A 46470-nucleotide genomic window follows, 5' to 3' on the forward strand; every position below is an offset into this window, starting at 1 on the left:
ACAATATAATATCCTACCTAAATCAAAGAGAGGAGCCTGTAATATTTGTACTATGGGGGGCAAATGCAAGGTCTAAAAAGAAGCTTATAGATGGATCGAGGCACCATATACTAGAGGCCCCCCATCCAAGTCCACTTTCAGCACATAGGGGCTTTTTCGGGTGTGGACATTTTGCCAGGGTAAACCAGATTCTAGAATCTATGGGACAAGAGCCTATAGATTGGCAGATAGAAAATATTTAGTAGGTGAAGGTATATGAAATTTTCAGCGTCATTTAGTGGTGGTAAAGACTCCACATTAGCAATAAAGAGGATGTTAGACCAGGGCAACGACTTAGTTGCCCTAATTGTTTCTACAAAAAAGGGACAAGACTTGTCTTGGACCCATAATCTAGAATATAGGTATTTCGAGGATGTAGGCCAGATACTTGCTTGCAAGGTAATATTTACAAGGGCAGGCCTAGAGGACTATGAGGTCCAATTTGAAGAGGCCTTAAAGACAAGTAAAGACCTAGGTGCCCAGGCCTGTATTTTTGGTGATATTGATATAGAAGGCCACCTAAATTGGAATAGGGCCAGGTGTAGAAAGGCAAATATAGGCTGCATCCACCCCCTAGAATACGAGAAAAGGGAGAATATTCTAGATGAATTCATAAATTCAGGCCTAGAGGCAAGGATAGTGAAAGTAAATGAGGATTATCTTGACAGGTCCTATGAGGGAAGGTTATTGGATAAGGGCTTGATTGATTATTTCAAGGAGAATGACCTAATAGATGCCTGTGGTGAAAATGGTGAATACCATACTAGGGTAGAGGTTTGGTCAATAGAAAAATATCTAAAAAAAATATAAAATCTACTTGATTTTTATAAGGACCTATGGTAAACTAAAGTTACTTGATACTGATTATCGTATCAAAATTAAAGATTTAATCAATCTTTAGCTTCCATATCAACACATATAAATTGTTTAATAAAAATAGGCTGGGCACAGCCTATTTTTATTTACATGAAAAGTTTTAGAAATATAGAAAGTAAGAAAATAAAAATGACGGCTAGATGGATAGCTGCTCTTAAAATATTATTATATATTCCTATATTCAACCAATTAGATCTAAGGTATATCCAAAAAAGTCACCCATACCTTTAACGGAAGTTTACATCAAGTGATATAGACGCAAAAAAGACTATACATACAAGATGCATAGTCTTTTAGTTAGCTTACACTAAGTTTTTACAAATTCTTCTTAACAAGTTCGTTTATCTTTCTGCCGTCTGCACGTCCAGCAGTCTTAGGCTTGATAGCAGCCATAATCTTGCCCATATCCTTCATTGATGTAGCACCAACTTCAGCTATAGTTTCGATTACGATCTTCTCAAGTTCTTCTTCGCTTAATTGTTGAGGTAGGTATCCTTCTAAAACTTGTATTTCAGATTTTGTTTCTTCAACCAAATCATCCCTGTTAGCCTTGACGAATTCCGCAAGTGAATCCTTTCTTTGCTTAAGCTGCTTTGATATGATATCGATGATAGCATCATCAGCTAGCTCAACACGGTTATCAACTTCATGCTGTTTAATAGCAGCCCTGATAAGTGTAACAACAGACTTTTTGACTTTATCCTTGTTTTTCATAGAAGACTTTAGGTCTTCCTGCAGTTTTTCTTTAAGGGACATTCCCTTTCACCTCTTTTTAATTAACTATCTTTTAGCGTTTTTTCTTCTAGCAGCTTCTGCTTTTTTCTTACGCTTAACACTAGGCTTGTCATAGTGTTCTCTTTTTCTAACTTCTGACATTATGCCAGACATAGCACACTGTCTCTTGAATCTTCTAAGTGCACTATCTAATGATTCGTTTTCTCTTACTCTAACTTCTGACATCTGTTTCACCTCCCTACAACTAGCGATTTGTTAACCTAATCCGATTAGTTTAACACCATAATATTATAAGATAAATTAGGCTATTTAGCAAGTCTTTTTGAAAAATATATAGAAATATATATAAAATTCTAAAAAAATCTAATCTTACGCAAAAATTATTTATGAATTTAAAAAAGTGTGGTATAATATGTAAGTGGATAATACCCATTATTTTTTTATACATTGTGGGATAAAAAACGCAATATAGGGACTAAAAAAGTCCATAACCTGTTTCAAATCATAAATAAGTGGTATTTTGAAAATAGGTATTATAGGTAAATTTTTAATATGAGTGATATTATAGATATATATTTAATTATGGTAAGTTAAATGGTAAAAGGTAAAAATCAGGAGGTAATGTATGAAGGCTATTGGTATTTTGACTAGTGGAGGAGATGCTCCAGGTATGAACGCAGCCATTAGAGCTGTTGTTAGAACTGCCATATATTATGGCTACAAGGTATACGGAATCGAAAGAGGTTATGCAGGTCTTTTGGAAAAGGACTTTAGAGAAATGGACCTTTCTTCAGTAGGTGATATCATCCAGAAGGGTGGTACAGTATTAAAGTCATCAAGATGTGATGAGTTTAGGACAGAAGAAGGTAGGGCCAAGGCTGTAAAAATATTGGAAGAATTTGGTGTTGAAAGCTTAGTGGTAATAGGTGGAGATGGGTCTTTTACAGGAGCTAACAAGCTAAGCCAGTTAGGAGTACACACTATAGGTATACCAGGAACTATAGACAATGACCTTGCCTATACTGATTATACTATAGGCTTTGATACTGCAACAAATACAGTCATAGATGCTATAGGTAAGCTAAGAGATACGTCATCATCACATGACAGGGTGAATATTATAGAGGTAATGGGTAGACATTGTGGAGACCTTGCCCTATTTGCTGGTATAGCAGGTGGTGCAGAGTCTATAATAGTACCTGAAATGAATACAAGTACAGAGGATATAGTTAAAAAGCTTAAGACAACTCAGAAGAGGGGTAAGAAGCACAGTATCATAGTTCTAGCAGAGGGTGCTGAAAATATAGAGGGTGGAGCCCTAGGCCTTAGGTCTGCCCTTACAATAGAAGACAAGGCAGATGTTAGGATAACAGTTCTAGGCCATGTTCAGAGGGGTGGTTCTCCATCAGCCTTTGATAGGATCCTGGCTAGTAAACTGGGCAATAAGGCAGTAGAATTACTAATAGAAGGTAAGTCTGGCAGGGTTGTCGGTATAAAGGACAATAAGATAATAGACATGGATATAGATGAAGCTCTTTCAATGAAGAAGACTTTTGATGAAGATATGTATGAAATGGCAAAGATACTGTCTATATAGGGCTTGTATCTTGTTGACATAAAGACTGAGCTGGTGACTTAGTTTATAATTTATAATTTGGCAGGCTAAGGCCAAGCCGTACAAAGTTATAGGAGTGATTAAATTATGGTAAGATGTAAAAAGACAAAAATTGTTTGTACAATGGGACCTTCAACTGATTCAGACCAGGTTCTAAAGGAATTAATTGAAAATGGACTAAATGTTTGTAGGTTCAATTTCTCACATGGTTCACACGAAGAACACAAGGAGAGAATGGATAGGACAAAGAGGGTAAGAGAAGAATTAGACCAGCCAGTGGCAATCCTTCTAGACACTAAGGGTCCAGAAATTAGAACTGGTGAATTTGAAGAGCCAGTAGTCCTTGAAGAGGGTGCAAAGTTTGTAGTAAGTATGGACGACTGTATTGGTAACAGCCAGAGATGTAGTGTATCATACAAGGGTATGATAGACGATGTTAAGGTTGGAGATACAATCCTAATCGATGACGGTCTAGTAGGCCTAAAAATTGAAGAAATTAAGGGTAATGACATACATACAGTAGTGGCAAACTCAGGAAAGGTATCATCAAGAAAGGGTGTAAACCTTCCAGGTGTTTCAATCAACCTACCAGCAATCACAGAAAAGGATATAGAGGATATCAAGTTTGGTATAGAACAGGGTATAGACTTTATAGCAGCATCATTTGTTAGAAAGGCTTCTGACGTACTTGAAATTAGAAAGGTACTAGAAGAAAATAATGCACCTGACATCCACATCATATCTAAGATAGAGAGCCAGGAGGGTGTAGATAATATAGACTCAATCATCCAGGTTTCAGATGGTATAATGGTGGCCAGAGGAGACATGGGTGTTGAAATTCCAAGTGAAGAGGTACCTATTGTCCAGAAGATGATCATCAAGAAGTGTAATGAGGTAGCCAAGCCAGTAATCACAGCTACTCAGATGCTTGACTCAATGATTAGAAACCCTAGACCTACAAGAGCAGAGGTAACAGACGTGGCCAATGCCATCTATGATGGTACTGACGCTATAATGCTTTCTGGAGAAACAGCTGCCGGTAAGTACCCAGTAGAGGCTGTAAAGACAATGAACAGAATAGCCTTGAGAACAGAAGAAACTCTTGACTACAAGATTAAATACAATATAGACATAGACGAAATAACTGTAACAGACGCTATCAGCCATGCTACTTGTACAACAGCAATGGACCTTGGTGCTAGGGCTATCATAACTTGTACCTCATCTGGTTATACAACTAGGATGGTATCTAAGTTCAGACCTAAGTCTCCGATCATAGCGGCAACTCAGAATGAAAGAGTTAGAAGAAAGCTATCCCTATTATGGGGTACATACCCTCTAATTTCTAAGTTTGCTGAAAGTACTGATGAGGTAATGGATGAATCAGTAGAAGTAGCTAAGAAGGCAGGAATAGTAAATCCTGGCGATGTAGTTGTAATCACAGCAGGCGTACCAGTAGGTAAGACAGGAAAAACTAACCTAGTAAAGGTTGCTGTAATTGGCGAATTCCTAGGTAGGGGTGTTGGTATTGGTAAGGTTTGTGTAGAAGGATCAGCCAAGGTAATTATGCCAGGAGAAGACAAGGAATTCAATGAAGGAGATGTCCTAGTTACACTTGGTACTGACAGAGATATGTTGAAGTACATGGAAAAGGCATCAGCAGTAGTAACTGAGACTGGTGGTATGACTTCACATGCTGCCATAGCAGGAATCAACCTAGGCATACCAGTAATAGTATCCGTAGAAGGTATCACAAAGAAGATAAAGGACGGACAAATGATAAAGGTAGAGCCAGCCAGTGGTGCTGTTAGTAGAGAACAGTAGTATTAACTAAATAAATAATATAATTTAGGTCGTATACCAGATTCATATGAAATGGGCATACGGCCTATTTTTTATCCTTAAAAGGTGACTATGTGGTATAATGGGGTGTAGTATATAATTATTTTAAAGGAACGATTAGACCTAGCTTAAGCAAATATTTGCTAAGCTGATTTATAGATAAATTTTAAAAAAGCTAGAAAAAGCCTGATAAGGTTGAATAAAAGATAAATAAGTGTTGAGAAGGATAAAAGATGTTAGAAAAAGGCAAAAAATACGAATGTAAGATAGTAGATATAGGACAAAATGGTGTTGGCATAGGCAAGCATGAGGGCTTCACCGTCTTTGTAGACGGGGCACTATTGGGTGAGGTTGTTGATGTCAAGATCAAGAAGTCCAAGAAAAAATATGCAGAAGGAGTAGTCTCTAAGATAAAGGAAAGGTCACCATACAGGGTAGACAGGGCCTGTAACCCCAAATACTCAAGCTGTGGTGGATGTCAGATCCAGGAGCTAGACTACCAAAAGCAGCTAGACCTGAAGACTAATATGGTCAAGGAAGATTTAAAGAGGATAGGTGGCTTAGAAGATGTACAGGTATTTGATACAATAGGTATGGAGGTTCCATATAGGTACAGGAACAAGGCCCAATTCCCAGTCCAGAAGGAAGATGGAAAAGTGAAGATAGGCTTTTATAGGAAGAAGAGCCACGATATCATTGATATAGACAAGTGCCTTATCCAGGATGAAAAAAATGACCTTATTATAGACATTATAAGGAAGTACATAGAAGAAGAAAATATCAGCATATACGATGAAAAAAGCCACAAGGGACTACTAAGGCATATAGTAACCAAGGTAGGCTTTACAAGTGGCCAGGTAATGGTAGTCCTAGTAGCTACAGAGGATAGGTTTAAGGGCTTAGACAGGCTTATAGAAAGCCTAAAGGACCAGGTAGAAGGTTTTACCAGCCTGGTGGTAAATATAAACAAGGACAAGACCAATGTAATCCTGGGATTAAAGAATATAAACAAGTATGGAAATGGTAAAATAGTAGACAATATAGGCGACCTAAAGTTTGAAATATCACCACTGTCATTCTTCCAGGTAAACCCAATTCAGACAGAGGTCCTTTACAATAAGGCCTTGGAATATGCAGACCTAAAAGAGGGGGACAGGGTCTTTGATATCTATTGTGGAATAGGGACTATATCCCTATTCCTAGCCCAAAAGGCAGAATTTGTCTATGGGGTAGAAATAGTTGAAGATGCAATCAAGGATGCCAGACTAAACGCAAGGCTAAACGGTATGGACAACCTAGAGTTCTTTGTAGGTAAGGCAGAAGAGGTAGTTCCTGAAATCTACAAGGAGGGCAAGAGAGCCAATGTAGTCGTAGTGGACCCACCTAGGAAGGGCTGCGATGAAAGGGTCCTGGATACCATAGTCGAGATGGCGCCTGATAGGGTAGTCTATGTAAGCTGTAACCCAAGTACCCTGGCCAGGGACCTGAGGTATTTGGTGGATAGGGGTTATAGGTGTGAGAAGGTCCAGCCTGTAGACTTGTTCCCTCATAGTGTTCATGTTGAAAGTGTGACACTTCTAACCAAGCGATAAAGCTATTTTCAATGATTATAAGGGCTTAGTTTATACACTTTGTCCACCATTTGTCCACGGTTATTTTATCCGTGGACAAGTTTTTATAATTTGACCACGTCTTCTAGTATATCTATACTTTGTGCCTGCATCTTTAGAGTATTATGGGAATAAGCAAATGTTTGTTCAATGTTTGTATGCCCTAACCTTTCGGCAACATCCACTGGATTAGCTCCGTTTTCCATTAGTATAGTAGCGTGTGTATGCCTTAGGCTGTGAAAGTTGAATTTAATCTTCAAATTATTTCTAATGACCTTAGAATAATATTTTTCTGTATCCGAGTCACAATACACCCCATTTTCCCTAACACATACAAGGTTTAGTGGGGGGAGATCCAGCGGTATAACAGACTCAATTATCTTGTAAATATCATTTCCGGCATCATCTTTTTCAACTCTTTTATATAAAGTTGTGTAATATTTACCATAAAATAACCTATTTTCTTGCTGTCTTATTTTTTCCTTTTTAAGCTCACTAATAGTCCAGTCATCAAGCTTTACTATCCTATCAGATTTATATGTTTTGGGCGTACCTATAAACCACCCAAAGCCTTTTGTTTGGCGTGTCATATCAGCATACCTTTTATATACCGACTTATTGATATGCAATGTCTTATTTTTAAAATCAATATCATCCCATGATACGCCATAGGCTTCTGACTTCCTTAATCCTGCCATATATCCTAGTATGGTTGGTATGTAAAAAGGGTGGCCTGGTGGAAATTTATCCAGTATCCTTTTAAAGTCTTTTACGCTTATAACGTATCTTATAGAATCTCTTGGCTCAAATCGAGGTATTTTAACGGGCGACGCAGGGTTAAATTGAATTAGTTTTAGTGGCTCTATGGCATAATCAAGGGCACTGGATAGTGTCGTAAATATTCCAACGGTATGTGACTTTGAGTAGCCCCTTATTTTAAAGTTATTAACAAACATTTGTACGGCTGTAGGGTTTAGTGCTGATAATTTATACTCACCCAATGCCGGCTTTATGTGGTGTTCTATATGTCCCCTATAGCTAAGTAAAGTATTGTACTTATAGTTTAGCTTGCAGTATTCTTCAAACCATAGATCCATATAATCTGATATTGACATATCTGATGCTGTAAATGTAAGCCCAGTATTATTATACTCATTAAGGGCCTTAGTGCCAGCTTCTAGTGCTTCCTTTTTAGTCCTAAAGCCACCTTTAGACTTTTGCTTTCTTTTGCCACCAACTGAAGCTATTTCAAATCGATATTCCCAGTTGCTGCCACGCTTTCTAGTATTTACTTCTGCCATTGTAATTTCTCCTTTCCTGATGTATAATTATATTATAAAAGGACACACTTATAGTGTGCTTTTGTGTGTATAAGAAGTAGTGAGTCCGCCAAGATTTAGCTACTTCTTTTTTGTTTATCTTTTTGATTTTCTGTATCCTGCCTCTATTGCTTCTGTTTCAGATTTGAAAATCAATATATTATCCTTATGAATTTTACCATAATATTTACCACCTGGTAGGTGATATATTTTTGAATTTATATTAGCCTGTATTATAGTTTCATCAGTACTTGCATTCTTATTAACAAGGTAATTTCTATACCAGTGTATTTTATTAACAAAATCATTTGGTAAATCTAGCAAATCGAAATAGGTAGCATATATAGACTTTAGTGATTCATTATATAAATTAGCCTGTTCTGTGAAGGTAACTATATCATTTATAAATGAAAGTCTTAACCTATCCGAATCAAGTAGTATCAATATACAAAGAATAACAGTGTAAACATCTTTCCCATTGCTTTTAGGGACAAGCATTTCTGAAGGTACAATCGTGCTAATACCTGTTACTGAGACATTTACATGGTCCTTGTATGTTAGAAATTTGTAGTTATGTACAATTTCATTTCTGTACAGTCTGGAAATAGTTAGCATGTTTTTTATTATACCTGCTTTATCTTTTACGCTGCTACTGATGAGTCGTTCTGAAACATAATCTTTTTCAGTATTATTCAAAGCTTCATAAAGCTGTATGGCAGCATGAAATTCAACGTTTTTAAGTAATATCCATGGTGGTATATGGTTATGTTTGGCTAAATAATGTTTTGTAGGATATCCCATTTTTCGGATATTTTTATATATTTTGTCTAATATATCTGCAACTTTTATTTTTTGCCTCTTAGTTTTAATACTTTTTCTGTATTTCATTTTATCTAGATAATCTTTTGTATCGACCCCAAACTCTCTAGCCAAAATATATGCTAGTTCATTTTTGAAAAGGGTCTCAACCATGAACAACCTTCTGACAATAATATTCTGAAACTCATCATTTATGATGTAAAAGTTGTACAAATCTTCTATAGTTGTGTTGGGCTTAAATATTTCCTTTCCGTCAGGACATTTATCTATAAAAACTTCTTTGCTACCATTTACCAAATCATAATATGATAATTTCCTTATTACCTCGTCTGCGAAGTCCTCATTATTTATTATTAAATTTTTTTCATACCTTAGTTTTTTAAACATTGCCCTCTTATCAAGGAACGGCTTGTCATATGTAAACATAGTAATCCTTTCTAAAATGAAAGACACCAGATTAATAAAATTAATCTGGTGCATCCTTACGGTACTTCTCCTACTGAGAACATCCGTGGTCATTTAATTAATTCTATTATACCAAACAAATATGTATTAGGCAATAATTTTTACTAAATCTCCTACACAAATAGGCGATTTAGCTGGTCTATCTACTGGTGATATTTCCGACTCGTTCACGTTGATTTGATCATAGCTTACTAATTCGCTAACAAAATCAACAGCAAAAGGTGTTAGAACATTTCTTTTTTGTCTTTGTACTTTTCGGCATATTGAGAACTGGTCGAAGGTCTCGTAAATCTCTAACTCATCTTTTATTGTATCGAGTGTACCTAATACGAACTCAGTTTTTGGATCTATTATTTCTTCACCTGGGATGTAAATTCTTACTTTTTGGGCAATTTTTGCACCGTCATCTATCCCATAATTTATGATCAGCTCGTTATTAGACAATATCTTTATTACTTTGTAACCATTTTTTACGAACATAATTTACCTCCATTTACTCAAAAAATATATAAATAAAAAATTATAGCCTAATATTTTCTAACTATCCCGGATAACTTACCAATAATATATGGATTGTCTTCCTCTTTAACCATTAAAGGTTCATATTTACTATTACAAGGCTGTAGAGTGAGGTAATCATCATTCTTGTATACTTTCTTTAATGTGGCATCACCATCCACTAATACCGCATATATATCACCATTTATGATAGGCCTATCTTTAATTATAAGTGCTAAATCTCCGTCATTTATACCAACATCTATCATTGAATCACCTCTTATGCTAAGTGCAAAATCGGCCTTATATTCTTGATTTAATATAAGATAAGAATCTATATTCTCAGTAGCTAATATGGGCTTTCCTGCTGCAATAGACCCTACAATGGGAATCCTATTAACCTTAGTTATAGGTTTAAGGTTTTCAGGAAGAGGTCTATTTTCTTTTATAGCATCCTCACTACCCAATAAATACCCTATGCTTACGTCTAAAGCTTCTGATAAAGGTTCAAGTATATCATATGGAACTTTACCTATATCTCCATTTTCGTATCTATATATTGTTGCTTTATTTTTATTAAGTATATCAGCTAACTCTTCAACTGACATTCCTAACTCTTGTCTCCTATTTTTTATTCTCTTAGAAATTCCCATTTATATCACCTGCCTTTGAGGTTATTATAGTACAAAGTTTGCATAAATGCAATACAAAAAATCAAATTAAAAATATTTATTCGCATTTTAGCAAAATAACTATTGACATATGATTATACTTAATGTATTCTATAATTAGCAAATCGCATAAATGCGAAAAAGGAGGTGAATTAAATGATAGCAGTAAATAAACTGAAGGGGAAAATCGCTGAACAGGGAATGAACATGACGACTTTTGCAAAGAGCATAGATTTAGATTATTCAAGCTTGTATAGGCGTTTGGAGGGGCAGGTATCTTTTACGGTGTCGGATGTTGAAAAGATAACAAAAGTATTGCATCTGGAAAATGAAGATATTGTGAATATTTTTTTTGCAAAAGAAATCGCATAAGTGCGAAAAAAAGAACACAATCAACAATAAGGGGGGTGGTGAGAGATGTACAGATTGCTAAAAGAGATTTTAAAAGAGTTAAAAGGAATAAGAAAAGAACTCCATATTATTGCGAGTAATACGGAGTCTTGCAATTTAACCTGTAAAATCTATGGGAGTCGTATATCCAACGAAAATGACATAGATATTATGGCAAATAGATTAAATTCTAAACTTCTTGATAGTATAAAGCCGTAACTGAATAACAAAGTGTATGACTTTTTAAGGTAACAGCTTTCATTACAGCAGAAACTTGGATATCTACAATTAAATTCGTATTTTCAGCAACATTATATAAGGATTTAATTGTTTCATCCATTATTGCATCTGTTCCTGAGCTATCAGGTTCAACGAATATAGTTACAGATTTAATGAATTTTTTCATATTTTCACCTCCTCTCTAAAAACATTATACCAGAGATTAGGTGAAAAAGAACATAACCAACAGTAAGGAGGTGATGAGAGATGAAATTAAAAAAACTATGCTTAGCAACGGGAGAAATTTTTGAAAATGTTGATATTGTCGACAGATATGAATTCCCCCACCTCGGAGAAATGTTGCGAATAAAAGAGGAAGGGAAAATCATATTGATTAATACAGATTTTGTATTAACTGCCGAACCTCTTTATTTAGAGTAGCTATTTACTCTTATTAGAGGATTTAGTTTGTGACAATGCACTGCCAGCTACTGATTTAGATGATGAGCTGTATCTACCATCTTTTAGTATTTTGCTGGCTGTTGAAGCAACTTTCTTGCTAGTTTGCTTTGTATTAGCCATAAAAAAATTCTCCTTTCTATAAATTTCAGCAATGCTGATAAGTTAATTATAGCATAGGTAGATTAATAAGACACAATCAACAATAAGGGGGGTGATGAGAGGTGTACAGATTGCTAAAAGAGATTTTAAGAGAGTTAAAAGGAATAAGAGAAGAGCTTCATGTTATTGCGACTAACACAAAGCCCTTAAAGCTTACTGAGAGCGAAATAATATCAATCTCTCAAATTACAGATACTTTAAAATTTTAGTTTATTGTGTATTCCTTCCAGGGGATTCTAGAAGGGTCAATATTAGCTAAAAAATTTACGATATCTTTTCGGCCATGGTACTTAAAAGTGCCTCTACTGTCTTGAGAGGCGAATACTATTGGTATTGGGCCAAAAACAGGGATTAAACTCTTTCTATATTCTTCAATTTTACTTGAAGTACTATTGAAAAGAGAATTTTTAACAAGAACTATTGCAAAAGTTACTCCCTGTTCTTTAATAACGGATCCAGTTAAACGCATGATTTATTGGGCTCCTTTCTATAAATTTCAGCATTGCTGATACCTAAATTATAGCACAAGGAGATAAAAAATATATGTTAAGGGGGTTTTAAAGTGAAAGAATTACTAACAGTAACAGAAGTGGCCATGCATTTAAAAGTTAATAAAAATACAGTGTATAGCTATAAAAAGGCTGGGCTTTTAAAGTTTATGAAGCTTGGTAAGTTGAAGTGTAGGGAACAAGATTTAGAAGATTTCAAGGAATGGTGCGTGGGGAAAGATGTTACAGATCCATTCAATGTAAAAATACTAGAAGAGAATTGAGGTAATAAGAAATGAAAGCAATAGATGATTTTCTAGGGGCTATAGGATACGCCCTACTGATAGGGCTAGAGTACACCAAGATGGCCTGGACAAGATGGCAAAATATATAAGATTTAAGTAAAGGAAGGTAAAAAATGAAAATAGCAAATGGAATTAAAGATATTAACAAAGAATTAAATAAGAAATTAGTTGATGAAGGTGATATATTGTGCATTCTAGCTGGTGTTGCTGGATCGCTTGAGAGTATCATGCAAACTGGCATCCCAATTATGCTACTGATGGCACAGGGTGGTGACGACACTGGGCTTGTTCGAAAAGCAGTAGATTTTACGAAGAAGAGCCTAAAAGAGTGTATTGAGTTGCTAGATGCAATTAAATATGAAGATTAGGGGGGGTGATTGAGTTGAGAGCTGAAGATTTAGGAATAGATGACCTGAAAGACTACTTAGATTACCAAGAGTATCTAAGATCAGATGATTATCTGGGGTGGCAATACGAAGAAAGCGACGACTAATAATCGGAAATCAGTCAATCGCTTTAAAAGAAATTAGTTAAGTTAATCAACTTAATTATATCAGAAATGTTGAGGAGAATCAAATGGATAAGTTGATATTTAGAACAAGAAAAAAGATAAAAGACGGTAGTACGAGGACAATTAGAATCAGTGAAGAGTCTATGGAAATCATAGAGAGTATAGCAGAAGCTACTGACCTAAATAAACACACTGTGATTAATAGGATGATAGATTTTGCAAACCAACATGTGGTGATAGAAGATGTTTGTGATGGTTATGAGAGGTAGAGGCAAATGGAACAAATAAAAATTAATAAATTAGAAATAGAAAATGTCAAGAGAGTTAAGGCAGTGAGATTAAAGCCTTCTGATACTGGCCTAACAATTATAGGTGGTAATAACAATCAGGGGAAAACTTCGGTGTTAGATGCAATTACTTGGGCCCTAGGTGGAAATCGATACAAACCATCAAATGCTACAAGGGAAGGGTCAGTGATTCCACCTAATCTTAAAATAACTATGAGTAATGGTCTTGTGGTTGAAAGGAAAGGTAAAAACTCAGACTTAAAAGTCATAGATCCTAGAGGTGAAAAAGCAGGGCAGCAGTTACTAGATAGTTTTGTGGAAGAACTGGCCTTAAATCTTCCCAAGTTTATGAATCAAACTAGCAAAGAAAAAGCAACTACATTGCTTCAGATTATTGGTGTAGGCGATAAGCTAGCAGAGTTAGAAGGAAAAGAAAGAGAAGCATATAACCAGAGGCACGCAATAGGTCAGATAGCGGACCAAAAAGAGAAGTATGCTAAGGAACAAATATATTATCCAGATGTTCCAGATGAAATAATTTCAGCTAGTGATCTAATCAAAAAGCAGCAAGAGATACTTGCTAAGAATGGTCAGAATCAAACACACAGAAGAAACCTTAGGGAGCTAGAGACTAACCAGCTATTAGATCAGGAAAAGTATGACCAAATTACTGCTAAAATCGAAGAGTTGCTAAATGAAAAAAGTGAGCTTGGAAGTCGTATCAATACCAGGGCTGAGCAAATTGAGCTTGCTAAGAAAACAGTAGAAGAGTTGCAAGATGAATCTACTGCAGAGCTTGAAGCAAGCATAGAAAACATAGAGCAGACTAATGAAAAGATTAGAGCGAATTTATCTAAGGAAAAAGCTGAAGAAGATGCCCAGGAATATAGAGATCAATACAGTAGATTAACTACAGAAATTACTAATATAAGAGAGCAAAAAAGAGAGTTGCTTGATAATGCAAACTTACCACTAGAAGGACTGTCTGTGGAAGATGGAGAGCTTATTTATAAGGGATTTAAATGGGATTCTATGAGTGGTGCAGACCAGCTAAAAGTATCTACAGCGATTGTAAGAAAGCTAAATCCTAAGTGTGGCTTTGTATTGATGGATAAGCTTGAACAGATGGATCTAGACACATTAAAAGACTTTGGAAGTTGGCTCGAAAAAGAAGGTCTTCAGGTAATAGCTACTAGAGTTTCTAAGGGGGATGAATGCAGCATAATCATAGAAGATGGATATGTGGTTGGTCAAGAAAATGAAGAAATAGAAGAAGAAAAGCCAAAATGGAAGGCAGGTGAATTCTAATGATACCAGGTATATCAAGTGGAAAAGTTGAAAAGGCGCAAAGAGTTGTCATATATGGCACAGAAGGAATTGGAAAATCAACATTTGCTTCCCAATTTCCTTCAACAATATTCATAGATGTTGAAGAAGGAACAAACGATCTAGACGTTACCAGGACTCCAACACCTACCAGCTATTCAATGCTAAAAGATATGATAGCAAGAATAAAAACTGCAAGACCTATGACATTTAGAACGCTTGTCATAGATACAGCAGACTGGACTGAAAGACTGATAAGTAAAGATATATGCGATAAATTTCAGATAGATGGAATAGAAGGTCTAGGCTGGGGCAAGGGCTACGCTTACTTAGAAGAAGAGTTTGGACGCTTTTTAAATAGCTTACAAGAGTTTATTGACTTAGGAATAAATGTTGTTATATGTGCGCATGCTAAGATTAATAAATTTGAACAACCAGACGAGCTGGGTGCTTATGATAGGTGGGAACTCAAACTACAAAAGAAGACAGCCCCACTCTTAAAAGAATGGGCCGACATGATACTTTTTGCCAACTATGAAACTCATGTTGTAAATGTTGATAACCAAGGGGCTGTTAAGGGCAAGAATAAGGCCCAGGGCGGCAGGAGAGTTATGTATACAACTCACACGCCATCATGGGATGCTAAGAATAGAAAAGGCCTAGCAGACAAACTGGACTTTGATTACAAGGAAATAGCGCATATATTTGAAAAAGACTATAGGGTAGCATCAATAATGGCTCCTAAGGAATCTAAAAAAGAAGATCTTGTAGCAAGTGAGCCTAAGGCTGATGAAACTGCATTAAAGCCAACAGAAGAAACAAAGACAGAAAATAAAACAGAACAAATAAGTTTTGTAGAATCTAACCAAGCTACGCCATTTAGTGAAGAAACAAAAGAAGAAATAAGGCAAGATCCTGTGAGGTTGGTTAGTAATAAAGAATTAAATGACCTTATGGTGGCTAATAATGTGACTATTGAGCAGATACAAAATGTTGTATCAAGTAGAGGATATTATCCAGCTGGTACACCTATAGAAAATTACGACGAAGGCTTTATACAAGGTGTTTTGGTTGGAGCGTGGGAACAAGTATATACAATGATTAAAGGGGGAATGTAAAAATGGCAAATATTAAACTAGATGATTTACAGGGTGGAGTTTTAGCAGAACAGGTTAATTATGAACTACAGAGGGTTTTTGATAATATTAAGGACCCTAATGTAGACGAAGGAAAGACTAGGCAGATAACAATAACGCTTAAATTTAAGCCTACAAAAACAGAGGGAATGGTGGAATTTACGCCATCAATTAAAACTACACTTGCGCCACCAACATCAGAGCCAACTATGATGATTGTTGAAAAGGACTTCCATAGTGGCAAGGTTGTTGCAAAAGAATATAACAACCAGGTGAAAGGACAGGTTAGCATGAATGAAATTTTAGATGCTACTGAAAAGGAAAATAGAAAAGTTGTAGACTTATTAGCTAAATAATTAAAAGAGATGATAAAGAAATGATGGAAAATTTAAAAGAAGCACTAGAGTATATGGTTGAATTAGGTGAAGACAGAGTAGATGTCATAGAAGTTGATGGAGTTTATTACACAAATAAGTCCTTAAGTAGAATAGATGAAAATGTAGATCTTGACTGCTTACATATTTCAACATTGAGTGGATTGGTAGACTACATAAAATCTAATGTGGATAAAGAGCATTTAGAAAACTTATTAGTTGTTGTAAAGTCGCCTACTGAAATATCAGTAGAAAGAGGTTTAGATATTGATGGTAAGAGAAGAAAAGTTGCATTTGCAAGGGCTTTAACTCCTAGAATAGATTTTGACCACTACTATGATACAGAGTCTTTTAATATTCTTCTACAGAGTGCCTTTATTGAAAATGTGCATAAAGAAGTACTGCTAAAGGTAGTTGGAAATATTAAGGAAGAAACTATTCAGAGCATTGGTGATGATGGAATCAGTCAAGCTGCAACAATCAAAACAGGTGTAGCAACTGTAGAAGATGTTAAAATACCTAATCCAGTAGTTCTTGTTCCAAGAAGAACTTTTATTGAAGTAGAACAGCCAGAGAGTCAGTTTGTATTTAGAATGCAGTCAGGTCCAACTTGTGCTTTATTTGAGGCAGACGGTGGAGCTTGGAGAAATGAGGCAATGCTAAATATCAAGAAGTATTTAGAAATAAACTTAAAAGATATCGACGGAGTAACAATTATATCATAGTAGTTCAGTGAGGGGACTAGTTCCCCTCAAAAAAATACAGACAAGATAAGGAGAAGATAATGGCAGATTTAATGAATGAAAGAGAATTAGGATGGGATGACGAGATAAGTAAAGAAGGTCCCGAGTTTGTACTCCTACCAGTGGGAGATTATGATTTTGAAGTAATTTATTTTGAAAGAGCTAGACATAATGGCAGCGAAAAAATGCCGCCATGCAACAAGGCAATTCTTAAAATAAAAATAGAGATACCAGAGGGTGTGAATATTATTCAGCATAGCCTACTACTGCACCAGAGGACAGAAGGATTTCTATCTGAATTCTTTACATCAATAGGGCAAAAGAAAAAGGGCCAGCCACTTAAGATGAACTGGAATCTAGTTATTGGAGCTAAGGGAAGGTGTAAGGTTGGAATTAGAGACTGGGTCTCTAACAGTGGAGATAAAATGCAATCAAACGAGATTAAGAAATTCTATGAGCCTAAAGAAGATGCTGCACCAACGTTTACACCAGGAGCGTTTTAGTTATGAAACTAAGACCGTATCAAGAAGAATCTAAAAGTGCAGTATTAAATGAATGGAATCAGGGAGTGCTTAAGACACTCCTTGTTTTACCAACAGGGTGTGGAAAGACAATAGTTTTTAGCAAGATCATTGAAGATAGAGTAAAAAATGGCGATAGGGTTTTAGTATTAGCTCATAGAGGAGAACTTTTAGAACAGGCAGCCGATAAGCTAGATAAAGCAACTGGCCTTAGATGTGCAGTTGAAAAAGCAGAAAATACTTGTCTAGGTAGCTTTTATAGAATAACAGCTGGGTCAGTTCAATCTTTGATGAGGGAAAAAAGGCTTAACAAGTTTGATAAAGACTATTTTAATACAATAGTTATAGATGAAGCCCATCACTGCATATCAGACGGCTATCAAAGGGTCTTGAGTTACTTTGATAAGGCAAAAGTATTAGGAGTTACAGCAACGCCTGATAGAGGCGATATGAAGAACCTAGGCTCATACTTTGAAAGTCTGGCTTATGAGTATACATTACCCAAAGCTATTAAGGAAGGCTACCTGTCGCCTATAAAGGCTTTGACTATTCCACTTAAACTTGATTTGACTGGAGTAAGTCAACAAGCCGGTGACTTTAAGGCAAGTGAAATTGGAACTGCACTTGATCCATATCTAGAGCAGATAGCAGATGAAATGCTAAAGTATTGTAAGGATAGAAAAACAGTTGTGTTTTTACCACTAATTAAAACATCTCAAAAGTTTACAAGAATACTTCAAGAAAAAGGATTTAAGGCAGCAGAAGTCAATGGAGATTCAGACAACAGGGCCCAGGTCTTGGAAGATTTTGAGAATGATAGATACAATGTTCTTTGTAACTCAATGTTACTGACTGAGGGCTGGGATTGTCCATCTGTAGACTGTGTAATCGTTTTAAGGCCAACTAAGGTTAGATCATTATATAGTCAGATGGTAGGTCGTGGAACAAGGTTACACCCAGGAAAAGAAAATTTATTAGTACTTGACTTTTTGTGGCATACAGAAAAACACGAGCTGTGCCATCCTGCTTCTTTGATAGCACAAAATGAAGAAGTTGCTAAGGCTATGACTAAAATTATTGAAGAGTCTGGCTGCCCTGAAGATATTATGGAAGTTGAAAAGATGGGTGAAGAAGAAGTAATACTGCAAAGAGAAGAAGCCCTAGCTAAGCAGCTTGAAGAAATGAGAAAACGTAAGAGGAAATTAGTAGATCCTCTACAATTTGAAATGTCTATACATGCAGAAGATTTATCAAGTTATGTACCAGCATTTGGTTGGGAAATGAGTCCGCCTTCTGATAAGCAGGTAAAAACTCTTGAAAAGCTTGGAATAATGCCTGATGAAATAGATAATGCAGGTAAGGCTAAGTTACTTCTTGACAGGTTATCAGCAAGAAGAGATGCGGGCCTTACAACACCTAAACAGATTAGGTTTTTAGAACAAAGAGGATTTAAAAATGTAGGTACATGGGAATTTGACAGTGCTAGAAAATTAATTGATAGAATTGCAGGTAATGGGTGGAAAATACCTAGAGATATTTCCCCTAAAGATTATAAGCCTGTTAGAAGTGAGGTAGGAAATGAGGCAGTACCATTCTAATTTATTAGAGTTAATTGAATATATAAGACCTGATGAGCTAACTTATCAAGAGTGGGTAAATGTAGGTATGGCCTTGAAAGAAGAAGGATATGCAGCCTCAGACTGGGATAAGTGGAGTAAGGCAGATAGTAGATATAGACTTGGTGAGTGTTTTACTAAATGGACTAGCTTTAACGGAACCAGGACGCCAGTTACTGGTGGCACCATATATCAAATGGCAGTTGATAGGGGTTATATTCCTATGAAATCAGGTGGACACGAACTAGACTGGGATGATGAAATCAAAGATGATTTGGTAGTGGTCGATCAAACTTGGGTTGAAGGAAAAGAGATCGAAGAGCCCAAAAACTGGGACCCTGTAAATGACTTAATCAGATATTTAGAAACATTATTTGATGTATCTGAAAATGTTGGCTATGTTACAGAGACTTGGAACAAAGATGATAAGTATCTACCAACTAAGGGCAGCTGGGATAGGACCGCAGGAGAGCTTATAGAAGCTCTTAGTAAATGCAATGGCGATATAGGTGCAGTTCTTGGCGACTACAAAGAAGAGGCAGGCGCATGGATTAGATTTAATCCATTAGACGGCAAGGGCTGTAAGAATGACAATGTGACTGAATATAAATATGCACTTGTTGAGTCAGACTCAATGGAATTGGAAAAGCAAAATGCCATCATGAGAGAGTTAGAGTTACCAATAGCATGTATGGTGTTTTCAGGGAAAAAATCTATTCATTCTATAGTGAAGGTTGATGCATCAAGCTATGATGAATATAGAAAAAGAGTGGATTATCTTTACTCAGTTTGTAAGAAAAATGGCCTTGAGGTGGATGAACAGAACAAAAATCCTTCAAGGCTTAGCAGAATGCCAGGTGTTACAAGAAATGGTAGGAAGCAATTCTTAATAGATGTAAATATTGGCAAGTCTAATTGGAATGAATGGTTTGAATGGATAGAGGGTGTAAATGATGATTTGCCAGATCCTGAAAGCCTGGAAAACTTCTTTAATGACCTTCCGCCACTAGCTCCACCTCTAATACATGGAATACTTAGACAGGGTCATAAAATGCTAATGGCAGGCCCTTCTAAGGCCGGTAAGTCATATGCACTTATCGAGCTATGTGTGGCCATTGCAGAAGGTGACAAATGGATGGGTTGGAAGTGTGAGCAGGGAAAGATTATGTATGTAAATTTAGAACTTGACAGGGCCTCATGCTTGCATAGATTTAAAGATGTTTACTCAGCTATGGAGATAGAGCCTAACAACCTAAAAAACATAGATATATGGAATCTAAGGGGTAAGTCAGTACCTATGGATAAGTTAGCGCCTAAACTAATCAGAAGGGCCCACAAGAAGAATTATACGGCTATAATAATAGATCCTATATATAAGGTTATTACAGGTGATGAAAACTCAGCAGATCAGATGGCTCATTTTTGCAATCAATTTGATAGAGTTTGTACGGATTTAGGCAGTGCAGTCATTTATTGTCACCATCATTCAAAGGGCTATCAAGGTTCTAAGAGATCTATGGATAGGGCCAGTGGTTCAGGGGTATTTGCAAGAGACCCAGATGCTCTGATTGACTTAACAGAGTTATCACTCCCCGACGAACTTGTAAAGCATGAAAAGGAAAGAGCAGCTGCTAGCTATATCAGTCTTGCTATAGAAAATTTAAATCCAGACTATTTTGAAGAAAATGTTGGATTAGACGATACCTTGAGTAGGGTGCAGATGTTGGCACATGCTAACAAGGCTCTTACTAAGACGCAATTTATAGACCTTGAAAGAAGGATAGATGGTGTAATGAGAGCTGCAGGACAGAAGACAGCCTGGAGAATAGAAGGTACTCTTAGAGAATTTGCTGGCTTTGACCCAGTAAATGTATGGTTTGATTACCCAATACACAGAATAGATGATTCAGGTGTTTTAAAAGATACTATGCCAGAGTCTGAAAAGGCTCCTTGGCAAAAAGGCATAGAGTCTAGAAAGCCTAAGGAAAAGAAGCAAGAAGAAAGAATTAATGCCTTGGAAATTGCTTTTTCAAGTTTAGAAATGGACAAAGAAGAGATTACAATAAATGATTTGGCAGATGAAATGGGTGTATCACCTAGGACAGTTTGGAGACGAATAAAAGAACATGGCGGGTTTAATTCAATAAGAACTGGAGCAGCAAAACCAGATTTAATTGAAAGAAAACCAGATAGTGATTGTGATGACAAAAACTAAATTTGTCCTAATAGGCACAGTAGGACAAAAACAGAAAAAACAGTTTTTGTCGCAGTATGTCGCAATTACCGTGACAAAAACTTAAATTCAGTTATTGGCACGGTGGGACGGCAAAAACATATATATAATATATATATTTTTCTGTCACGTGACACAAAAGTGTCTTAGACTGTGAAAGATTAGTAGGGCGTAAGCTACCGCCCTACATAACTCTTCACGGTCGCCTAAAGACTAAAGCGAAATTGTCCTGCAAAGAAATTTAAAAGATAATGAAAATTAACTAATAATAGATTTTAAGGAAGTGTAAGCATGACGAAGAAAGAAGAATTTTTAAGATTTATAGGTGGTGCTTTTTTAAAGGGAAAACCAGTAGAGGTTGTTTTTAGAGAAAAGGGAAAAAGGTACGTTAGAATATATAAAAGTTTTAATGAGCATGTTTTTATAGATACTCACGTAAGAATGAATTATGATGATAACTTGATGTCTAAGAACAGTTGGATAGTTAGCTGGAGAATACCTTGGAGATTTGAAGTGAAAGGTCAGGTGTAAAAATGATTGAGTTTTTTATGGCAATGAAGCCACCAACTGCTACCCATCAAGAAAAGCAGATTAACTTTAAAAATAAGGCCTTCTATGAGCCTGTAGAGCTTAAGAAGGCAAGAAGTAAGCTAACAGGTTATCTGTGGGAACACAAACCTTTAGAGAGGCTGTCAGGTCCTCTGAGAGTATATGTGAAGTGGTGCTATCCTCTGATAGATGGAAAGACAGACGGACAATACAAAGATACTAAGCCAGATTTAGACAATGCTCAAAAGTTGCTGCAAGACTGCATGACAGACGTGGGCTTTTGGAAAGATGATTCACAAGTGGCAAGTTTGATATGTGAAAAATTCTGGGCAGAGATCCCGGGTATTTTTATCAGGATAGATGAATTGTAGGTGGTAAGTGATGAACAAAAAGAGTGAGTTTATATATGCACTTAACATAGCGTACAAAGAAAATAAAAGGCTTAGGGTTAGGTTTAAATCAAGAGATGGTTCAGGTGATCACGATTTGAATTATGAAGGAAATGAGCTTGTGCCACTTAAAGCTGTTGTTGTAAGCTTTTATGATTCTAACCTAATAAGTGATATCTATCAAGTTGTTAGATGGGAAGTTGTTTAGATAGGGGGTAAATAATATGAGTTATTTAGATTATAGGAAAATACCTAATAAAGCTTTTAAGGTGTCATTGCTTGTTGTGTTTTTGACAGGAATATTCTTGGCTGGAACATATTGTGGGAAAGTTGTTCAAGAAATTGCTGATAAAGAAAAAGTAGGCACTGTAATTGAAAAAGAACACCTACCTGAAAAAGTTATAGATGGTGAAAGGTATGAAGAAGAGTATTTTATCGTTGTAAAAGATAGATATGGGGATATGTTAAGATTTAGAGTTTCAGAAGGTGAATATAGACAAGTAGATGTCAATGAGAGGTATAGGATGAAGTAATGAGAGATTATCAGAGACGAAAAAACAATAAGTATTACTTGCCTAAAAGTGTGTATCACAGGACCTTATGGGTGATTAGAGACTATGAGCGAATGAAAGAAGAAGCGGAAAGTCTGGTAGAGATAAGCGGAGTAAATACTGATGGCATGCCTAGAGGAAACGAAGCGTCGGACCAAGTATCTAGAATGGTAATAAAGCGTTGCGACCTACTAAAAGATGTAAAGGTTATTGATATGGCTTTAGAATTAATACCGGAAGAATATAGGGCAGGAGTATGGAATAATATCCAGTATAATAAATCATATCCTACTTACGCAGGGGCAAGGACATTTGCTAGGTATAAAGCTATATTTATACATAGTGTCGCAAAAGGACTAAATTATATATAAAAAAGTTTTAAAAAAAATAAAAGTTGGCAAACCAGGGAAAAAAAACTGTGATATTATGGTAGTGTGGAAGTATAAAGGAGAGCCAGTAAGTAGTTTACATAATCTCTAGGGCAAGAACCTTTTATTTCCACCACTAAATTAGGAAGTTACGAGAACCTCCTTAACTTATATATTTTGAAAAAGGCATCTTAGGGTGTCTTTTTTCGTATATAGTAAAATGTGACATATTGAGTAATATGTCACATTATGGTATAATATACGGAAACAATGAAACTTAAAAGAAATGTTTTTCAGTAAATAGTATGATTTAGTTGGGGGCGGTAATTATGACATATGATGCATTAACAATTAGCAGATATATCATAGATTTTAGTGATAGGGAAAACTTTAATATATCCAATTTAAAACTACAGAAATTATTGTATTTTGTTCAGTGTCATTTTTTGATGCAAAAAAATGATATTTGTTTTAAGGATGACATAGAAGCCTGGAATCTGGGACCTGTAATCCCATCCGTATATAGAGAGTATAAAAAATTTGGAGCAGGTAATATCCCAAGTTCTTATGTACATGAAAAAATTAAAGACGATTACATAGAGTTTTCAGACAAGGAATTAATATCTGATGTTGTGGTTAGATTGTCAGAGTATTCAGCTATGGATTTAGTTGATATTACACACAATCAGTCCCCTTGGAAAAATACATATGAAAGAAATTGTAATAGAATAATACAAATAAAATCTATTAAGGAGTATTTTTGTCAGTAATGAGTGAAGATAAATTATTAAAAACTGAAAAAAATAATGTCGGAGAAGTAGCTAAAAACAAAAGTAACAGTGATAGTAATATAAATAAAAATTATATGAGACAGATATATAATAGCCTATCCGATGATGATTATAACCCAGAGAAAACCGTTGAAATAATTCAAAATTATCTTGAACATGATAAAGATAATTTGAGATTAATGTATTCCGATTTAAGTAATCATTTATTTTCTATATTTAAAAATGAAAAATATGAAACGGACTATAACCTTAATATAAATAAATTATATGAATATGCAATGAATGACGTCAATATGTGTGGTGACTGCAAGAAAATAATCATCAAACTTTTTGATCACTCATCATTAGTTTCTTACCAGATTACAGGTATAGAAGAGATAGCTGAGGAAATTTCAGAAAAAGTTGCAGAAAAAAATAAAGAGACATTGTTGGATAGCGTGAAAAAATTAGAAAAAACATTGATGAATAACATGAAAGATTCAGAAAAACAATACATAACTATATTAGGTATTTTTGCATCAATAGTGTTGGCTTTTACAGGCGGAATTGCTTTCTCTACTTCAGTCTTATCTAATATCGACAAGGCATCTATATATAGGTTAGTGTTCGTCACCTCACTACTAGGGTTTATATTATTTAATACTATATGTGTAATGTTTGAATTTGTTAGAGAAATAAATAATAAGAGTTTGAGTTTAACATTTAAAACCGTATTCAAAAAACCTCTTTGGATGATTCCAAATATAGTGTTTATAGCTATTATGATTATTTCAACACTATCTTACTATTGTGGAAGTGTGCAGAAAAGAAATATAAATTCTAAAGTAAGTAACAGTATACACATGGAAATAAGGGTGTAAAAGTATAAATATAAAACTAAGGGCCAATAAACTTGGTCCTTTTTTTATACAATAAATTGAAGGGTGGTGATATACCATGGGTTGACGTTAAAACAAAAGAAATTTGCTGATGAGTATATCATCAGTGGTAATAAATGTGAAGCAGCTATTTTAGCCGGATACAGTGAAAAATATGCGAAAGCGCAAAGCCATAGATTGTTGGAAAATGTTGGAATTAAAACATATATAGACGAAAGACTGGCAAAACTTGATTCAGAGAAGATAGCCGACCAAAAAGAGGTATTGGAGTACCTTACTTCAGTGATGAGAGGAGAACACACCGAACAAACACTTATATCAAGAGGTGCAGAGTGGGGGCAGGAGAAGACAAATATAGATGTTGGTGCTAAGGATAGGATAAAGGCAGCAGAATTATTAGGCAAGAGATATTCAATGTGGACCGATAAGGTGGATATGTCCGGTAATGTTGAGTTGATATTTGAGGATGACTATGGAGAAGAAGATATCTAGGATTGTAAAGCTGCAGTGGAATAAGGTATTTAAGCCAGTCAACGAATGCCACAAAAGATATAAGGTCCTTAAAGGTTCAGCGGGTAGTGGTAAGTCTACTAACATAGCACAAGACTATATTAAGAAGTTGTCAGATACCAGATATAAAGGTGCTAACTTGCTAGTAGTAAGAAAAGTTGACGAGTCAAACAGGGACTCAACCTTTGCAGAACTTCAGAGCGCCATATATAAAATGTTTGGAGACCAGGCAGAAAGAGTATGGAAGGTGACCCAGTCACCGCTAAAGCTTGAATGCCTACTTACCGGAAATTCCATAATATTTAGGGGAATGAAGGACGATAAGCAACGAGAAAAGGTAAAGTCAATCACCTTCAAAACCGGAAAGCTAGTGTGGATATGGGTAGAAGAGGCCACAGAGCTAACAGAAGCCGATATAGACATCCTTGATGACCGTTTAAGAGGACAGCTAGATAATCCTAACCTATTCTATCAGATGACCTTTACATTCAATCCTGTAAGCTCTAGGCACTGGATAAAGGCTAAGTATTTTGACATTATACATGAGGATGTGTTTACCCATCAATCTACCTACCTGCAAAATCGATTCATAGATGATGCATATCACAGAAGAATGATGATGAGAAAAGAACGAGATCCAGATGGATATAGGATATATGGTCTGGGTGAATGGGGTGAGGTTGGTGGTCTTATATTTAATAACTGGGAAGTAAAGAATATAAGCCAAGATACATCAGATTATGAGTATTTAAGTATAGGTCAGGACTTTGGATTTAACCATGCTAATGCTATCCTTACGATAGCGTATAAGGACGGTGACTTATATATCCTGAATGAACACTATTGCTATGAAAAAGATACATCAGAAATTATTGAAGATGTTGAAGGTAAATTCAATAAAAAAATAATAATGTACTGTGATTCAGCAGAGCCGGATAGAAAAAAGACTTGGCAGAAGGCTGGATATAAAGCCAAAGGGGTCAAGAAAGAAAAGACAACAGATAAGAAGTATATCAACACGCAGATAGACTGGATAAAACAAAGAAGGGTATATGTACATCCGTCATGTGTGAATACAATTAAAGAGTTAGGACAGTGGAAGTGGAAGTATGACGATAAGTTAAGCACTTATCTAGATGATCCAGTTCCATTTTTTGATGATGCAATTGCAGCCTTAAGATATGGCATTGAGCCTTGGAGAAAATCAAAGGGACTTAAGACCATGAACAAGGCTAAGTTAGGACTATAGGGGGGATGATATGTATAGGACCGATAAAGAAGAATTGAGTATTGAAGATATACAGAAGTTCATCAAGAAGCATAAGGCAGAGTCCATTAGATATATCAAGCTTCAGAAATATTATGAAGGTAAACACGATATACTGGACCATACATCTAGGGATGGACAACCTAATAACAAAATAGTAAATCCATATCCTAAATATATTACTGATATGCTTGTAGGTTATTTTGTTGGACAGCCTATAAGCTATACTAGCAAAGAAGAAGATGGACTGCTTGAGGACCTGCAGGATATATTCGATTATTCAGATGAGCAGGAAGAAAATCTAGAACTTGCCAAGATATGCAGCATAAAAGGTAAGGCTTATGAACTTTTATATCGTGATGAAGACGCACGAATAAGATTTAATGAATTTGGACCAGATCAAATGTTTGTTATATACGATATGACAATATCACCAAGTATTAAATTTGCTATCAGGTATTATGATGTTGGTGAGGGCAATGATAAGATAACATATGCAGAAGTATATGACAAAGAAGTATGTACGCTATATAAGGGCAAGGATTCTGATTTAAGCTTAGAGCAAATAACACCACATACATTTAAGGATGTACCAGTAGTTGAGTATGTAAACAACAAGGAAGAACAAGGGGACTTTGAGCAGGTAATTACTCTGATAGATGCTTACAATAAGGCACAGTCAAATACCTTAAATGATATGGACCAATTTACTGATGCGTACTTGATACTTGTAAATATGGGAGGAACAGACTCAGGCCGAATAGAAGATCTTAAGAGAGATAGGGTAATGCTGCTTGATGAAGATGGTGATGCTAAATGGCTAATCAAGGAAATAAATGATGCGTGGGTAGAGAATTACAAGGATAGAGTTAGAAGAGATATCCATAAGTTTTCATACACTCCAGATATGCAGGATGAAAGCTTTGGTAATAATCTAAGTGGCGTGTCGATTAGATATAAGATACTAGCTATGGAGCAGATAAGAAGCAACAAGGAAAGGAAATTCAAGAAAGGACTACAGCGAAGGATAGAGCTTATTTGTAATTCCCTAAGCTTAGAAAAGAATATAGACCTCTTCACTAATATTAATTTCAAATTTGCCAACACACTACCACAGAATATTTATGAGTTATCACAGACCATTAAGAATCTATCACCTTACTTAAGTAGTGAAACCTTGCTTAACCAACTTCCATTTGTCGAAAATGCAAAAGAAGAGTTAGAAAAGAAAAAAGCAGAGGACGAGGAGATGACAAGCAGTTATGATTTCACCAATATAGATAATGCAGGTGGTGATACTGATGCCGAAGAAGAGTAACTATTGGATTCAAAGGGCCCTTGAGAGGTCACGTGCCGATATCAGGTCAGCAGATGAGGTGATCAAGACGATTAATGAATCCTTTTACAACTGCCTGAAGGAAATTGAAAAAGAAATATCCGTACTATACTACAGGTACGCAGAGGATAATGAGCTTGATTATGACCTTGCTACTAAGCTTCTAACAGGTGATGAGTATAAAAGCTTTAGGATGGGTTTAGAAGAGTATATGGACCTAATAGACAGCCCAGAGATACAACTGGAACTTAATACCTTATCCACTAGATCAAGGATAAGCCACCTTGAAGAAACATTCTTTAATATCCAAAAGCAAATAGATAAGGCGTATATCTACCAACACGAGGCAGTAGAATCACTTATGAAAGAGTCACTACAGACTAACTACCACAGGGTAATATTTGATATAGGCGTTGCTACTGGTGAAACAGTGGTAAAAGATTTTCATAAACTGACTATAGGGGAAATAGTAAAAGAATTTGAAAGGCCCTGGTCAGGAAAGAACTTCAGCGAAAGAATATGGAAGAACAGGGCCAAGCTAAAAGATGCCTTGGAAGAAGAGATAGTAAAGATGGCTATATCAGGGGCTGATTGCACACAGGCTATAGAGAGTGTAGCAAAGAAGATGGATGTATCAAAAAGGGCAGCTGCTACACTAGTGCATACAGAACAGGCTTATTTTAGTAGCTTAGGGACATTAAAGGCATACAGCGAAATGGGTGTTGATGAATATATCTATGTTGCTACCCTAGACTTAAGAACATCTGATATATGCAGAGATTTAGACCATGAAGTTTTTAGCATTAAGGATGCACAAGTAGGGGTAAATTATCCACCAATGCACCCTAGATGTAGAAGTACTACTGCACCATACACTGGAGCTATGCAAGGCACCAGGACGGCCAAAGATATGTTCAATAACGAAGTTAAGGTAGATAAGTCATTAAACTATAAAGATTGGCACAAGAAGTATGTTGAGTCTGATCCTAAGTATCTGATAGAGGAAAAGAAATGGAACAATAGATATAGTGACAAGAAACAGTTTGAAAAATACAAGAATGTAGGATATGACGGAGTTAAATTGTTTGATGATTTTCAAAAAATAAAGTATAATGATACTAAGGAGTGGGATATCGTAAAGGGATATACAGGCATTGTTCAAAAAGGTGAAATATCTCCACTTGTGAAGTATAGTAATTTCAAAAAGCATCACAATGAACTTGAAAATAAGCTTATTGGTATGAAAACTACTGATGGAGTTAAGATTAAAAGTGTATCATATCATTTTACAGGTAGGGCAATAGGTACTCATGATTGGGCAAATCCGAACAATTCAAAAGAAATTATGAAGAAGTTGAATCATAAACACGTGCCTAGTGAAGCCCTATTGAAATGTGTTAATGAGGGTAAATTGTCTAAGAAAACCAATGAAAGTTGTGTGTTTTATACAGAAGAATGTCAAATAGCAATAAATCCACACACAGGTAATTTGGTTCAGTGCAATAGGTTGTAGGAGAAAGGGTATGTTTGGTTTAGAGAAAAAAGAAATAAAATATTTACGGAAATGCTCAAATGATATCAAGTCTGCTATAGACAAAAACAACTTGCTAACAGTGCAACTTGAAATAGGAGCATACCTTACAAGTAAAGATTGTATGTATTATGATTCTGACGGTCAAAATTGGTATACCGAAAAAGGTAAATATGTACAGTCATTATATGACAAGATATTAGACTGGAAGTATAGTCAAGAGTAAGCACTTTAACAGATGTTAGGGTGCTTTTTTAGTGCATAAAATCGACCCGGACAAGTCATTAAAAGGTCTATTTTTATTTAAAAGAAAGGATGGTAACTTAGAGGGATGAAGAATAACTATAAGGGACTTAAGATGAATTTACAGCTACTGGCAGAGAATACAGGTGCTGGTAATGGTGGGGAAAATAACCCACCAGAGGAGAACAAGCCAGAGGGTAAGACGTACACAGAAGAGGAATTACAGAAGTTAATCCAGTCTGAATCTGATAAGAGAGTTACCCAGGCTATGAAGACTGCTGAACAAAAGTGGCAAAGAGAATACGAGAAAAAGCTTGAAGACGAAAAATCAGAAGCAGAGAAACTGGCCAAGATGTCAGCGGATGAAAGAGCCAAGGCAGAGTTTGAAAAAGAAAAGACTAAATTTGAACAGGACAGGGCCCAATTCAATAGAGATAGGCTAGAGCTAGAAACAGTAAAAGAACTTGGTAAACAAGGGCTTGATGTTGAGTTTAGCTCTTTTTTAATGGGCGAAAATGCAGAGTCCACAAATGAAAATATCAAGCTATTTAAAGAAAAGTTTGATACAGCAGTTGAAAATGCAGTCAATGAGAGGTTAAAAGGGAAAACGCCCAAGACTACTGACAAGAATACTACGATATCTTCAGACAGTCTAAAGGGCATGTCTGTGGCAGAAATCAACGCAAATTGGGATGCCATAAAAGACATGAAATTATAAAAGAAGGAGAATAGAATATGTCAATTAAGAATTTTATACCAACGCTGTGGTCAGCTAGACTACAGGCAAACTTAGATAAGAAGCTAGTGTATGCAGACGTCGTTAACCATGACTATGAAGGTGAAATCAAGAAGCTGGGAGATAAGGTTAAGATTAATCAGATAGGTCCAATTACTATTAAGGATTATCTAACAGGTGATGGCGCACCTAAGAAGCTGGCAGACCCAGAAGAAGTAACATCAACTCAACAGGAACTTGTAATAGACAAGGCTAAGTACTTCAACTTTAAGGTAGATGATATAGATGCAGCACAGGCTAATGTTAAGCTGGTAGACAAAGCAATGGATAGAGCATCATATGCCATAGGTGATGTTATTGACCAGCATATAGCTAGCTTTGTGAAAGATGCAGGCATCAAAGTTGGGTCTACAACTACACCAATAGATGTAGAAGTAGCTAATGCGTATGATCAGCTAGTAGATTTAGCAGTTAAGCTTGATGAAAATAACGTAACAAGAGCAGGTAGATTTGCTATTATACCAGCTTGGTACCTAGGTATGTTATCTAAGGATCCAAGATTTACTAAGGACTTTAAGGTGTTAGCTAATGGTGTAATTGATGGTGCAGATGTAGCAGGCTTCACGCTAAGAATGTCAAATAATGTACCAGTGGCTGCTAATAAGTACTCCATCATGGCAGGTACAGAACAGGCTATAACTTACGCAGGTCAGATTACAGAAATAGAATCTTATAGACCTGAAAAGACTTTTGCTGATGCGGTTAAGGGGCTATTTGTATATGGTACTAAGGTAATTGAACCTAAGGCACTTGTAAACTTTACTTGTAAGGTAAAGGGCGCATAGTATAGGAAGGTGATAGAATGAACGAGAGAATTATATCAAAACTCAAAATCTTACTAGGTAAGGATACATTAGAGAATGAGAGTACAATATCTCTCGTTCTTGATATCCTTATTCAAAAGATTAAGAACTTCTGCAACAGGGATGATATTCCGGCTGATTTAGAGCTTGTAATAGTTGAAATGTTAAGCGAATACAACAAGGCATTGTCAAGCAGTGGCCAAGATAACCAAAATACTGGCGAAGTGAAGGCTATTACCAGAGGAAATACCAAGATTGAGTACAATGTAGGGGCTAATACCAAGATAACATCTATTGACGATTTAATCACTAAATATAAGAAGCACCTTATTAGATTCAAGAAGCTGGGAACTATTGGGATGAATGGGGGTAACTAGGTGAGAGAATCAGATATATTAGCCAGTACCTACCATGACAGAATGGACATAATCAGACATGTAGAGGTAGAGGATAGTGATTCACATCTTACTACTATGCAGAAGAAAATAATTAAATCTAATGTGGCTTGTGAGCTTGATAAGTCCAGCACAGGATACCATGACGAAACACTTGTAATTGACTATATTGTATATACGAGGCCTGAAGAGGATGTAGTGGAAGGTGATATGCTTTCGGTAACTCACCTGGGTAGGAATTATGAGTGCGTTGCAGGTATACCATTTAAGTGGCCATCACACCTTGAAATACCGGTAACCCTAAAGGAGAGACAGTAATGAGTTTTGAATTTGAGGGCCTAGATGACCTTATAAATAGGATAGACACCATTGAGAAGAAGATACCTGAAGAATTTAACAGACTTAAGACTAAGGTAGCCAGTGAAGTATTAAGGGATGTTATAGAAAATACGCCAGTTAACAAAGACCCTAAGGCCTTAACTGCTGGTACTCTTAGAAGAAGCTGGAAGGTCAGAGATTTAGGTAAAGAAGTTGAGATATACAATGATGCCCAATCTAAAGGTGAGTTTTATGCCTGGGATGTTGAGTATGGACATAGAACCAGGGCCGGTATGGGTCTTTCAGTCTCTAGAAAGCGACGTAAGGCTGTGCGAAGTGATGGGGGTAAAATACTATTTGTGCCTGGCAAATTCATGCTTAGAAACGCAATGAAGAAGGGGAAAACCACACTAGACAAAGAGGGAAAGAAGATATTAGATGATTTGATGGGTGGTAGATAATGATTAAGGTAAACGAACTAATAAAGTCAGTATCGAATATGATCTATGATGCCATCAATGATACTGAATATAAGTGTAAAATTACAGACGATGACGAACAACTGCAGTTATACCTAGATAAGGGTAGCTGCTTTTTTATTGATGTAAATACATCAGATTCAGAGTCAGTAAATCTACACTTCAATAAAAAGAGCCTTGTAATTGATATAAGATACTTTCCGGGCAATGGCAATAAGACGGCTAAGGCTAGCTTATACGACTTAAAAGACCTACTGGAAAGGACATTTACAAGGAGCATAAAAGTTGGAAGAAGATACATTCACATATCTGGGATAGACGGCTTGATATTAAAAGATGAAGTGGGCCACACCCTACATTTTAGTATATCAGTGAGTTATCATGAACAAGTTTATTTTGATAAGGCTGATAAGCATGTTATGAAAGAGATCAATAATAACATCAGTATTGAGGTCCAAGATAAATTTGATCTATTAGAGGAAGTTAATATCAGGTATGGGGATAGATTGAGAAGAAGAGGAAGGAAGGTATAATATATGGGCTTAACAGAGCTTAAAATTGTATTTAAAGAAATAAAGAGGAAGGCCCTAGAGGGGGCCAGCACTGGGGTTGTGTGCCTAATCCTAAAAGATGGTACTGCCAAGGGCCTATCTGAATACACTTCACTAGAGGATTTAGAGGGCGCTAAGTTTAAGGCAGAAAATCTTACTTACATGAAACAGGCCCTAATAGGCAATGTGCAGGATGTAAGAGTTGGTGGAGTTCTTGAAGAAAGAAACTTCACACCTACTAAGTTAATAGTATACGCAATAAATGGGGCTGACACACTAGATAATGCACTGGATGTGCTTGAAAACTATGAGTTTAACTACTTGTGTATGCCTGAAGCAGCAGACCAGACAGATAACCCTAAGTTGATTGAGTTCATCACAAAGAAGTTACCTGATGTCGGCTATGATGCAAATTTGGTAATCACAACCACTAAGCCTTCAAACTCTAGTGATGTCATAGAGTTTGCGACTGAAGACATCAAGGAAGGTGATGTTACCTATACGGCCACTAAGCTATTGCCATTTATTTGTGGATTGTGTGCAGGGACTCCACTTACACAGTCAATCACACACGCTAATGTGCCATTTATTAGCACTATTCCTAAAAAGTCCAAGGACGAAAAGAACCAGCTAATTGACGGTGGTAAGCTGATTTTGACAAAAGAGGGTGGCAACATCAAGATTGCAAGAGGGGTTACATCACTTACAACACCTACAGGTAATGAAGGTGATTCATTCAAGAAGATAAAGCTTGTAAGAACATATAAGTTTATTAATAACTCTATCAAGAAGTCGATATCTAACTACTATGTGGGTAAGGTGGCTAATAACTACGATAACAAGTGCCTGCTTATAGCAGAGATTAGTAACTTCTTAGAAGACCTGGCAAGAGATGGAATAATCGAAAGAGGACATAGTGTTGGTATTGATTTGGATGCACAGAAGAAATATCTGAAGGAAATAGGGGCAGATGTAGATTCAATGTCAGAACAGGAGCTTAAGGAAGCTAATACTAAGTCTAAGGTATTTATTGCTATTAAGCTAAAGGGTGTAGACGCTATGGAAGACTTCTACATCAATATTAATGTTTAATAAGGGGGCTAAATAATGGCAGATACAAACAAGGAACAGATAAAAGAAATATTAGGCACTGATGGAATAAGCGGTACATTTGGTGAGCTATGGCTTGATGGTGAGTATGTGGCTGAACTTGAAGGCTTCCAAGCTAAGATAGATTTTAAAAAGGCAGCAGTGCCTAGGCCAAGGAAGATGATGGATGCGCACAAGACAACTGGTGCAGAGGGCAAAGGGTCTTGTACCATGACTAAGGTATCATCAAGAATGACTAAGCTAATAGGCCTTAGGATGAAGGAGCAGAAGACTATCTACTTTGAAGCAATATCTAAGTTAGATGACCCAGATAATGTAGGAGCTGAAAGAATCAGGTATAAGGGTGTGCAATTTGACGATCTTACACTTGCTGACTTTAAAAATGGAGAAGTAGGCAAGGTGGAAGCACCATTTACATTTGATGATTTTGAGCCAATAGATTTGATATAAGGAGATAGTTATGACTGAAAAGAATGTTAATTTAATTGATTTACTACTAAGCAAGGACAGAGATGACTTCCTTGTTAAGAAGGAAGAAATAGAAATAAGCAGCCTATCTACTATGTTTGGTCAGCCTTTCATAGTAGAGATGCGTAGGATGAGTCTGGAGCAGGAAGCAGAACTAGAAGACTATGGCTATAAGCTTAAGATGGCTGATAAGGGTAAACTACAGATGGCAGAGAATAACAGGAAGAGAAAGTTACTAACTCTTGTTTATTCGATATTCTACAAAGGGGAAGCCTTATTTAAGAATACAGAGCTGATAAGCAAGTTTAAAGTGGGTACTCCTACTGACCTAGTATTAGTGCTTCTTACTCCAGACGAGATAGACACACTATTCATGGCCTATGACAACCTAATCAATAATGTGCCAAAGGAAGATGAAATAAAAAACTAATAGAGGTGGATGATGAATTGCGTACTTTCTACTATTTCTGGAAGTACGCACATCTGACTCCATCCGAAGTTTACAGGAAGAAAAAAACAGATATTGGAGAATATCGAATGATGAAGGCCTTTTTATTTAAGGAAATAGAAGATAGGCTTGAAGATAAACAAAATCAAATTTGCCCTTTTATGATGGGAGAAAGGGGGTAAAAAATGGCAACTAATACAACCGAACTGAAAGCTAGATTTAAGGCCGAAGACTTGATGACAAAAGAACTTAAAAGAATGCAGGCAGAACTTAAGAAGTTTCAGAAAGAGACTAAGGAAGTGGCCAAAGCTCAGAAAGAATTTGATAAGAGCCTAAAAGGCAATAAGAAGTTAAAATTGGATGCAAAAGATGCTAATAAGCAGGTTGAAGGTGTATCCAAAAAGATGAAATCATTTGTTGAGGGATTGAAAAAATCTAACAAGATACCAGTTGAGGTAAAAGACCTAGCATCTAAGGGATTAAGTAGTATAAGTGGTCAGTTAGGTAAGTTAGGTCCTATGGCTAGAGTTCCATTTAAGCTACTGGGGCTACATCCAGCTATTGGAGCATTAGCCGCATTAACAATGGGTGTTGGGATACTTGCTAAGAAGGCAAAAGATGATGTCAAGGTATTCCTTCATGACATGACTGCCTGGGGCATACAAAAGATTCAGCAAGGTCTAGCAAGCCTTAAGGATAAAGTTATTAAGGTCACCGTAGAGGGCTATAACAACTATTCTGACTATAAGGCAAGAGTTAACTCTCTTGATAGGGGCGGATTGAGTATAGGCGATTATGACAACCTAGCCCAAGGGGTAGCAAGAAACTCTAGATCTGACTTATCAGATGTAAGAAATGGAATGACTAAGCTAATGCAGATGTCACCAGATGTATTTGGTGGTAAGCCGGGTGAAGCGGCTAAATTCTACCAGACTGCCATGCAATCATTTAGAAAAGGTGGATCATCTAATGAAGAGGCTAGTGCAGCAATGTATCAGCTTAATCAGGGGCTTGCAAGTGGAACGCTACAAGGTGATGAACTTAGGTCAGTCAGAGAAAATGCACCACTAATGGCCAAGATGATTGAAAAGGAAGTTGGTACAGGAATAAAAGAAGCTGGTAAGAAGGGGCTTCTTACTGCTGATCTAGTTAAGCGTGCAATTCTTAAACATTCAGATGAAGTTAATAAAGAGTTCCAAAATATTCCTATGAATTTCAAGGATGCATGGGTTATGGCTAATAATCTACTTGAAGCCAAGGTATATTCTCCAATGTACGAGAGAATGCAGAAGATATTTGATGATAAGGGGGTACAAAATTTCTTCTCAAGCATCTACTCGAAGGCAGAAGAGACTATCGGTGGGTTATGGAGATTAATGGATGTAACCAACTTTGGGGGCATTGATTTTAGCAAGCTACAAACTGCGGCCAAACCGATTACTGATATGTTAGATGAAGTATATAACCATATAATCACTAACTCACCTGAAGCCCAAGAGGCAATAAATGTATTGGGTCAAGTTGTTAATGGCGCATTTGAGGGTATGGGGGATGTATTTCAATTTTTCAAGCATGTAGCTGAAGATGTATTTAAATTTCTTAAAGAAAATCCTAATTTTGTAAGAGATGTGATTAAGCTGTTGGCGTCTGACTGGGAAAAGAATTGGGCCCTTATGCAGTTTAAATTAGAGTTTGCAAGCAAGGTAATAATCCCACTTCTCACAGAGGTAAATAAAACTATAAAATTTATCACAGACTCGATAAGAGCTGTTCAAAACGCTTGGACTGATATGTGTAACTGGTTTGAAAAGAAAATACCTAAGATACCAACGGTGGATTTTGGCGTTGGTGGTGACTCTTCTGGTGGAAGCGGTCCGGTAAATACTAGACCGACACAATACAGTCACGCATTTGGCCTACCTCGAGTACCTTATGACAATTACCCAGCTAATCTACATCAGGGCGAAAAAGTCTTGACTAAGAGAGAGGCCAATGACTATGAGAACAGAGGTAGTAACAATGGTATAGTAATAAACCTAAATGGAATTACTGTAAGAGAAGAAGCCGACATTGATTTAATGATAGGTAAGCTAGTTAAGAAGCTTAAATTAGCACAGGGGGTGGTGTAATTGGTAGAGATATACTTAAATGGAGATGGGGATAATCTAAGGCTGCCAGTTGTACCATCTGAATTTAACAAGATTGTTAATGCTGATATAAGTGCTGAAAGTATAGTTAAAAAGGGGAAGGTAAATATCTACAATGGGTATGAGCCTTCTGCCATGTCTATATCATGCTTTTTCCCTCATGAAGGGGCAAACTATCACTTTGCCGCAGGTAGTGGAGACCCATATAGTTATGTTAATAAGCTTGAAAAGTGGTGTAGAGAGGGTACAAGACTTAGGTATATAGTTACTGGTACTTCTATTAATGTGCCAGTAAGAATATCTCACTTTGAGTATAGCGAAAAAGACTCTAGTGGAGATGTATACTACACCCTAGACCTTAAGGAAGATGAGGACATAAATATCCCTACATGGCAACCTGGTCCAGTTAGTGGGAATCCTAAAAATCCTATTCCTAACAAGGTCTACTCAAGAAATAAGCCTACCATAGACTTAAGCAAACAGACTTCAGGAAGGGCCCACACAGTTAAGCATGGAGAGTACCTATACTTGATAGCACAAAAATACTATGGAGATGGTAGCAAGTACAAAAAGATAGTCAATAATCCAGAAAATCTTAAAAGATATCCTAACCTGAAGAAATCAAATGTTATCTACAGTGATTGGAAGTTGGTGATTCCTTAATGGCTACATATAAGATGGAAGATATGGACTTAATAGTCCACATAAGGGGCGGTGGAAGCTTCTACAGGCTTACAGATATAGTTACTAACATATCATGGAGCGGTAGCATTAAAAGTCCTTATAGAGAGCTAAACTTTGAATTTATTCAGGCAGTTAATGACGAAAAGGTAAAAAGTATTGGACTTAGTGCCAATTCCACTTGTTGCTTTTATGTAGGCGGCAAGGAAATATTCAGGGGCAATATCATTGAGGTTGAAAAAGCCAGCAGTAATAATGGTATAAGAGTTACTGCCTATGATATAGGATATGTGCTGCACAGAGATGAAGTAAGCTATAATTTTGTAAATAAATCAGCTTCTGAAATTGCCAAGACTGTGTTTGCTGGTAAGGATGGCCAGATGAATCTACCTGTAGGGAAAATTGCTAAGGGTGATAGCAAGATAACCAAAATGTTTATTGGCGTATCAAGATATGATGCCATCATGACGGCCTACACAGAGCATGCTAAGATTAGTAAGAAGAAATATATGATAGATGTTGATATAGATAAGTTTAATATCATTGAAAAGGGTGAGGTTAAGCTTAAGATACTATTTAATGAAAAGCAAAATGTAGAATATAGTTCTTACAAAGAGTCTGTAGCGAATGTAGTCAACAGGGTCTTGGTAGTGGATGAGCAGGGGAACAAGCTTCAGGTGAAGACCAACAAGGAATTCAGGAAGCTATATCACACCGTATCAAAAGTAATTGAACAGAAAAAAGACGGTAAGGCAGAAGATATAGATGCAGCCTTTCATGGACTGGATAGGACTTGTGACCTACACGGATACGGTGATATCACTTGTAAGAGTGGGTATAAGGTCCAGATTAAAGACTCTCACACAGGTCTAATAGGTGACTTTTACATTGACAAGGATAAACATTCCTGGATAGGTGGAAAATATTCCATAGACTTGGAACTTAACTTTGACAATATAATGGATGAGAAGTCAGCAGGAAAGGATGAATCAAAGGCATCCAGTAGTGAAGGAAAAGCCCTTGACTGGGGACATGGAATCACAGCTGACATGATAAATAAATTACTAAAAGGTCCACTTGCAGGTAAGGGGGATCTATTTATTAAGTATGGAAACATGTATAAAGTCAATCCTATGATGGTTGCCTTGGTGGCAAGAATGGAGTGTGGGGAAAAATTTGATTCTAATCTAGCAGTTAATCATTTTAACTTCTTTGGAATTAAAGACCCTGACAAAAATATCAAGAAATACAAGTCGTTTGGCAGTTATTCCTCAGTCGAAGAAGGAATCAGAAGAGGCTTCCACTTTATAGGAATATCTCATGTAAATAAGAAGGGTAGGAAGTTTGACCAGATAATTTCTACATGGGCGCCAGTAAGTGATGGCAATGATACGTCGGGATATATTAGACAAGTGAAATCATGGTATAAACAGCATACCGGTAAGGATTGGAGTGACTCAAACCTTGGTACTGGCGTAACTTCAGATGAAGAAGCTAATAGCAGGCTTGTGTCTGACGGCTATTCAGGAAGTGGCGGAAGTGGCGGAAATGATAGACAAAGAAAAATACTACAAGTAGCTGAAAGTATGGTTGGTAAGGGTAGATATACCTGGGGCGGTAAGAGTATCTACAATTCGGATTGTAGTGGCTTTGTGTACGCATGCCATAAAGCAGCAGGGATAACTATTGGTGGGTCTACATCAGCACAGTTACACAATGGGAAGAAGATACCATCACTGGCTCAGGCACTTCCTGGAGACTTAATAATAACACAGTCTTCAGCAAGTGGAAGTGGCCGACACGTGATGCTATATATAGGTAATGGAATGGTAATCCATAATGGTGGTCCAGAAGGTTCACCGATCACAAAAACAAGAGTTAGAAGGGGAAGTTGGACTGAAATCAGGAGGTGTTGGTAGGTGTCATACGAACATGAATTGTTAGGAATAATGAATGCGGAAGGTATGCGAAGCCACACACCTTCTATTCAGTTTGCTGAGGTGGTTAACAGTTACCCAAAAACAAGGCTAAAATATAATGACTTTGAGATCGAAACAGTGCAGATAAGATACACATCATGGGCTTATGCTTTAGCAAACGGCTTAAATACAAGTGTAAGTGACGGACATTCACACATGATAGACTTAGGTGGCATAAAAGCCGGTGATGTTGTGATTATTAATTGTGACGATTCTACTGTAACAATTCTAGATAAGGTGGTGAGGTAGTGACTGAGAAAAAAGACATATTCCCATTTATAGGCGTACCTGAAGATTATAATTACATACCAGAAAGCGAACTACCGCCACTAAAAGAGCTGGCATACGACTTTGACAGAGATGACTTCATAATTGATGAAGATACAAAAGAGTTCAAGGTGGTTGAAGGTGCAGAGGCGCTTAAGGTATGGATATATATGGCTATCAAAACAATTAGATTTAACCATGAGATATACTCTTGGGACTATGGTACAGAGTTAAACTCCCTGATAGGTCAGAAATTCAGCAGAGGACTAACTGAATCAGAGGCTTTTAGATTCATAAAAGAGGCTTTGCTTATAAATCCTTACATTAATGATGTTGAAAATAGGGGGATAACCTTCACTGGTGATGATTTACACATAAAGATTAAAGTAAAAAGCATATATGGGGGGATTGATATAGATGTTTGAAGATAAAACGCACTTAAATTTAAAAAATGAGATGCTAATAGGCACAGAGCTCCCCATTGCTAAAAATGAGGGGTCTATATTAGATAGCATGTTCAGTTCCATTGCACTGGCACATGCTAGTATTTATACAGTACTTGATAAGCTTCTTAATATAGCCTTTATAAAAGATAGTTATGGGGATAACTTAGATAAGAGAGTTCAGGAATTTGGGGTCTATAGAAAAGAGGGCAAGGAATCAGTGGGTCAAGCCATATTTACTGGTGAAGTGGGTCAAGAAATCCCTTCTGGGGCCGTTATAAGCGCCTTTGGGAATAGATATGAAGTGCTAGATAATCAAGATGGTAGGATTAATGATGAAAATGGAGTGACCTTATATATAAGGTCTATGAATGTTGGCGCAAGTGTAAATAGCGTATCCACAGTAGACTTCACACTAGTAAGCCCAGAAACTGATAAAATCACATCCATAAGAAGTGTAGGAGCGCTCGAGGGGGGTGTAGATCCTGAAACTGATGACGAGTTAAAGGAAAGATTCTTTTATCTGCAGGCCCACAAAGGGACATCAGGAAATGTAGATGACTACATCAACTGGGCTCTATCAGTAGATGGGGTTAAGAATGTCAAAGTCGTTCCGCTTTGGAATGGTAATGGAACTGTAAAAGTGATTGTCATGAGTAAGAATAATAGGAATGTAGCACCTGAAGTAGTAGAAGCTACAAAGAAATATATTGAAGTTAAAAGGCCTATAGGGGCTAGTGTAACAGTAACTACACCCACTATACTGGATATTAATATATCAGCTACTGTAGAGGTAGATGATAACTACACACTTGATCAAGTTAAGGAAGGCTTTATACAAGCCTTAGATGACTACCTAGTCAAGTCAGTGAAGGAAATCACCTACACTAAAGTAGCAGGGCTTCTGGTAAGCACTGATGGGGTCGTAGACTTCTCTAATTTAACAATAAATGGTGCTACAAGAAATATAAAACTAATAACTGACCAGGTGGGGGCAGTTGGCAGCATAACACTTACTAAAGGAGTGATAGATTAATGATTAATTTAATTGATCTATACCCTGACCATCTAATAAATAGAACTACTGAAGAAATATTCACAGCCTATGGATATCAGTTAGAAGAGCTTGAACTAAGTATAGATGCTTTAGTAAATGAATTCTATATAGAATCCGCCACATTTTCCCTACCTGTGTGGTGTAATTTTGCCGGCATAGACTATGATTCTGATCTACCTATAGATATCATTAGGAGTAATATATTAGCAGCTTTAAAGGCTAAGGAAACTACTACTGTAGAAGTGATTAAGAATATAGTTGAAAGCTATTCTAACGGCACCTGTGAGGTGATAGAACACTATGGAAGGTATCAATTTACAATAAAATTTGTAGGGATAATAGGTGTGCCTAAAAAGATAAGCGAGATAAGAAAAATTATAGATAAGCTAAAGCCGGCACACTTAAATTATGACTTTGAATTTAAGTATATCACCTGGGGTGATACTAAGAATCTGGGCAAGCCGGCTAGCTGGTATAAGTCCAAGAATTTCACTTGGAAAGATGTTAGAAATGGGGTGCATTTGACTTAATGGAAGGGTATAGAAAAACAGACAAAAACGGGTTAAATAAAATAACCAACGATAATATATACGACATAGACCCTATCATGGAGAACTTCACTTTACTTGATGACTCTATCGGTAAGGTCGACTCAGTAAATATGGAAGGGTATAACGAAGATTCAGAGGTTGGTAGTGAAAAATCACTAACTAACTACATCAAATATATATGGAAGAAACTAGGCTCAATAGAATTAACTGACTTAAAGGTAAAAGTCACAACATGGGCAAATAAGACCCTTGATAAAGTTCTTAAAGAACTAAAGGAGAAGGATACTGAAATAGTAAATACTATGAAAGAGTATAAGGCTAGTGTAGATGAATATAGCAGGAATTTAGGCATATATGTTGATAGGCATGAGACGGCCAATAACAGGCTTGAAAAGTTACTGAAGGGGGAAGATGCAGTTGACTACTTATAAAAGAGAGGTTGAAAGAACTGAACAACTAGGGATTGAGTACCAAACGGCCCTTAACAGTATCATTACCGAAATCAAAAAAGACGATAATTTATCTCCTACTAAGATACTTGATATAGTGGGTAGCATACAAGAAATTAAAAGAACTAGGAAGAGGTGGGCAGTTGGAACTGGGGATACAGCTAAACTTGACCACAGAGCGGTTATACACGACAAGAATAGGTATAATTGTGTAAGCATTCCGAATATAACATTTACACCGAGAATTATTGTAGCTATTGGAACATTGACTAACGGTGATGTAGTAGATAAAAATCTCGTTTTGATAAATATAAATTTTTCTTCACTAGATAATAAATTTGGGTGTTTTATTTTAGCTCAAGGACACAATATGAGAGAGTATTTCAGTACGCTTCCCACTTCTAGGATTTCTTCATTACCAAGTTGGGCTAAGTGGACAACAGAAAAATGGATAGCCATAGAGTAGGAGGTAATAAATGAAGCAGATAGGAACAAAAATATATTACTTAATTAGTAATGGAAATGTAATCCTTAATACAGGGGATATGATGGGGTGTGTAGTCGAAACGTCATTTGATGAAGATTACAATAACTATACAGACCTAAATAAGTATGCGAAAGACTCAATAGGCTGCATAAAGCTTGAGTATGGAGAACTGGGCAAACTACTTGAAGAACACAAGGCCAACTCTTTTAAGGTGGATGTATCTAGTCAACCTCATAAGCTTATGTTTGAGTGGATAGACTATGATACAGGGCAACCTGGAGAACCACCAAAGACCATGGAAGAGTTGATAAAAGAAGAGTCAGATAAGGTTAGGCTTGAGTATGCTACAGCAATAGCCGAAATAGTGGAAAATATTGAAAAAGATAAACTAGAGCTGTCTACAGCAATAGTTGAACTAATGGAAATGAAATCAGGGGGTAATTAAATGAGTGCATTAGCAAAGTTATATGTATATCTAATAAAGAATGGGAAGAGGACAATAGAAGACGTACCAGACTATCTTAAAAAGGAAGTAGAAAGGCTACTTAAAGAAGAATAGGAGTGATATGTATGAAGAATCTTATCAATAATATTAGGTTCTTTTTTTATTGCATAAATTTATCAATGAAAGGTGGTGAGATGGATATGGCAATGTGTTATGTAACATGCATCATAGCAGGTGTAAGAACTTTTAAGCAGGTTCCACAGTTCCTAAAGGCTAAGGTTAAGGCCCTATTGGTAGCTATGGATCTAGAAGAACTAGTAGTTGAATAATTACTATTGATGCTCTAGTTTTTATTTGCATAGGCCTGGGCATGCCTTAAAAAGGCCCAGTTTTAATAAGAATAAATTCAGAGGTGATATATGACGAATCAGGAATTTATATACAGCGCGGTAGTAGGAGTTCCTGTATTAATAGCATTTGTGAGTCCGATGCTTAAGCTGAACTCGAGTATAGTTAAACTTAATTCGACTATTGAGAGCCAAACAAAGGACATTGTTACGCATGGAGACTCACTTAAAGAACATACACAGGAGCTAGATTTATTAAAGACTAACATAGTAAGGCATGATATGAGGATATCTGTGCTTGAAAAAAGAAAATGTAAGTATGAGGAATTTAAGAAACATAAAGGAGACTGGCATGAGTAGAATTGAAAACAGTATAGAAAAGAAATCAAACAATATAGAAAGATATAAGAATCCATGGTTTTGGGTGGGTATTGGTGGTATAGTCCTTACATCCCTACAGGTAGAGGCAAGCTCACTGACTACTTGGGCAAGTGTTGGCGACCTGGTAATTAAGACAGCTTCCAATCCATTTCTTCTAGGCACAACAGCCATGGCCATACTAGGTGTATTTATTAATCCTACTAGCAAGGGACTAGGGGACTAGAAATATTATATGGTGAAAGGAAGGGTTAATGTTATGGAAGTTAATTGTGTGATAGAATTTGACGAAGACCTATACGCTAAGAATCTGACCGATAATAACTACCCTGATGCAAGCGAATACGGGGGCTTGGCATCAGAAGATTTTGAGGACTTAAAGAAAGAAGGCTTGATATAATGAATAAAATAAATTGTGGTGTGCCAATATATGATTTTCCAGTACCTGACTGGAATAAATCAAAAAAGCAGACTTTTTCAATGGAACCAGAGAAGATAGTCATACATAATACCTATAATTCAGCCAAGGCTAAGGCAGAAGCATCGTATATGGTAGGTAATTCAAACTGGACTAGCTTCCACACCGTAGTAGATGAGTCAGCTATATATGAGTGCATACCATTTAATAGAAATGCTTGGCACTGTGGGGCAACTTACGGCAATAGGCATTATATAGGCATTGAAATTGCCAGGAGCACCGGTAGTGCAGATGACTTTGCAAAGGCAGAGGATAACTGTGCTAGATATGTTGCTGCCATTTTAAAGGCTAAAGGCTGGGGAGTGGATAGAGTTATTACCCATAAAGCATGTAGCGGTAAATATTGTCCACACAAGACACTTGATCTAGGGTGGGATAGGTTTATCAATCTAATCAAGAAATACATGGGACAGACGCCGGTACAGGTTACTACAAATATATCTAGGGGTGGATACTCAGTATTAACTAAGACTCCAGGTGATGTGTTGAATGTTAGGATGGGACCAGGAGTTGGGTATAGAAAAGTATCGAGCTATAGAGATGGGTCTAAAATCTATGTTGAAGATGTTGTGAAAAATATCGAAGGAACGTGGTATAAGATACCTAATGTTGGCTATGTGTCAGCTAAGTACTGCGTGGGTATAAAGTAGCATTAAAACAGGGGGTAGCAGTTCGCTATCCCCTTATTTTTTTGTACATGTCCACCATTTGTCCACCATAGGGAAGTTTTATTATAATATGGTCAATTATCACTAAAATACCATATGATATTTTTACCCCAAAAAGCTTGAAACAGCAAAGTCTAAGAAACTATATCACGGTTAAATATGATATAATAAGAGGTAGATAGTCGACACAGTGTTCATGTGGAGAGCGTGGTTCTGTTGACTAAATCACACAAGTAAAAGTGTGAAAAAGGCAAGAAATAAGGGGATTTCCGAGATTTTTAGAATTGAGAATCAAACTGCGAAATACGCCTTAAAAAGTGAATAAAATCTTGGTATTTTTATAGTTGGATAGATAAGAGCATTGGGATTGGGTAGATTATACAGAAGTGTTTACTTGTGATTTATGGAAAAATAAACGTAGTAATGCGGAGCAAAAAGAAGATGGTCTAAAAAGAAAAGAAAACCGAATACAGTTCTAAAAAACATAATTAACACAATTTGTTAATGGAAATTAGGTACATTTTGTGGTCTATATTGCTTAATAGTATAGGGGAAAAGAGTGATATATGGTAGTACTAAAACAGTAGTGGAGGTATTATCTATATGCTTTATTTAAAAACATCGGTTAAAAATGGAGTAATCAGTCTTTGTCCTTTGAATCCAGATGAAATGTATTATAAATGCGAAGTGTGTGGGAATTTTTATGGCATTAATAATTTATCGGACTTTTCGTTTGATGAGAATGAATCATTCTACATTGGGAAGTCGATAGCCGGACAGAAGTTAAACCAGTCGGCACAGAATCCGATTACATATCCGAACCCACGGTAGAGAGATAAAATTCTGATTTAGTGAACAATAATAAATCACAATTTAATGGAATAGACAAATTTGAATTTAGGAGAAAATTTATGAGTCGAAAAAAAGCAATTTTTCTTTATTCATTAGGAACCTTAGGGCAAATATGGATGATATGTATTATAGTTTTTATATTGCGTAATTTGGGTATGGATGTAGACTATACAACGCCAATGGGAATGGTTGCTATTGGAA

At 36.5% G+C, this 46470-nt stretch carries 64 protein-coding genes and 1 pseudogene; 56 read left to right on the top strand and 9 right to left on the bottom strand.

Features of this window, described 5'->3' with window-relative positions; genetic code table 11:
* Both ACW6OJ_RS00770 and ACW6OJ_RS00775 read left to right on the top strand, forming a co-directional pair.
* Nucleotides 1-242: pseudogene (locus ACW6OJ_RS00770) on the top strand (uracil-DNA glycosylase); the annotation flags it as partial.
* A 13-nt stretch (nt 243-255) separates the two neighbouring features.
* Nucleotides 256-849, top strand: a complete 594-nt coding sequence (locus tag ACW6OJ_RS00775; protein ID WP_455105083.1) for a Dph6-related ATP pyrophosphatase — start codon at nt 256-258, stop codon at nt 847-849.
* 381 nt (nt 850-1230) lie between these two features.
* On the opposite strand, the gene ACW6OJ_RS00780 is transcribed toward ACW6OJ_RS00775, so the two are convergent.
* Both ACW6OJ_RS00780 and rpsU read right to left on the bottom strand, forming a co-directional pair.
* Entirely contained in the window at nt 1231-1671 is a 441-nt protein-coding gene (locus ACW6OJ_RS00780) for a GatB/YqeY domain-containing protein (RefSeq protein ID WP_293700766.1), read from the bottom strand.
* Between the two features lie 24 nt (nt 1672-1695).
* Complete coding sequence (gene rpsU / locus ACW6OJ_RS00785) at nt 1696-1875, bottom strand: 30S ribosomal protein S21 (RefSeq protein WP_002844447.1); 180 nt, start codon at nt 1873-1875, stop codon at nt 1696-1698.
* Nucleotides 1876-2275: 400 nt separating this feature from the next.
* Here rpsU and pfkA point away from each other — a divergent pair, with 400 nt between their 5' ends.
* The 3 genes from pfkA to rlmD all read left to right on the top strand — a co-directional run bounded on the left by pfkA (nt 2276) and on the right by rlmD (nt 6699).
* The gene (gene pfkA, locus ACW6OJ_RS00790; protein ID WP_293700763.1) at nt 2276-3247 is read left to right on the top strand and encodes a 6-phosphofructokinase; all 972 of its coding nucleotides are present in this window, start codon (nt 2276-2278) and stop codon (nt 3245-3247) included.
* A 105-nt stretch (nt 3248-3352) separates the two neighbouring features.
* A complete protein-coding gene (gene pyk / locus ACW6OJ_RS00795; protein WP_455105084.1) occupies nt 3353-5089 on the top strand; it encodes a pyruvate kinase in 1737 nt (578 codons plus the stop codon).
* 251 nt (nt 5090-5340) lie between these two features.
* Nucleotides 5341-6699 carry a 23S rRNA (uracil(1939)-C(5))-methyltransferase RlmD gene (rlmD, locus tag ACW6OJ_RS00800; protein WP_456095482.1) on the top strand — a complete coding sequence of 453 codons (1359 nt, stop codon included), beginning with the start codon at nt 5341-5343 and terminating at the stop codon, nt 6697-6699.
* Between the two features lie 83 nt (nt 6700-6782).
* On the opposite strand, the gene ACW6OJ_RS00805 is transcribed toward rlmD, so the two are convergent.
* The 4 genes from ACW6OJ_RS00805 to ACW6OJ_RS00820 all read right to left on the bottom strand — a co-directional run bounded on the left by ACW6OJ_RS00805 (nt 6783) and on the right by ACW6OJ_RS00820 (nt 10471).
* Complete coding sequence (locus tag ACW6OJ_RS00805) at nt 6783-8018, bottom strand: site-specific integrase (protein ID WP_456095483.1); 1236 nt, start codon at nt 8016-8018, stop codon at nt 6783-6785.
* A 114-nt stretch (nt 8019-8132) separates the two neighbouring features.
* A complete protein-coding gene (locus ACW6OJ_RS00810) occupies nt 8133-9281 on the bottom strand; it encodes an Abi family protein (protein WP_456095484.1) in 1149 nt (382 codons plus the stop codon).
* Between the two features lie 126 nt (nt 9282-9407).
* Nucleotides 9408-9800: a hypothetical protein gene (locus tag ACW6OJ_RS00815; RefSeq protein WP_456095485.1), complete on the bottom strand. Its 393-nt coding sequence runs from the start codon at nt 9798-9800 to the stop codon at nt 9408-9410.
* 47 nt (nt 9801-9847) lie between these two features.
* A complete protein-coding gene (locus ACW6OJ_RS00820; protein WP_456095486.1) occupies nt 9848-10471 on the bottom strand; it encodes a LexA family protein in 624 nt (207 codons plus the stop codon).
* A 174-nt stretch (nt 10472-10645) separates the two neighbouring features.
* Here ACW6OJ_RS00820 and ACW6OJ_RS00825 point away from each other — a divergent pair, with 174 nt between their 5' ends.
* On the top strand, nt 10646-10861 hold the full coding sequence (locus ACW6OJ_RS00825) for a DUF739 family protein (protein ID WP_304195310.1): 216 nt from the start codon (nt 10646-10648) through the stop codon (nt 10859-10861).
* 208 nt (nt 10862-11069) lie between these two features.
* Here the strand turns inward: ACW6OJ_RS00825 and ACW6OJ_RS00830 are convergent, their stop codons facing one another.
* Nucleotides 11070-11285, bottom strand: a complete 216-nt coding sequence (locus tag ACW6OJ_RS00830) for a hypothetical protein (protein ID WP_456095487.1) — start codon at nt 11283-11285, stop codon at nt 11070-11072.
* Nucleotides 11286-11365: 80 nt separating this feature from the next.
* Between ACW6OJ_RS00830 and ACW6OJ_RS00835 the strand changes: the two genes are divergently transcribed.
* On the top strand, nt 11366-11539 hold the full coding sequence (locus ACW6OJ_RS00835; protein WP_456095488.1) for a hypothetical protein: 174 nt from the start codon (nt 11366-11368) through the stop codon (nt 11537-11539).
* Here ACW6OJ_RS00835 and ACW6OJ_RS00840 read toward each other — a convergent pair whose 3' ends face one another.
* Complete coding sequence (locus ACW6OJ_RS00840; protein ID WP_456095489.1) at nt 11540-11680, bottom strand: hypothetical protein; 141 nt, start codon at nt 11678-11680, stop codon at nt 11540-11542.
* 101 nt (nt 11681-11781) lie between these two features.
* Between ACW6OJ_RS00840 and ACW6OJ_RS00845 the strand changes: the two genes are divergently transcribed.
* Nucleotides 11782-11928: a hypothetical protein gene (locus tag ACW6OJ_RS00845; protein ID WP_456095490.1), complete on the top strand. Its 147-nt coding sequence runs from the start codon at nt 11782-11784 to the stop codon at nt 11926-11928.
* On the opposite strand, the gene ACW6OJ_RS00850 is transcribed toward ACW6OJ_RS00845, so the two are convergent.
* Complete coding sequence (locus ACW6OJ_RS00850) at nt 11925-12188, bottom strand: hypothetical protein (protein ID WP_456095491.1); 264 nt, start codon at nt 12186-12188, stop codon at nt 11925-11927. The genes ACW6OJ_RS00845 and ACW6OJ_RS00850 overlap by 4 nt on opposite strands.
* Before the next feature lie 93 nt (nt 12189-12281).
* Here ACW6OJ_RS00850 and ACW6OJ_RS00855 point away from each other — a divergent pair, with 93 nt between their 5' ends.
* The 48 genes from ACW6OJ_RS00855 to ACW6OJ_RS01090 all read left to right on the top strand — a co-directional run bounded on the left by ACW6OJ_RS00855 (nt 12282) and on the right by ACW6OJ_RS01090 (nt 45399).
* Nucleotides 12282-12491 carry a helix-turn-helix domain-containing protein gene (locus ACW6OJ_RS00855; protein ID WP_456095492.1) on the top strand — a complete coding sequence of 70 codons (210 nt, stop codon included), beginning with the start codon at nt 12282-12284 and terminating at the stop codon, nt 12489-12491.
* Nucleotides 12492-12625: 134 nt separating this feature from the next.
* Nucleotides 12626-12880, top strand: coding sequence for a hypothetical protein (locus tag ACW6OJ_RS00860; protein WP_456095493.1), 255 nt, complete (start codon nt 12626-12628; stop codon nt 12878-12880).
* Nucleotides 12881-13088: 208 nt separating this feature from the next.
* Complete coding sequence (locus ACW6OJ_RS00865; RefSeq protein ID WP_456095494.1) at nt 13089-13292, top strand: hypothetical protein; 204 nt, start codon at nt 13089-13091, stop codon at nt 13290-13292.
* Nucleotides 13293-13298: 6 nt separating this feature from the next.
* Nucleotides 13299-14618 (top strand): AAA family ATPase, encoded by a 1320-nt coding sequence (locus tag ACW6OJ_RS00870; protein ID WP_456095495.1) that lies wholly within the window; start codon nt 13299-13301, stop codon nt 14616-14618.
* A complete protein-coding gene (locus ACW6OJ_RS00875; protein WP_456095496.1) occupies nt 14618-15754 on the top strand; it encodes an ATP-binding protein in 1137 nt (378 codons plus the stop codon). The genes ACW6OJ_RS00870 and ACW6OJ_RS00875 overlap by 1 nt, the downstream gene beginning before the upstream one ends.
* Nucleotides 15755-15756: 2 nt before the next feature.
* Nucleotides 15757-16128 carry a hypothetical protein gene (locus tag ACW6OJ_RS00880; RefSeq protein WP_456095497.1) on the top strand — a complete coding sequence of 124 codons (372 nt, stop codon included), beginning with the start codon at nt 15757-15759 and terminating at the stop codon, nt 16126-16128.
* 20 nt (nt 16129-16148) lie between these two features.
* A complete protein-coding gene (locus ACW6OJ_RS00885; RefSeq protein WP_456095498.1) occupies nt 16149-16871 on the top strand; it encodes a hypothetical protein in 723 nt (240 codons plus the stop codon).
* 59 nt (nt 16872-16930) lie between these two features.
* The gene (locus ACW6OJ_RS00890; RefSeq protein ID WP_456095499.1) at nt 16931-17392 is read left to right on the top strand and encodes a hypothetical protein; all 462 of its coding nucleotides are present in this window, start codon (nt 16931-16933) and stop codon (nt 17390-17392) included.
* Between the two features lie 2 nt (nt 17393-17394).
* Nucleotides 17395-19008: a DEAD/DEAH box helicase gene (locus tag ACW6OJ_RS00895; protein WP_456095500.1), complete on the top strand. Its 1614-nt coding sequence runs from the start codon at nt 17395-17397 to the stop codon at nt 19006-19008.
* Nucleotides 18989-21241 (top strand): AAA family ATPase, encoded by a 2253-nt coding sequence (locus ACW6OJ_RS00900; RefSeq protein ID WP_456095501.1) that lies wholly within the window; start codon nt 18989-18991, stop codon nt 21239-21241. The genes ACW6OJ_RS00895 and ACW6OJ_RS00900 overlap by 20 nt, the downstream gene beginning before the upstream one ends.
* 309 nt (nt 21242-21550) lie before the next feature.
* Nucleotides 21551-21790 (top strand): hypothetical protein, encoded by a 240-nt coding sequence (locus ACW6OJ_RS00905; RefSeq protein ID WP_456095502.1) that lies wholly within the window; start codon nt 21551-21553, stop codon nt 21788-21790.
* A 2-nt stretch (nt 21791-21792) separates the two neighbouring features.
* Complete coding sequence (locus ACW6OJ_RS00910) at nt 21793-22179, top strand: RusA family crossover junction endodeoxyribonuclease (RefSeq protein WP_456095503.1); 387 nt, start codon at nt 21793-21795, stop codon at nt 22177-22179.
* A gap of 10 nt (nt 22180-22189) precedes the next feature.
* Nucleotides 22190-22405, top strand: a complete 216-nt coding sequence (locus tag ACW6OJ_RS00915) for a hypothetical protein (protein WP_456095504.1) — start codon at nt 22190-22192, stop codon at nt 22403-22405.
* 16 nt (nt 22406-22421) lie between these two features.
* On the top strand, nt 22422-22730 hold the full coding sequence (locus ACW6OJ_RS00920) for a hypothetical protein (protein WP_456095505.1): 309 nt from the start codon (nt 22422-22424) through the stop codon (nt 22728-22730).
* The gene (locus ACW6OJ_RS00925; RefSeq protein WP_456095506.1) at nt 22730-23119 is read left to right on the top strand and encodes a hypothetical protein; all 390 of its coding nucleotides are present in this window, start codon (nt 22730-22732) and stop codon (nt 23117-23119) included. The genes ACW6OJ_RS00920 and ACW6OJ_RS00925 overlap by 1 nt, the downstream gene beginning before the upstream one ends.
* 326 nt (nt 23120-23445) lie before the next feature.
* A complete protein-coding gene (locus tag ACW6OJ_RS00930) occupies nt 23446-23886 on the top strand; it encodes a Panacea domain-containing protein (protein ID WP_456095507.1) in 441 nt (146 codons plus the stop codon).
* A complete protein-coding gene (locus ACW6OJ_RS00935; protein WP_456095508.1) occupies nt 23886-24767 on the top strand; it encodes a hypothetical protein in 882 nt (293 codons plus the stop codon). Before ACW6OJ_RS00930 ends, ACW6OJ_RS00935 begins: the two co-directional genes overlap by 1 nt.
* Before the next feature lie 81 nt (nt 24768-24848).
* Nucleotides 24849-25277, top strand: coding sequence for a terminase small subunit (locus tag ACW6OJ_RS00940; protein ID WP_456095509.1), 429 nt, complete (start codon nt 24849-24851; stop codon nt 25275-25277).
* On the top strand, nt 25258-26544 hold the full coding sequence (locus tag ACW6OJ_RS00945; protein WP_456095510.1) for a PBSX family phage terminase large subunit: 1287 nt from the start codon (nt 25258-25260) through the stop codon (nt 26542-26544). Before ACW6OJ_RS00940 ends, ACW6OJ_RS00945 begins: the two co-directional genes overlap by 20 nt.
* Nucleotides 26545-26554: 10 nt before the next feature.
* Nucleotides 26555-27880: a phage portal protein gene (locus ACW6OJ_RS00950; protein ID WP_456095511.1), complete on the top strand. Its 1326-nt coding sequence runs from the start codon at nt 26555-26557 to the stop codon at nt 27878-27880.
* Nucleotides 27864-29411: a minor capsid protein gene (locus ACW6OJ_RS00955; RefSeq protein ID WP_456095512.1), complete on the top strand. Its 1548-nt coding sequence runs from the start codon at nt 27864-27866 to the stop codon at nt 29409-29411. Before ACW6OJ_RS00950 ends, ACW6OJ_RS00955 begins: the two co-directional genes overlap by 17 nt.
* A 10-nt stretch (nt 29412-29421) precedes the next feature.
* Nucleotides 29422-29655 (top strand): hypothetical protein, encoded by a 234-nt coding sequence (locus ACW6OJ_RS00960; RefSeq protein ID WP_314516027.1) that lies wholly within the window; start codon nt 29422-29424, stop codon nt 29653-29655.
* A gap of 105 nt (nt 29656-29760) precedes the next feature.
* Complete coding sequence (locus ACW6OJ_RS00965; protein ID WP_456095513.1) at nt 29761-30390, top strand: DUF4355 domain-containing protein; 630 nt, start codon at nt 29761-29763, stop codon at nt 30388-30390.
* Nucleotides 30391-30407: 17 nt separating this feature from the next.
* On the top strand, nt 30408-31253 hold the full coding sequence (locus ACW6OJ_RS00970) for a phage major capsid protein (protein ID WP_456095514.1): 846 nt from the start codon (nt 30408-30410) through the stop codon (nt 31251-31253).
* A gap of 17 nt (nt 31254-31270) precedes the next feature.
* Nucleotides 31271-31648, top strand: a complete 378-nt coding sequence (locus tag ACW6OJ_RS00975) for a hypothetical protein (RefSeq protein ID WP_456095515.1) — start codon at nt 31271-31273, stop codon at nt 31646-31648.
* Entirely contained in the window at nt 31649-31984 is a 336-nt protein-coding gene (locus tag ACW6OJ_RS00980; RefSeq protein ID WP_456095516.1) for a hypothetical protein, read from the top strand.
* Nucleotides 31984-32445, top strand: a complete 462-nt coding sequence (locus tag ACW6OJ_RS00985; protein ID WP_456095517.1) for an HK97 gp10 family phage protein — start codon at nt 31984-31986, stop codon at nt 32443-32445. The genes ACW6OJ_RS00980 and ACW6OJ_RS00985 overlap by 1 nt, the downstream gene beginning before the upstream one ends.
* The gene (locus tag ACW6OJ_RS00990; protein WP_456095518.1) at nt 32445-32996 is read left to right on the top strand and encodes a phage tail terminator family protein; all 552 of its coding nucleotides are present in this window, start codon (nt 32445-32447) and stop codon (nt 32994-32996) included. Before ACW6OJ_RS00985 ends, ACW6OJ_RS00990 begins: the two co-directional genes overlap by 1 nt.
* Nucleotides 32997-32999: 3 nt before the next feature.
* On the top strand, nt 33000-34106 hold the full coding sequence (locus ACW6OJ_RS00995; RefSeq protein ID WP_456095519.1) for a phage tail sheath C-terminal domain-containing protein: 1107 nt from the start codon (nt 33000-33002) through the stop codon (nt 34104-34106).
* A 15-nt stretch (nt 34107-34121) separates the two neighbouring features.
* Entirely contained in the window at nt 34122-34574 is a 453-nt protein-coding gene (locus ACW6OJ_RS01000) for a phage tail tube protein (RefSeq protein WP_456095520.1), read from the top strand.
* A gap of 10 nt (nt 34575-34584) precedes the next feature.
* Entirely contained in the window at nt 34585-35022 is a 438-nt protein-coding gene (locus ACW6OJ_RS01005; protein WP_456095521.1) for a phage tail assembly chaperone, read from the top strand.
* 17 nt (nt 35023-35039) lie between these two features.
* Nucleotides 35040-35222 (top strand): hypothetical protein, encoded by a 183-nt coding sequence (locus ACW6OJ_RS01010; protein WP_456095522.1) that lies wholly within the window; start codon nt 35040-35042, stop codon nt 35220-35222.
* Between the two features lie 3 nt (nt 35223-35225).
* The gene (locus ACW6OJ_RS01015) at nt 35226-37169 is read left to right on the top strand and encodes a tape measure protein (RefSeq protein WP_456095523.1); all 1944 of its coding nucleotides are present in this window, start codon (nt 35226-35228) and stop codon (nt 37167-37169) included.
* On the top strand, nt 37170-37850 hold the full coding sequence (locus tag ACW6OJ_RS01020) for a LysM peptidoglycan-binding domain-containing protein (RefSeq protein WP_456095524.1): 681 nt from the start codon (nt 37170-37172) through the stop codon (nt 37848-37850).
* Nucleotides 37850-39787 (top strand): XkdQ/YqbQ family protein, encoded by a 1938-nt coding sequence (locus ACW6OJ_RS01025; RefSeq protein WP_456095525.1) that lies wholly within the window; start codon nt 37850-37852, stop codon nt 39785-39787. The genes ACW6OJ_RS01020 and ACW6OJ_RS01025 overlap by 1 nt, the downstream gene beginning before the upstream one ends.
* On the top strand, nt 39788-40096 hold the full coding sequence (locus tag ACW6OJ_RS01030; RefSeq protein WP_456095526.1) for a hypothetical protein: 309 nt from the start codon (nt 39788-39790) through the stop codon (nt 40094-40096).
* Nucleotides 40096-40539: a DUF2634 domain-containing protein gene (locus tag ACW6OJ_RS01035; protein ID WP_456095527.1), complete on the top strand. Its 444-nt coding sequence runs from the start codon at nt 40096-40098 to the stop codon at nt 40537-40539. Before ACW6OJ_RS01030 ends, ACW6OJ_RS01035 begins: the two co-directional genes overlap by 1 nt.
* Complete coding sequence (locus ACW6OJ_RS01040; protein WP_456095528.1) at nt 40532-41593, top strand: baseplate J/gp47 family protein; 1062 nt, start codon at nt 40532-40534, stop codon at nt 41591-41593. Before ACW6OJ_RS01035 ends, ACW6OJ_RS01040 begins: the two co-directional genes overlap by 8 nt.
* Nucleotides 41593-42144, top strand: a complete 552-nt coding sequence (locus ACW6OJ_RS01045) for a putative phage tail protein (protein ID WP_456095529.1) — start codon at nt 41593-41595, stop codon at nt 42142-42144. The genes ACW6OJ_RS01040 and ACW6OJ_RS01045 overlap by 1 nt, the downstream gene beginning before the upstream one ends.
* Nucleotides 42144-42596, top strand: coding sequence for a hypothetical protein (locus tag ACW6OJ_RS01050; RefSeq protein ID WP_456095530.1), 453 nt, complete (start codon nt 42144-42146; stop codon nt 42594-42596). Before ACW6OJ_RS01045 ends, ACW6OJ_RS01050 begins: the two co-directional genes overlap by 1 nt.
* Nucleotides 42583-43080 carry a hypothetical protein gene (locus ACW6OJ_RS01055; RefSeq protein WP_456095531.1) on the top strand — a complete coding sequence of 166 codons (498 nt, stop codon included), beginning with the start codon at nt 42583-42585 and terminating at the stop codon, nt 43078-43080. Before ACW6OJ_RS01050 ends, ACW6OJ_RS01055 begins: the two co-directional genes overlap by 14 nt.
* 10 nt (nt 43081-43090) lie before the next feature.
* Nucleotides 43091-43546: a hypothetical protein gene (locus ACW6OJ_RS01060; RefSeq protein WP_456095532.1), complete on the top strand. Its 456-nt coding sequence runs from the start codon at nt 43091-43093 to the stop codon at nt 43544-43546.
* Nucleotides 43547-43660: a CD1375 family protein gene (locus ACW6OJ_RS01065; RefSeq protein WP_456095533.1), complete on the top strand. Its 114-nt coding sequence runs from the start codon at nt 43547-43549 to the stop codon at nt 43658-43660.
* Nucleotides 43661-43671: 11 nt separating this feature from the next.
* Nucleotides 43672-43875: a CD1375 family protein gene (locus ACW6OJ_RS01070; RefSeq protein WP_456095534.1), complete on the top strand. Its 204-nt coding sequence runs from the start codon at nt 43672-43674 to the stop codon at nt 43873-43875.
* A 90-nt stretch (nt 43876-43965) separates the two neighbouring features.
* Nucleotides 43966-44253 carry a hypothetical protein gene (locus ACW6OJ_RS01075; RefSeq protein ID WP_456095535.1) on the top strand — a complete coding sequence of 96 codons (288 nt, stop codon included), beginning with the start codon at nt 43966-43968 and terminating at the stop codon, nt 44251-44253.
* Entirely contained in the window at nt 44246-44497 is a 252-nt protein-coding gene (locus ACW6OJ_RS01080) for a phage holin (RefSeq protein WP_456095536.1), read from the top strand. The genes ACW6OJ_RS01075 and ACW6OJ_RS01080 overlap by 8 nt, the downstream gene beginning before the upstream one ends.
* A gap of 33 nt (nt 44498-44530) precedes the next feature.
* Entirely contained in the window at nt 44531-44671 is a 141-nt protein-coding gene (locus ACW6OJ_RS01085) for a hypothetical protein (protein WP_456095537.1), read from the top strand.
* Nucleotides 44671-45399 (top strand): N-acetylmuramoyl-L-alanine amidase, encoded by a 729-nt coding sequence (locus ACW6OJ_RS01090; RefSeq protein ID WP_456095538.1) that lies wholly within the window; start codon nt 44671-44673, stop codon nt 45397-45399. The genes ACW6OJ_RS01085 and ACW6OJ_RS01090 overlap by 1 nt, the downstream gene beginning before the upstream one ends.
* The last annotated feature ends 1071 nt before the right edge of the window (nt 45400-46470 follow it).

This window comes from Peptostreptococcus sp. (assembly GCF_977045075.1).

What these genes read in the sequence shown, in the direction of transcription:
- ACW6OJ_RS00960 (WP_314516027.1), top strand. Translation starts at nt 29,422, where the DNA reads ATGTTTGGTTTAGAGAAAAAAGAAATAAAATATTTACGGAAATGCTCA.
- ACW6OJ_RS01070 (WP_456095534.1), top strand. Translation starts at nt 43,672, where the DNA reads ATGAAGAATCTTATCAATAATATTAGGTTCTTTTTTTATTGCATAAAT.
- ACW6OJ_RS00835 (WP_456095488.1), top strand. Translation starts at nt 11,366, where the DNA reads ATGAAATTAAAAAAACTATGCTTAGCAACGGGAGAAATTTTTGAAAAT.
- ACW6OJ_RS01075 (WP_456095535.1), top strand. Translation starts at nt 43,966, where the DNA reads ATGACGAATCAGGAATTTATATACAGCGCGGTAGTAGGAGTTCCTGTA.
- ACW6OJ_RS00945 (WP_456095510.1), top strand. Translation starts at nt 25,258, where the DNA reads ATGGAGAAGAAGATATCTAGGATTGTAAAGCTGCAGTGGAATAAGGTA.
- ACW6OJ_RS00930 (WP_456095507.1), top strand. Translation starts at nt 23,446, where the DNA reads ATGACATATGATGCATTAACAATTAGCAGATATATCATAGATTTTAGT.
- ACW6OJ_RS01085 (WP_456095537.1), top strand. Translation starts at nt 44,531, where the DNA reads ATGGAAGTTAATTGTGTGATAGAATTTGACGAAGACCTATACGCTAAG.
- ACW6OJ_RS01040 (WP_456095528.1), top strand. Translation starts at nt 40,532, where the DNA reads ATGTTTGAAGATAAAACGCACTTAAATTTAAAAAATGAGATGCTAATA.
- ACW6OJ_RS00970 (WP_456095514.1), top strand. Translation starts at nt 30,408, where the DNA reads ATGTCAATTAAGAATTTTATACCAACGCTGTGGTCAGCTAGACTACAG.
- ACW6OJ_RS00955 (WP_456095512.1), top strand. Translation starts at nt 27,864, where the DNA reads ATGCCGAAGAAGAGTAACTATTGGATTCAAAGGGCCCTTGAGAGGTCA.
- ACW6OJ_RS00780 (WP_293700766.1), bottom strand. Translation starts at nt 1,671, where the DNA reads ATGTCCCTTAAAGAAAAACTGCAGGAAGACCTAAAGTCTTCTATGAAA.
- ACW6OJ_RS00870 (WP_456095495.1), top strand. Translation starts at nt 13,299, where the DNA reads ATGGAACAAATAAAAATTAATAAATTAGAAATAGAAAATGTCAAGAGA.
- ACW6OJ_RS00900 (WP_456095501.1), top strand. Translation starts at nt 18,989, where the DNA reads ATGAGGCAGTACCATTCTAATTTATTAGAGTTAATTGAATATATAAGA.
- rlmD (WP_456095482.1), top strand. Translation starts at nt 5,341, where the DNA reads ATGTTAGAAAAAGGCAAAAAATACGAATGTAAGATAGTAGATATAGGA.
- ACW6OJ_RS00925 (WP_456095506.1), top strand. Translation starts at nt 22,730, where the DNA reads ATGAGAGATTATCAGAGACGAAAAAACAATAAGTATTACTTGCCTAAA.
- ACW6OJ_RS00875 (WP_456095496.1), top strand. Translation starts at nt 14,618, where the DNA reads ATGATACCAGGTATATCAAGTGGAAAAGTTGAAAAGGCGCAAAGAGTT.
- ACW6OJ_RS00950 (WP_456095511.1), top strand. Translation starts at nt 26,555, where the DNA reads ATGTATAGGACCGATAAAGAAGAATTGAGTATTGAAGATATACAGAAG.
- ACW6OJ_RS00805 (WP_456095483.1), bottom strand. Translation starts at nt 8,018, where the DNA reads ATGGCAGAAGTAAATACTAGAAAGCGTGGCAGCAACTGGGAATATCGA.
- ACW6OJ_RS00825 (WP_304195310.1), top strand. Translation starts at nt 10,646, where the DNA reads ATGATAGCAGTAAATAAACTGAAGGGGAAAATCGCTGAACAGGGAATG.
- ACW6OJ_RS01065 (WP_456095533.1), top strand. Translation starts at nt 43,547, where the DNA reads ATGAGTGCATTAGCAAAGTTATATGTATATCTAATAAAGAATGGGAAG.
- ACW6OJ_RS00975 (WP_456095515.1), top strand. Translation starts at nt 31,271, where the DNA reads ATGAACGAGAGAATTATATCAAAACTCAAAATCTTACTAGGTAAGGAT.
- ACW6OJ_RS00905 (WP_456095502.1), top strand. Translation starts at nt 21,551, where the DNA reads ATGACGAAGAAAGAAGAATTTTTAAGATTTATAGGTGGTGCTTTTTTA.
- ACW6OJ_RS00850 (WP_456095491.1), bottom strand. Translation starts at nt 12,188, where the DNA reads ATGCGTTTAACTGGATCCGTTATTAAAGAACAGGGAGTAACTTTTGCA.
- ACW6OJ_RS01015 (WP_456095523.1), top strand. Translation starts at nt 35,226, where the DNA reads ATGGCAACTAATACAACCGAACTGAAAGCTAGATTTAAGGCCGAAGAC.
- ACW6OJ_RS00820 (WP_456095486.1), bottom strand. Translation starts at nt 10,471, where the DNA reads ATGGGAATTTCTAAGAGAATAAAAAATAGGAGACAAGAGTTAGGAATG.
- ACW6OJ_RS00815 (WP_456095485.1), bottom strand. Translation starts at nt 9,800, where the DNA reads ATGTTCGTAAAAAATGGTTACAAAGTAATAAAGATATTGTCTAATAAC.
- ACW6OJ_RS01005 (WP_456095521.1), top strand. Translation starts at nt 34,585, where the DNA reads ATGACTGAAAAGAATGTTAATTTAATTGATTTACTACTAAGCAAGGAC.
- ACW6OJ_RS01045 (WP_456095529.1), top strand. Translation starts at nt 41,593, where the DNA reads ATGATTAATTTAATTGATCTATACCCTGACCATCTAATAAATAGAACT.
- ACW6OJ_RS00985 (WP_456095517.1), top strand. Translation starts at nt 31,984, where the DNA reads ATGAGTTTTGAATTTGAGGGCCTAGATGACCTTATAAATAGGATAGAC.
- pyk (WP_455105084.1), top strand. Translation starts at nt 3,353, where the DNA reads ATGGTAAGATGTAAAAAGACAAAAATTGTTTGTACAATGGGACCTTCA.
- ACW6OJ_RS01050 (WP_456095530.1), top strand. Translation starts at nt 42,144, where the DNA reads ATGGAAGGGTATAGAAAAACAGACAAAAACGGGTTAAATAAAATAACC.
- ACW6OJ_RS00810 (WP_456095484.1), bottom strand. Translation starts at nt 9,281, where the DNA reads ATGTTTACATATGACAAGCCGTTCCTTGATAAGAGGGCAATGTTTAAA.
- pfkA (WP_293700763.1), top strand. Translation starts at nt 2,276, where the DNA reads ATGAAGGCTATTGGTATTTTGACTAGTGGAGGAGATGCTCCAGGTATG.
- ACW6OJ_RS00895 (WP_456095500.1), top strand. Translation starts at nt 17,395, where the DNA reads ATGAAACTAAGACCGTATCAAGAAGAATCTAAAAGTGCAGTATTAAAT.
- ACW6OJ_RS00890 (WP_456095499.1), top strand. Translation starts at nt 16,931, where the DNA reads ATGGCAGATTTAATGAATGAAAGAGAATTAGGATGGGATGACGAGATA.
- ACW6OJ_RS00910 (WP_456095503.1), top strand. Translation starts at nt 21,793, where the DNA reads ATGATTGAGTTTTTTATGGCAATGAAGCCACCAACTGCTACCCATCAA.
- ACW6OJ_RS00915 (WP_456095504.1), top strand. Translation starts at nt 22,190, where the DNA reads ATGAACAAAAAGAGTGAGTTTATATATGCACTTAACATAGCGTACAAA.
- ACW6OJ_RS00995 (WP_456095519.1), top strand. Translation starts at nt 33,000, where the DNA reads ATGGGCTTAACAGAGCTTAAAATTGTATTTAAAGAAATAAAGAGGAAG.
- ACW6OJ_RS00990 (WP_456095518.1), top strand. Translation starts at nt 32,445, where the DNA reads ATGATTAAGGTAAACGAACTAATAAAGTCAGTATCGAATATGATCTAT.
- ACW6OJ_RS00830 (WP_456095487.1), bottom strand. Translation starts at nt 11,285, where the DNA reads ATGAAAAAATTCATTAAATCTGTAACTATATTCGTTGAACCTGATAGC.
- ACW6OJ_RS01000 (WP_456095520.1), top strand. Translation starts at nt 34,122, where the DNA reads ATGGCAGATACAAACAAGGAACAGATAAAAGAAATATTAGGCACTGAT.
- ACW6OJ_RS00860 (WP_456095493.1), top strand. Translation starts at nt 12,626, where the DNA reads ATGAAAATAGCAAATGGAATTAAAGATATTAACAAAGAATTAAATAAG.
- ACW6OJ_RS01090 (WP_456095538.1), top strand. Translation starts at nt 44,671, where the DNA reads ATGAATAAAATAAATTGTGGTGTGCCAATATATGATTTTCCAGTACCT.
- ACW6OJ_RS01025 (WP_456095525.1), top strand. Translation starts at nt 37,850, where the DNA reads ATGGCTACATATAAGATGGAAGATATGGACTTAATAGTCCACATAAGG.
- ACW6OJ_RS00965 (WP_456095513.1), top strand. Translation starts at nt 29,761, where the DNA reads ATGAAGAATAACTATAAGGGACTTAAGATGAATTTACAGCTACTGGCA.
- ACW6OJ_RS01080 (WP_456095536.1), top strand. Translation starts at nt 44,246, where the DNA reads ATGAGTAGAATTGAAAACAGTATAGAAAAGAAATCAAACAATATAGAA.
- ACW6OJ_RS00840 (WP_456095489.1), bottom strand. Translation starts at nt 11,680, where the DNA reads ATGGCTAATACAAAGCAAACTAGCAAGAAAGTTGCTTCAACAGCCAGC.
- ACW6OJ_RS00880 (WP_456095497.1), top strand. Translation starts at nt 15,757, where the DNA reads ATGGCAAATATTAAACTAGATGATTTACAGGGTGGAGTTTTAGCAGAA.
- ACW6OJ_RS01060 (WP_456095532.1), top strand. Translation starts at nt 43,091, where the DNA reads ATGAAGCAGATAGGAACAAAAATATATTACTTAATTAGTAATGGAAAT.
- ACW6OJ_RS00865 (WP_456095494.1), top strand. Translation starts at nt 13,089, where the DNA reads ATGGATAAGTTGATATTTAGAACAAGAAAAAAGATAAAAGACGGTAGT.
- ACW6OJ_RS00885 (WP_456095498.1), top strand. Translation starts at nt 16,149, where the DNA reads ATGATGGAAAATTTAAAAGAAGCACTAGAGTATATGGTTGAATTAGGT.
- ACW6OJ_RS00920 (WP_456095505.1), top strand. Translation starts at nt 22,422, where the DNA reads ATGAGTTATTTAGATTATAGGAAAATACCTAATAAAGCTTTTAAGGTG.
- rpsU (WP_002844447.1), bottom strand. Translation starts at nt 1,875, where the DNA reads ATGTCAGAAGTTAGAGTAAGAGAAAACGAATCATTAGATAGTGCACTT.
- ACW6OJ_RS00775 (WP_455105083.1), top strand. Translation starts at nt 256, where the DNA reads ATGAAATTTTCAGCGTCATTTAGTGGTGGTAAAGACTCCACATTAGCA.
- ACW6OJ_RS00935 (WP_456095508.1), top strand. Translation starts at nt 23,886, where the DNA reads ATGAGTGAAGATAAATTATTAAAAACTGAAAAAAATAATGTCGGAGAA.